General features: G+C 62.8%; 51 protein-coding genes (1 of these 51 running past the window's edge). 16 read left to right on the top strand and 35 right to left on the bottom strand.

Going from position 1 to position 57,671, the window contains the following annotated elements; translation table 11 throughout:
* Positions 1-450, bottom strand: a 450-nt coding sequence (locus CDV46_RS05720; protein WP_140413306.1) for an electron transfer flavoprotein subunit beta/FixA family protein, incomplete at its 3' end; no start/stop codon positions are given.
* Positions 451-848: 398 nt separating this feature from the next.
* On the opposite strand from CDV46_RS05720, the gene CDV46_RS05725 reads away from it, so the two are divergent.
* A complete protein-coding gene (locus CDV46_RS05725) occupies positions 849-1,745 on the top strand; it encodes an alpha/beta hydrolase (protein ID WP_254915941.1) in 897 nt (298 codons plus the stop codon).
* A gap of 101 nt (positions 1,746-1,846) precedes the next feature.
* Positions 1,847-2,620, top strand: coding sequence for a ferredoxin--NADP reductase (locus tag CDV46_RS05730; protein ID WP_087688656.1), 774 nt, complete (start codon positions 1,847-1,849; stop codon positions 2,618-2,620).
* Positions 2,621-2,709: 89 nt separating this feature from the next.
* Here CDV46_RS05730 and CDV46_RS05735 read toward each other — a convergent pair whose 3' ends face one another.
* Positions 2,710-3,510: an enoyl-CoA hydratase gene (locus CDV46_RS05735; RefSeq protein ID WP_087722042.1), complete on the bottom strand. Its 801-nt coding sequence runs from the start codon at positions 3,508-3,510 to the stop codon at positions 2,710-2,712.
* Positions 3,511-3,582: 72 nt separating this feature from the next.
* Positions 3,583-4,506, bottom strand: a complete 924-nt coding sequence (locus tag CDV46_RS05740) for a histone deacetylase family protein (RefSeq protein WP_087688658.1) — start codon at positions 4,504-4,506, stop codon at positions 3,583-3,585.
* Positions 4,507-5,112: 606 nt separating this feature from the next.
* Here CDV46_RS05740 and mltB point away from each other — a divergent pair.
* Positions 5,113-6,186, top strand: a complete 1,074-nt coding sequence (gene mltB / locus CDV46_RS05745; protein WP_254915942.1) for a lytic murein transglycosylase B — start codon at positions 5,113-5,115, stop codon at positions 6,184-6,186.
* 120 nt (positions 6,187-6,306) lie between these two features.
* Here the strand turns inward: mltB and cysM are convergent, their stop codons facing one another.
* The 10 genes from cysM to cmk all read right to left on the bottom strand — a co-directional run bounded on the left by cysM (position 6,307) and on the right by cmk (position 16,703).
* Positions 6,307-7,209, bottom strand: coding sequence for a cysteine synthase CysM (gene cysM, locus CDV46_RS05750; RefSeq protein WP_058375468.1), 903 nt, complete (start codon positions 7,207-7,209; stop codon positions 6,307-6,309).
* A gap of 240 nt (positions 7,210-7,449) precedes the next feature.
* A complete protein-coding gene (locus CDV46_RS05755) occupies positions 7,450-8,286 on the bottom strand; it encodes a ComEA family DNA-binding protein (protein WP_087722044.1) in 837 nt (278 codons plus the stop codon).
* A 414-nt stretch (positions 8,287-8,700) separates the two neighbouring features.
* Positions 8,701-9,705, bottom strand: a complete 1,005-nt coding sequence (gene rfaD, locus CDV46_RS05760) for an ADP-glyceromanno-heptose 6-epimerase (RefSeq protein WP_087722045.1) — start codon at positions 9,703-9,705, stop codon at positions 8,701-8,703.
* A 1-nt stretch (position 9,706) separates the two neighbouring features.
* Entirely contained in the window at positions 9,707-10,690 is a 984-nt protein-coding gene (gene rfaE1 / locus CDV46_RS05765) for a D-glycero-beta-D-manno-heptose-7-phosphate kinase (protein ID WP_058375471.1), read from the bottom strand.
* 25 nt (positions 10,691-10,715) lie between these two features.
* A complete protein-coding gene (locus CDV46_RS05770; RefSeq protein ID WP_087688662.1) occupies positions 10,716-12,089 on the bottom strand; it encodes a UDP-glucose dehydrogenase family protein in 1,374 nt (457 codons plus the stop codon).
* A gap of 21 nt (positions 12,090-12,110) precedes the next feature.
* Positions 12,111-13,286 (bottom strand): lipopolysaccharide assembly protein LapB, encoded by a 1,176-nt coding sequence (lapB, locus tag CDV46_RS05775; RefSeq protein ID WP_087722046.1) that lies wholly within the window; start codon positions 13,284-13,286, stop codon positions 12,111-12,113.
* A 67-nt stretch (positions 13,287-13,353) separates the two neighbouring features.
* On the bottom strand, positions 13,354-13,647 hold the full coding sequence (locus CDV46_RS05780) for a LapA family protein (RefSeq protein ID WP_042115054.1): 294 nt from the start codon (positions 13,645-13,647) through the stop codon (positions 13,354-13,356).
* A gap of 235 nt (positions 13,648-13,882) precedes the next feature.
* Positions 13,883-14,176: an integration host factor subunit beta gene (locus tag CDV46_RS05785; protein ID WP_017232087.1), complete on the bottom strand. Its 294-nt coding sequence runs from the start codon at positions 14,174-14,176 to the stop codon at positions 13,883-13,885.
* 12 nt (positions 14,177-14,188) lie between these two features.
* Positions 14,189-15,892, bottom strand: a complete 1,704-nt coding sequence (gene rpsA / locus CDV46_RS05790; protein WP_058375474.1) for a 30S ribosomal protein S1 — start codon at positions 15,890-15,892, stop codon at positions 14,189-14,191.
* Positions 15,893-16,007: 115 nt separating this feature from the next.
* Positions 16,008-16,703: a (d)CMP kinase gene (gene cmk / locus CDV46_RS05795; RefSeq protein WP_087722047.1), complete on the bottom strand. Its 696-nt coding sequence runs from the start codon at positions 16,701-16,703 to the stop codon at positions 16,008-16,010.
* 110 nt (positions 16,704-16,813) lie between these two features.
* Here cmk and CDV46_RS05800 point away from each other — a divergent pair, with 110 nt between their 5' ends.
* Positions 16,814-18,130, top strand: coding sequence for an Nramp family divalent metal transporter (locus CDV46_RS05800; protein ID WP_087722048.1), 1,317 nt, complete (start codon positions 16,814-16,816; stop codon positions 18,128-18,130).
* Between the two features lie 34 nt (positions 18,131-18,164).
* On the opposite strand, the gene aroA is transcribed toward CDV46_RS05800, so the two are convergent.
* The 6 genes from aroA to gyrA form a co-directional block, all read right to left on the bottom strand.
* A complete protein-coding gene (gene aroA, locus CDV46_RS05805; RefSeq protein WP_087722049.1) occupies positions 18,165-19,487 on the bottom strand; it encodes a 3-phosphoshikimate 1-carboxyvinyltransferase in 1,323 nt (440 codons plus the stop codon).
* Entirely contained in the window at positions 19,487-20,359 is an 873-nt protein-coding gene (locus CDV46_RS05810) for a prephenate dehydrogenase (protein ID WP_087688666.1), read from the bottom strand. Before CDV46_RS05810 ends, aroA begins: the two co-directional genes overlap by 1 nt.
* A 21-nt stretch (positions 20,360-20,380) precedes the next feature.
* Positions 20,381-21,463: a prephenate dehydratase gene (gene pheA, locus CDV46_RS05815; RefSeq protein ID WP_087688667.1), complete on the bottom strand. Its 1,083-nt coding sequence runs from the start codon at positions 21,461-21,463 to the stop codon at positions 20,381-20,383.
* Positions 21,464-21,567: 104 nt separating this feature from the next.
* Entirely contained in the window at positions 21,568-22,683 is a 1,116-nt protein-coding gene (gene serC, locus CDV46_RS05820; protein ID WP_087722050.1) for a 3-phosphoserine/phosphohydroxythreonine transaminase, read from the bottom strand.
* Positions 22,684-22,965: 282 nt separating this feature from the next.
* On the bottom strand, positions 22,966-23,559 hold the full coding sequence (locus tag CDV46_RS05825; RefSeq protein WP_087688669.1) for a DUF2059 domain-containing protein: 594 nt from the start codon (positions 23,557-23,559) through the stop codon (positions 22,966-22,968).
* A 156-nt stretch (positions 23,560-23,715) separates the two neighbouring features.
* Positions 23,716-26,337 (bottom strand): DNA gyrase subunit A, encoded by a 2,622-nt coding sequence (gene gyrA / locus CDV46_RS05830; protein ID WP_058375481.1) that lies wholly within the window; start codon positions 26,335-26,337, stop codon positions 23,716-23,718.
* Positions 26,338-26,748: 411 nt separating this feature from the next.
* On the opposite strand from gyrA, the gene ompA reads away from it, so the two are divergent.
* Positions 26,749-27,414, top strand: coding sequence for an outer membrane protein OmpA (gene ompA, locus CDV46_RS05835; protein ID WP_087688670.1), 666 nt, complete (start codon positions 26,749-26,751; stop codon positions 27,412-27,414).
* Between the two features lie 256 nt (positions 27,415-27,670).
* Here ompA and CDV46_RS05840 read toward each other — a convergent pair whose 3' ends face one another.
* Positions 27,671-28,459, bottom strand: coding sequence for a hypothetical protein (locus CDV46_RS05840; RefSeq protein WP_087722051.1), 789 nt, complete (start codon positions 28,457-28,459; stop codon positions 27,671-27,673).
* Between the two features lie 290 nt (positions 28,460-28,749).
* Between CDV46_RS05840 and CDV46_RS05845 the strand changes: the two genes are divergently transcribed.
* Positions 28,750-29,217 carry an EVE domain-containing protein gene (locus CDV46_RS05845; RefSeq protein WP_087688671.1) on the top strand — a complete coding sequence of 156 codons (468 nt, stop codon included), beginning with the start codon at positions 28,750-28,752 and terminating at the stop codon, positions 29,215-29,217.
* Positions 29,218-29,366: 149 nt separating this feature from the next.
* Complete coding sequence (locus tag CDV46_RS05850; protein ID WP_087688672.1) at positions 29,367-30,074, top strand: SIMPL domain-containing protein; 708 nt, start codon at positions 29,367-29,369, stop codon at positions 30,072-30,074.
* A gap of 84 nt (positions 30,075-30,158) precedes the next feature.
* Here the strand turns inward: CDV46_RS05850 and CDV46_RS05855 are convergent, their stop codons facing one another.
* The gene (locus CDV46_RS05855; protein WP_217896717.1) at positions 30,159-32,594 is read right to left on the bottom strand and encodes a DNA polymerase II; all 2,436 of its coding nucleotides are present in this window, start codon (positions 32,592-32,594) and stop codon (positions 30,159-30,161) included.
* A 207-nt stretch (positions 32,595-32,801) separates the two neighbouring features.
* On the opposite strand from CDV46_RS05855, the gene CDV46_RS05860 reads away from it, so the two are divergent.
* Positions 32,802-33,929, top strand: coding sequence for an aminotransferase class V-fold PLP-dependent enzyme (locus CDV46_RS05860; protein WP_087688674.1), 1,128 nt, complete (start codon positions 32,802-32,804; stop codon positions 33,927-33,929).
* Positions 33,930-34,060: 131 nt separating this feature from the next.
* Here the strand turns inward: CDV46_RS05860 and CDV46_RS05865 are convergent, their stop codons facing one another.
* From CDV46_RS05865 to dctP, 6 genes are all read right to left on the bottom strand, one after another.
* The gene (locus CDV46_RS05865) at positions 34,061-35,593 is read right to left on the bottom strand and encodes a malonate--CoA ligase (protein WP_087722053.1); all 1,533 of its coding nucleotides are present in this window, start codon (positions 35,591-35,593) and stop codon (positions 34,061-34,063) included.
* A 118-nt stretch (positions 35,594-35,711) separates the two neighbouring features.
* Positions 35,712-36,446, bottom strand: coding sequence for an enoyl-CoA hydratase/isomerase family protein (locus CDV46_RS05870; protein ID WP_441339312.1), 735 nt, complete (start codon positions 36,444-36,446; stop codon positions 35,712-35,714).
* A 124-nt stretch (positions 36,447-36,570) separates the two neighbouring features.
* Entirely contained in the window at positions 36,571-38,142 is a 1,572-nt protein-coding gene (locus CDV46_RS05875; RefSeq protein ID WP_254915944.1) for a malonyl-CoA decarboxylase domain-containing protein, read from the bottom strand.
* 42 nt (positions 38,143-38,184) lie between these two features.
* The gene (locus CDV46_RS05880) at positions 38,185-39,528 is read right to left on the bottom strand and encodes a TRAP transporter large permease (RefSeq protein ID WP_058375490.1); all 1,344 of its coding nucleotides are present in this window, start codon (positions 39,526-39,528) and stop codon (positions 38,185-38,187) included.
* The gene (locus CDV46_RS05885; RefSeq protein ID WP_087722055.1) at positions 39,525-40,112 is read right to left on the bottom strand and encodes a TRAP transporter small permease; all 588 of its coding nucleotides are present in this window, start codon (positions 40,110-40,112) and stop codon (positions 39,525-39,527) included. The genes CDV46_RS05880 and CDV46_RS05885 overlap by 4 nt, the downstream gene beginning before the upstream one ends.
* Positions 40,109-41,155: a TRAP transporter substrate-binding protein DctP gene (dctP, locus tag CDV46_RS05890; RefSeq protein ID WP_441339309.1), complete on the bottom strand. Its 1,047-nt coding sequence runs from the start codon at positions 41,153-41,155 to the stop codon at positions 40,109-40,111. Before dctP ends, CDV46_RS05885 begins: the two co-directional genes overlap by 4 nt.
* Before the next feature lie 335 nt (positions 41,156-41,490).
* Between dctP and CDV46_RS05895 the strand changes: the two genes are divergently transcribed.
* Positions 41,491-42,162 carry a GntR family transcriptional regulator gene (locus tag CDV46_RS05895; protein ID WP_087688679.1) on the top strand — a complete coding sequence of 224 codons (672 nt, stop codon included), beginning with the start codon at positions 41,491-41,493 and terminating at the stop codon, positions 42,160-42,162.
* 63 nt (positions 42,163-42,225) lie between these two features.
* Here the strand turns inward: CDV46_RS05895 and CDV46_RS05900 are convergent, their stop codons facing one another.
* The 5 genes from CDV46_RS05900 to CDV46_RS05920 form a co-directional block, all read right to left on the bottom strand.
* Positions 42,226-43,689 carry an ankyrin repeat domain-containing protein gene (locus CDV46_RS05900; RefSeq protein WP_087722056.1) on the bottom strand — a complete coding sequence of 488 codons (1,464 nt, stop codon included), beginning with the start codon at positions 43,687-43,689 and terminating at the stop codon, positions 42,226-42,228.
* A 216-nt stretch (positions 43,690-43,905) separates the two neighbouring features.
* Complete coding sequence (locus tag CDV46_RS05905) at positions 43,906-45,075, bottom strand: hypothetical protein (RefSeq protein ID WP_087722057.1); 1,170 nt, start codon at positions 45,073-45,075, stop codon at positions 43,906-43,908.
* 42 nt (positions 45,076-45,117) lie between these two features.
* The gene (locus tag CDV46_RS05910) at positions 45,118-45,495 is read right to left on the bottom strand and encodes a hypothetical protein (RefSeq protein ID WP_087722058.1); all 378 of its coding nucleotides are present in this window, start codon (positions 45,493-45,495) and stop codon (positions 45,118-45,120) included.
* Between the two features lie 259 nt (positions 45,496-45,754).
* Positions 45,755-46,642, bottom strand: coding sequence for a prolipoprotein diacylglyceryl transferase (lgt, locus tag CDV46_RS05915; protein ID WP_087722059.1), 888 nt, complete (start codon positions 46,640-46,642; stop codon positions 45,755-45,757).
* A gap of 179 nt (positions 46,643-46,821) precedes the next feature.
* Complete coding sequence (locus CDV46_RS05920) at positions 46,822-47,766, bottom strand: LysR family transcriptional regulator (protein WP_087722060.1); 945 nt, start codon at positions 47,764-47,766, stop codon at positions 46,822-46,824.
* A gap of 178 nt (positions 47,767-47,944) precedes the next feature.
* Between CDV46_RS05920 and ilvD (CDV46_RS05925) the strand changes: the two genes are divergently transcribed.
* From ilvD (CDV46_RS05925) to CDV46_RS05935, 3 genes are all read left to right on the top strand, one after another.
* Positions 47,945-49,822: a dihydroxy-acid dehydratase gene (gene ilvD / locus CDV46_RS05925; RefSeq protein ID WP_087688684.1), complete on the top strand. Its 1,878-nt coding sequence runs from the start codon at positions 47,945-47,947 to the stop codon at positions 49,820-49,822.
* A gap of 139 nt (positions 49,823-49,961) precedes the next feature.
* Positions 49,962-51,635 carry a dihydroxy-acid dehydratase gene (gene ilvD / locus CDV46_RS05930; RefSeq protein WP_087722061.1) on the top strand — a complete coding sequence of 558 codons (1,674 nt, stop codon included), beginning with the start codon at positions 49,962-49,964 and terminating at the stop codon, positions 51,633-51,635.
* A 261-nt stretch (positions 51,636-51,896) separates the two neighbouring features.
* Positions 51,897-52,256: a c-type cytochrome gene (locus CDV46_RS05935; RefSeq protein ID WP_249277554.1), complete on the top strand. Its 360-nt coding sequence runs from the start codon at positions 51,897-51,899 to the stop codon at positions 52,254-52,256.
* Between the two features lie 63 nt (positions 52,257-52,319).
* On the opposite strand, the gene CDV46_RS05940 is transcribed toward CDV46_RS05935, so the two are convergent.
* The 3 genes from CDV46_RS05940 to CDV46_RS05950 are packed head-to-tail and all read right to left on the bottom strand — an operon-like array spanning position 52,320 to position 54,648.
* Entirely contained in the window at positions 52,320-52,721 is a 402-nt protein-coding gene (locus tag CDV46_RS05940) for a DUF2486 family protein (protein ID WP_170935992.1), read from the bottom strand.
* A gap of 2 nt (positions 52,722-52,723) precedes the next feature.
* On the bottom strand, positions 52,724-53,140 hold the full coding sequence (locus CDV46_RS05945) for a DNA polymerase III subunit chi (protein ID WP_087688687.1): 417 nt from the start codon (positions 53,138-53,140) through the stop codon (positions 52,724-52,726).
* Positions 53,137-54,648, bottom strand: a complete 1,512-nt coding sequence (locus CDV46_RS05950) for a leucyl aminopeptidase (RefSeq protein ID WP_087688688.1) — start codon at positions 54,646-54,648, stop codon at positions 53,137-53,139. The genes CDV46_RS05945 and CDV46_RS05950 overlap by 4 nt, the downstream gene beginning before the upstream one ends.
* 91 nt (positions 54,649-54,739) lie before the next feature.
* Between CDV46_RS05950 and lptF the strand changes: the two genes are divergently transcribed.
* The 4 genes from lptF to CDV46_RS05970 all read left to right on the top strand — a co-directional run.
* A complete protein-coding gene (lptF, locus tag CDV46_RS05955; protein WP_087688689.1) occupies positions 54,740-55,873 on the top strand; it encodes an LPS export ABC transporter permease LptF in 1,134 nt (377 codons plus the stop codon).
* Positions 55,873-57,012, top strand: coding sequence for an LPS export ABC transporter permease LptG (gene lptG / locus CDV46_RS05960; RefSeq protein ID WP_087688690.1), 1,140 nt, complete (start codon positions 55,873-55,875; stop codon positions 57,010-57,012). The genes lptF and lptG overlap by 1 nt, the downstream gene beginning before the upstream one ends.
* The gene (locus CDV46_RS05965; RefSeq protein WP_087688691.1) at positions 57,012-57,398 is read left to right on the top strand and encodes a sirohydrochlorin chelatase; all 387 of its coding nucleotides are present in this window, start codon (positions 57,012-57,014) and stop codon (positions 57,396-57,398) included. The genes lptG and CDV46_RS05965 overlap by 1 nt, the downstream gene beginning before the upstream one ends.
* Positions 57,399-57,646: 248 nt before the next feature.
* Positions 57,647-57,671, top strand: the start of a protein-coding gene (locus tag CDV46_RS05970) for a dermonecrotic toxin domain-containing protein (RefSeq protein ID WP_087722062.1). Its footprint extends 4,577 nt past the window's final position; only the first 25 of its 4,602 coding nucleotides appear in the window; it begins with the start codon at positions 57,647-57,649; the stop codon falls past the right edge of the window.

Raw genomic sequence — 57,671 nt, forward strand, 5'->3', positions numbered from 1 at the left:
GTCCGCGACCGTCACTTTCGAAGCGAACGTCGCCTGCGGCAGCTTTGCGAGCGCCGCGAGCATCTGACCGGTTTGGTTCGAGTCGTCGTCGATGGCCTGCTTGCCCAGGATCACCAGTTGCGGCTGCTCCTTGTCGACCACGGCCTTAAGCAACTTGGCCACGGCCAGCGGTTGCAGTTCTTCATCCGATTCGATCAGGATTGCGCGATCCGCACCGATGGCCAGCGCCGTGCGCAGCGTCTCTTGCGATTGCGCCACACCCGCGGACACCGCAATCACTTCCGTCGCCACGCCCGCTTCCTTCAGACGCACCGCCTCTTCCACCGCGATCTCGTCGAACGGATTCATCGACATCTTCACGTTCGCAATGTCGACGCCACTGCCGTCGCTCTTCACGCGAACCTTTACGTTGTAATCCACTACCCGTTTGACCGGTACAAGGATCTTCATGAACTCGCTCCAAAGTTACGTTTACGTCAATCCGCTGCCATTATAACCACAGGGTTGCTGACGCATTTATTGCATATTTATGGCATTTTGTGGCAATGAGCCGATGCGCCCTCTGGATATGCCACGCATGCGCGATCCTCGCGATAGCGGCGCCGGAACCGCGGTGGCACTTGGCGATACGCCATCACCGCCCCGAACGATCGTGCTATTTTTATGCAAATCGTGGCGCTCAACCAGTGTCTTCGTGGTGCATTTCCTCTAGAGAAATCCACCCGTCGCACAGACGCCTATGATCGAATGGCGCACCCGGAATTCAGACTGTCACACGCATGACGGCCCGCCGGGGATCCATTTGGAATTCGGTGACAAGCGCCCTGCCGCCGGGCGAGGAGGAAGACATGACCACGCATTCGGAATCGCGTCTGAAGGCCAGCGACGGCCTCGAGCTGCACGTGCAGAGCTGGCGGCCCGACAACATGGGCAACACGAGTGCACCGCTGCGCGCGGTGGTCGCTATCGTGCACGGCATGGGCGAACACGGCGGGCGCTACGCGCGGCTCGCCGAGCACTTCGCCTCGCATCAGATCGCCACCATCACGTACGACCTGCGCGGACACGGCCGCTCGGCCGGTGCGCGCGTCTTCGTCAATCACTTCGACGAATATCTCGACGACACCGAGATCTTTCTCACCCACGTGCGCCACACCTTCGGACAAGTGCCGCTGTTCGTGCTCGGCCACAGCATGGGGGGTGCGATTGCCGCGCTCTACACGATCACACGAGCGCCCGCCCACGTGCGAGGGCTGATTCTGAGCAGCCCTGCCCTCGCGCCGGGCGAACCCGTTGCCCCGTGGCTCGCCAAGGCCGGGCGCTGGGTGTCACGCTGGCTGCCGAAGGTGCCGGTCTTCAAGATCGATCCGGCGATGATTTCGCGCGACAAGTCGGTGGTCGACGCCGCCAAGCAAGATCCGTTGAACGCCTATCGCGGCACCCCGGCACGCACCGCCGCCGAATTGCTCGACGCGATGGCGCGCATTCACGCCAACGCCGATGCACTGCATCTGCCGTTGTATGTCTTTCACGGCACCGCGGACAAACTCACCGCACCGTGGGCCAGCGAGCAGTTTCATGACAACGCGGGCTCGCAGGACAAGACGCTCCATCTCTACAAGGGTCACTTTCACGAGACGCTCAACGATCTCGACCGCGAGAAGGTCATTGGCGATCTCACGCAGTGGATGTTGCAGCACCTGCCGGTCGCGAAGACGCCCGAACCCGCGCACGATAGCGCTTGAGGCCGCTCGCCCTGCGATCCCAACACGGTAGCAGGGTCTCATCCCGATAGGCCGCGCTGCGCGTTACACTGGGCTCGTACGTATTCGCGAGGAGCCCCGGCATGCAAGCGCAGACGAAATACTCGCCGCAAACCGTCACCGGCGTGCACTTCTGGACGCCGACGATCTTCAGCATCAAGACCACACGGCCGCCCGGCCTGCAATTCGCGCCCGGGCAGTTCGTTCGCCTCGGCCTTCCCGGCGACGACGGACAACTGATCTGGCGCGCGTATTCCTTCGTAAATTCGCCTGCCGAAGATACGTTGGAGTTCTACGTAATCACGATTCCCGAAGGGCTGCTGACGCCACGCATGGCGAAGCTCAAGGTCGGCGACGAAATGTTCGTCGATCACACTGCCTACGGCTTTCTCACACTCGATCGCTTCACCGGTGGCGACGATCTCTGGCTGCTCGCCACGGGCACGGGCCTCGCGCCGTTCGTGTCGATACTGCGCGATCCGGCCGTGTGGCAACGCTTCCGGAATATCTACGTGGTGCACAGCGTGCGCTGGGAGCGTGATCTCGCCTATTACGAGGAACTACGCCACTTCTCGCATCCCGACGTCGATCCGGCGCTGGTCGAGAAGCTCCACTTCGGCGTTTGCGTGACGCGCGAGCAGACCCCCGGTGCGCTCTATGGCCGCATCACGTCATTGCTCGAATCGGGAGCGTTGGAAAAATCATTGGGCGCGACGCTCGACCCTGCCACGTCGCGCATCATGGTGTGCGGCAATCCGGACATGGTGAAGGAACTACGCGCGTGGTTCACCGGCAACGGCTACGCCGTGAGCCGCACGGCAACGCCGGGGCCGCTGGTGCTGGAGAAGCAGTGGTAGCGCGCGACGCGGTGCTAGCGTGGCGGATGGATAATACGAGCGTTGCCGTTGCGGCGACTTGCCCGGTCACATGTCTCGTTCGGCACGCTTCATGACTTCGCCCAATCCGGGGCACGTTTTTCGATAAATGCCTGAACGCCTTCGAGCGCGCAATCGTCCATCATGTTGCACGCCATTGTCTGGCCGGCCATCTGGTAGGCCGCTTCGATGCCCGTCTCCAGTTGGCGATAGAACAGGCCCTTGCCGGCGGCGACTGCTGCCGCAGGCTTCGCGAGTATCGATGCACAGAGCGCCGCCACTTCCGCGTCGAGCCGCTCCATCGGCACCACCCGGTTGACGAGGCCGCGTTCACGCGCGGTTTCGGCGTCGATAAAGTCGCCCGTCAGCAGCATCTCCATCGCCTGCTTGCGCGACAGATTGCGCGAGAGCGCCACGCCCGGTGTCGCGCAGAACAATCCCACGTTGATGCCGGACACCGCGAAGCGTGCCGCCGACGCTGCCACCGCCAGATCGCACATCGCCACCAACTGGCACCCTGCCGCTGTCGCAATGCCATGCACACGTGCGATAACGGGTTGCGGCATGCGCTGCATGGTCATCATCACGCGGGTGCATTGATTGAAGAGTCGGCGGTAGTAGTCGAGCGACGGCTCGGCGCGCATTTCCTTGAGATCGTGCCCGGCGCAGAACGCCGCGCCTGCGGCGGCCAGCACGACAACGCGCGCGCTGGCGTCGTTCGCGATGGCATCGAGCGCGTGTTGCAGCGCATCGAGCATCGCTTCGGACAAGGCGTTGAACTGGCGCGGACGATTCAGCGTGAGCGTCACGACGCCCGCGAGATCACCTTCACCGCGCGTGGCGAAAACCAGCGATTCGTCGGTAGCGCTCATGATCGTCTCCTGTGCCACGTCATGCCGCGCGGCATCGAATGGGGTGAAGTGCAGGCACCGCTCGAAAGCCGCTCAAACGTCGGCGAGCACCTTCAGATGCGCCACAACGCTGCGGCCGAGTGCCGAGAGGTTGTAGCCCCCTTCGAGACAACTCACGATGCGCCCCTTCGCGTGACGATCGGCAATGGCCTTCACGCGCTCGGTCATCCACGTGAAGTCCGCTTCGGTCAGCCCGAGGTTACCGAGATCGTCTTCCCGATGCGCATCGAAGCCTGCCGAGAAGAAAATCATCTCGGGACGAAACGCGTCGAGTTGCCCGAGCCAGCCGTAGTCGATGGCCTCGCGCGCCGCCATGCCCGATGTCCGCGCCGAGAGCGGGATATTGAGCATGTTCGGTGCGGGGTGATCGGCGCCCGAGAACGGATAGAACGGGTGCTGGAAGATGCCGCACATCAGCACGCGATCGTCGTTGGCGAAAGCCGCTTCGGTGCCGTTGCCGTGATGCACGTCGAAGTCGACGATGGCCACGCGCGACAGACCGTGTACTTCCAGCGCGTGAGCCGCCGCAATCGCCACGTTGTTGAACAGGCAGAAGCCCATGGCGCGCGTCGGCGTCGCGTGATGGCCCGGCGGGCGCACGCTACAGAACGCGTTGTCCAGTTCACCGCGAATGACTGCATCGGTTGCCGCCACCGCAGCGCCTGCCGCACGCGTGGCAGCACGCCACGAGTACGGATTGAGCAAGGTGTCGGGATCGATGGGGAAATAGCCCGTTTCGGGGATATTGTCGCGGATGAAGTCGATGTGATCTTGCGTGTGCACGAGTCGCAGGCTGGCCTCATCGGCCGCTGGCGCTTCACGGCGCTCGAGCAAGCCGTCGATGCGCCCGGCGATCAGTTGATCCTCGATGGCGCGCAGCCGCTCGGGACATTCCGGATGCCACTCGCCCATCTCGTGACGGACGCAATCGGGGTGCGTATAAAACCCGGTAGCCATTCGATGTGTCGCGTTCGTATCGTTATATTGGAACGAGGCGGGGGATACCCGCCGCGCCGTAGTCTCCACGTCCGGTAGCGGCCGGGCAAGGAGCCTGGCGAGCGTGAGCCGGATTGCACTGGTCTTCATTGGCAAACACTGGCAAACGCCTGCCTATGGCGGACATCCCCCATGAGCACTGTCAGTGACAGGCCCTAAGGTATCACAGGTGCACTCGGTTATACTGCCAGCAGTCTCTTTCCAGCAGACCCGTGTCAGTTGGCGAGGGCCGTTCGTAGTGCAATATGCGAGACGGCCGGAACCGACACGAATGACCGACGCTCTAGACGTAACCGCTAGACGAAACGCTCACGCGACACCGCCGGCCCGCGCCGACATGTCGCATTCGGACTTCATACAGGCCTGACAGACAGCATGACATCACCGGTACGGATGCAAGACTCTCTCGCGCCGGCGCAATCGCGCCGCGCCCAACGACCGGACAACGGCCGCACCTCCTGCGACGCCCAGCCACTCACACGCTCAATGTGCGTGCTGGGAACGACCTTAAGCGCCACCTTAAGCGCTACCTTAAGCACAACGTTAAGCACTGCGCTGTGCATCGGCGTGTTTGCCGTCACGACGCTAGGCGCGTCCAGCGTGCACGCGCAGACATCGCGCCCCAAGCAGGTCGCACAGCAATCGACGGAATTCGAGGAAGAAGTGGTGCCGCAACGCTACGCGGCCAACCCTGACGTCGACGCGTTCATCAACGACGTGGTCGCGCGCGACGGTTTCAATCGCGCCGAATTGCAGAAGATTTTCTCGCGTGTGGTGTTCTCGCAGACTGCTGCGCGTCTCGCGGCCCCGCCCGCCACGCCGGGGCAGAAGAACTGGATCAACTACGAGAAGCGTTTTCTCGATAACACGCGCATCAACGGCGGCGTGCGGTTCTGGAATCAGAACGCCGACACGCTCGCCCGCGCAGCGAAGCAGTACGGCGTGCCGGAAGAGATCATCGTCGCCATCATCGGCGTCGAGACAATCTACGGCCGCAACATGGGCAACTTCCGCACCATCGACGCGCTCACCACGCTCGCGTTCGATTACCCGCCCGCGCGCAATCGTTCCGAGCGCATGGCGCTCTTCCGCAACGAACTCGAGAACCTGTTGCTGTACGCACGCGAGCGCGCCGTCGATCCGTTCAGCATCTACGGCTCGTATGCGGGCGCCATCGGCATTCCGCAACTCATGCCCTCGTCGATCCGCAACTATGCGGTGGACTACACCGGCGACGGCAAGATCAACCTGACGACCGATGTCGCCGATGCCATCGGCAGCGTCGCCAACTTCCTCAAGCAACACGGTTGGCAACCGGGCCAGCCGGTCGTGTGGAACATCGCAAACGACCGGGGCAGTCAGGGGCTGGCGGAAGCCGGTGCCGACGGTCAGCCTGAGCCGCACTGGAAACTCAGCGACTTCATCAAGGCCGGTATGTTGATGAACGAGCCGCGTCTCGATGTGGGCGCGAAGCTCGACACCCCGGTGCTGATCGTCGATCTCCCCACACCGGGTCAAGCGACGCAGTACCGCATGGGGTTGAATAACTTCTACGTGCTCACGCGCTATAACCGCAGCTTCTTCTACGCGATGTCGGTGTATGACCTCGCCGATGCGATCAAGGCGGCGCGCGCGCCATGATGGGACACACGCCGAAATAGTCGCGTCGTACGGCAGCTTCAAGCACCAATAAAAACGGGACCGCAAGGTCCCGTTTCTTCATTCTCACGCTGTCGTGCGTGCGCTCACGCGATCACGCATTTACGCCGGGAACACACCCGTCGACAGATAGCGGTCGCCGCGATCGCAGACCACAAATACGATGGTCGCATTCTCAACTTCGTGCGCCAGGTTCAGCGCAATCTGGCAGGCACCTGCGGCCGAAATGCCGCAGAAAATGCCTTCTTCAGCGGCGAGACGGCGCGCCATGATCTCGGACTCCGCCTGCGTCACCGATATCGTGCGATCCACGCGAGCGCGATCGAAAATCTTCGGCAGATACGCTTCCGGCCACTTACGAATGCCCGGAATACGCGAACCTTCCGCAGGCTCGGCACCGATGATCTGCACCGCATCGTTCTGTTCCTTCAGGTATTGCGACACGCCCATGATCGTGCCCGTGGTGCCCATGGCCGACACGAAATGCGTGATACGGCCTTCGGTATCGCGCCAGATTTCGGGGCCGGTGCTTTCGTAGTGCGCGAGCGGATTGTCCGGGTTGGCAAACTGGTCGAGGATGGTGCCGCGGCCGTCGCGTTGCATCTGCTCGGCGAGGTCGCGCGCGTATTCCATGCCGCCCTTCACAGGGGTCAGGATGATCTCGGCACCGTACGCGCCCATGCTCTGACGACGCTCGATCGACAGATCTTCCGGCATGATCAACACCATCTTGTAACCACGAATCGCGGCTGCCATGGCCAGCGCGATGCCCGTATTGCCCGAGGTCGCTTCGATCAGCGTATCGCCCGGTTTGATGCGCCCGCGCTGCTCGGCGCGCTTGATCATCGAGAGTGCCGGACGGTCCTTCACCGAGCCGGCCGGGTTGTTGCCTTCGAGCTTGCCGAGAATCACGTTGTTGCGGCGGCGGATTTCGTCGTCGGGCAAACGCACCAGTTGCACCAGCGGCGTATTGCCGATGGTGTCTTCGATAGTCTTATAGGCCATTGCGCTAAGCTTTTTCGGTCGGGAATCGAAACATTCTAATCCACCGGCCATGTCCGCGCTCAGGGTAAGGGCTTACGGGAATCGAACGCGCAATGCGAAGCAGAAAGACGAAGGCCGATCCGGGCGTGGTATTGCCCCGGATCGGCCTTCGGTATTCCTGCCCTGCCGTTGTTTACGGCTTAGCCAGAACAAGGGCGGGGTCGCGGCATCACGGCATTACGGCTTTCCGCCTTTACACCGTTACGCCTTGGGTGCGCTTGCCGCTGCCGGGGCCTTGGCCTTCTTCGACTTGGCGGGCTTCGCCGGAGCCGCATCCGTCGCAGCACCCGGTGCCGACGCTGCCGACGGTGCGGTTGCTGCTGAAGCCTTCGACGTCTTCGATTTGCTCGACTTCGTGGCCTGGGTTGCATCGGCTGCCGGTGCAGCAGCGCCCGCCGCTGAGGCCCCTGCCGGGGCGGCGGCGGCATCTTTGGCTTTCTTCGACTTCGACGACTTGGTCTTGGCCGTCGTGTCGGTCGCGGCTGCGGCGGCCGTACCCGTCGCTGCCGCTGCCGGTGCAGCCGTCGCGGCGGGGTTCGCCGTCATGGCCGGTCCCGGTGATGTGGACTTCATCGCGGTGCCGGGGGCCGGTTGCATGGTCGTCGACGGTGCAGGCTTCATGGTCGTGGCGGGGGCCGGGGCTGCGGGGGCCTGCGCGGTGGCTGGCGCCGGTTTGGCGGGCGCAGTGGGTGCAGCAGGCGCAGGTGCCTGAGCCGCAGGAGTTGCGGGCGCAGCAGCCGGCTTCGTCGTCGCCGCAGGGGCAGCCCCACCGCCCTGTCCGTTGATCGTCATACCTTCGGTTTGCAGCGTCGAGACCGACTTGGCGCCGAGTCCTTTGACACGCTTGGCGACATCGGCGGCGTCTTTATAAGGGCCGTGCGCGTTGCGTTCGTCGATGATGGCCTTGGACTTGACCGGGCCGATGCCTTTGAGAGATTCGAGTGTCGCCTGATCGGCGGTGTTGATGTCGACCGCGGCCATGGCCAGGCCGCACAGGGCAAAAAAGGTGACAACTGCCAGCAAGAGCTTGCGGAGCATGGTGCAATCCTTTTTGAGACAGTCGGCGACTTGCCGCGTCCAACGTCCGGCGCCATGCGCGACGTTGGGAAAAACGGCGTGGTCCGACGAACCAGACCGGCGATGGCGAGCGGATCGTGATGCCCTCCCGGCCACCTCCTCCCTTTGCTGCCCGTTCCCGTGTTCCGGTGTTCCGGTGTTCCGGTGTTCCGGTCAGGCAGCCCTACGCGCCCTTCTCCACCCTTGCGTAGTCAGAACCCGTCCACTCTCTGGCCAATGCTCCCTGACTCGGGTGCACGCCGGAAAATGATACGTATAACGAGGTTAACGCGCCCGAACGCTTCCGGATGACATCCGGCGTCAGGTGCCGTGCAAAACAAAACGGGGAACCCACTGGGTTCCCCGTCGTTCAGCCGATTCGCTTCGTATCGCCGCTCATCGCGCCAGCAACCAGCGCACGTAACGCGAGACGCCTTCGCCCACCGTATAGAACGGTTGCGCATAGCCGCCCGCCTGACGCAGATGGTCGATATTCGCCTGCGTAAAGCTCTGATATTTGCCACGCAGCGCATCCGGGAAGTCGATGTACTCGATCAGTCCCTGACGCACCAGTTCGTCGAGCTCCAGCGGTGCTTCGCCCTTCTCTTCGCGCAACGTGTTGATCACCGCCACGGCGATGTCGTTGAACGGCTGCGCACGGCCCGTGCCCAGATTGAAGATGCCGCTGCGCTCAGGGTGATCGAAGAAATGCAGGTTCACCTTGACCACGTCTTCCACCGATACGAAGTCGCGGCTTTGCGTGCCCGCCGCGTAGCCGTTGTACTCGCCGAAGAGCTTCACGCGGCCATTGGCGCGGTATTCGTTGAAGTTGTGGAAGGCCACCGACGCCATGCGGCCCTTGTGCGCCTCACGTGCACCGTACACGTTGAAGTAACGGAAACCGGCCACCTGACTCGGCAGCTTGCCGCCGGCGTCGCGCATGGCGCGGCGCACAATCTGGTCGAACAGAAACTTCGAGTAGCCGTAGACGTTCAGCGGCTTCTCGTATTCGCGCGTCTCGACGAAGGTCTCGGACGCGCCATAGGTTGCCGCCGACGAGGCATAGAGAAACGGCACGGCCTGAGCCAGCGATGCATCGAACAGCGCCCGCGTGTAGCGGAAGTTGTTCTCCATCATGTAGCGGCCGTCGGTCTCCATGGTGTCGGAGCAGGCGCCTTCATGGAAAATCGCACGCACGCGACCGAATTCGCGACGTTGGAAACGTGCGACGAAATCGGTCTTGTCCAGGTAGTCGCTGATCTCGCAATCCACCAGATTGTGAAACTTGTCAGCGCGAGTGAGGTTGTCGACCGCCACAATGTCGGTTTCACCACGCTCATTGAGGGCTTTGACGATGTTGGCGCCGATGAAACCTGCGGCGCCGGTCACGATGATGGTCATGTCAGTTCGGGAAAAGTTCGGTGTAGTCCACGCTCGCCGTGCCCAGCTTGCCAACGACAATACTGCCGGCACGGTTGGCTAGCACCACTGCCTGCGGCAGCGACAAGCCAGCAGAAAGTGACGCCGCGAGCGTTGCGATCACGGTGTCGCCAGCGCCCGAGACATCATACACTTCGCGTGCCTGCGCCGGCACGTTCAACGCCCCGCCCTTGGTGAAGAGAGTCATCCCTTCTTCCGAGCGCGTGAGCAACAGGGCATCGAGGGCCAGCGACTCGCGCAGATTCTGCGCGCGCTGTGTCAAATCGTCTTCAGAACGCCATTCGCCCACGACTTGCTGCAATTCCGAGCGGTTCGGCGTGAGGATCGTCGCGCCGCGATAGCGCTCGTAATCGCTGCCTTTCGGGTCGACAAGGACTGCCTTGCCCGCCGCACGTGCCGCCTCAATCATCGGTTGCACATGTGTCAGCCCGCCCTTGGCGTAGTCCGACAGCAGCACAACGTCATAGTCGTTCACCAGTTGACGGTATTGATCAAGCACGACCAGCAACACTTCGCGTGCCGGCATGTTCTCGAAATCAATGCGTAAGAGTTGCTGCTGGCGCGAGACGATGCGCAGCTTGATCGTCGTCGCCAGGTCCGCATCACGTGTGAGATACGTCGTCACACCGCTCGCTTCGAGCAGATCTGCAACTCGGTTGCCCGGTTCATCCTGCCCCAGCACGCACAACAACCCGGCTTGCGCGCCCAGCGACGCGGCATTGAGCGCGACGTTGGCCGCGCCACCCAGGCGCTCCTCATTACGCTTGACGTGAACGACCGGCACCGGCGCCTCAGGAGAAATACGATTCACGTCACCGAACCAATAGCGGTCAAGCATCACGTCGCCAACGATCAGCACGCGAGCGCTCGCGAACGCTTCGCGAGGCAGGCGGGGCACATCAGGCACCGGCACCGTACCGGAGATAGAAGTTACCGTGAAAGTCATCAATCGTTCCTTGGTTCCTTGAATGTTATGCCGGCACGTGCAAGCCGCGGCCGATGGCGTGGTACTCCACACCCAGCTCGCGCATCGCTTCCGGATCGTAAAGATTACGACCGTCGAAAATCAGCGGCATCGACAGCGACGCCTTCACACGGGCGAAGTCGGGGCTGCGGAAAGCCTTCCATTCGGTGACGATCACGAGGGCATCGGCGCCGGTGAGCGCATCGTTCTGCGAGGTGCAGAACTCAATGCGTGCGTGGGCCGTCGGATCGTTCGCGAAGTCGAGCGCAATCACGCGGCGCGCTTCTTCCAGCGCCACCGGGTCGTACACGCGCACGCGCGCGCCACGCGCGACCAGCTCGGCAATCACGCGACGGCTCGGGGCCTCGCGCATGTCGTCGGTGTTCGGCTTGAAGGCGAGGCCCCAGAGCGCGAACGTCTTGTCCGAGAGGTCTTCACCCAGACGCTTCACGATCTTGCCGATCAGTACGGTCTTCTGCGTCTCGTTGACGGCTTCCACCGCATCGAGAATTCGCAGCGGCAGGCCATAGTCGTCGGCCGTGCGCACGAGTGCCTGCACATCCTTCGGGAAACACGAGCCGCCGTAGCCGCAGCCGGCGTAGAGGAAGTGATAGCCAATGCGCGGGTCCGAGCCGATGCCCTGACGCACGTTTTCGATGTCAGCGCCCACGCGGTCGGCCAGATTGGCCAGCTCGTTCATGAACGAGATACGCGTCGCGAGCATCGCGTTGGCCGCGTATTTAGTGAACTCTGCCGAGCGAACATCCATATACAGCGTGCGCTCGTGGTTGCGGTTGAACGGCGAGTACAGACGCTTCATCATGGCACGCGCCTGCTGGCCGTCGGCATCGTCATCCACGCCGATCACGATGCGGTCGGGGCGCATGAAGTCGTCCACGGCCGCGCCTTCCTTCAGAAACTCGGGGTTCGACACCACCGAGAACGACACGGCTTCACCGCGCTTGGCAAGCTCGTCGCTCACGGCGGCACGCACCTTGTCTGCCGTGCCGACCGGCACCGTCGATTTGTCGACGATGACCTTGAAGTCTTTGGCGTAACGGCCGATGTTGCGGGCGGCCGCGACCACGTATTGCAGGTCGGCGGAACCGTCTTCGTCGGGCGGGGTACCCACGGCGATGAACTGCACGTCGCCGTGCGCGACCGACGCTTCGATATCCGTCGAAAAATGCAGGCGGCCCGCTTCACGATTGCGCGCGATGATCTCCTGGAGACCCGGCTCGTGAATCGGCACGCCGCCGTTGTTCAGAATCTCGATCTTGCGCGGATCGACGTCAAGGCAGAACACGTCGTTGCCGACGTCTGCCAGACACGCGCCCGTAACGAGGCCGACGTAACCGGAGCCGATGATGGTGACTTTCATGATTGCGCGAACTTTAAAAAATTAGGAGGCCGCCGGCACGTCGGCACGTCGCGGCGTATAAGTCTCCCAGCCATTACAGCCGGGGCACTGCCAGTAAAAGAGTCGGGCACGGAAGCCGCACTGGTCGCAGACATAGCGCGGCAGCGACTTCGTGCGTTGCGTGATGAGTTTGCCCATCAATTGCAGATCGGTCTGCGTGTCGCCATGGGCCGTCGCGGCGTGCGCTTCGAGCAAACGCGCCATTCCCGGCGCGCTCGGCGCCCGCTGCATCTGCTCGCGCATTGCCTTCAGCGCGGCCTCGGGACCATTCAGCGACAACGTCTTTTCATAGACGATCTCAAGCAAATCGTCAGACGGATTTCGCATCAGCGCGTCGTGTAACAAGGCCAGCCCTTCCGGCGCACGCCCCAATGCTTCATAGGCACGCATCAACCGCTTGGCAGCCAGCCCCAGATAAACGGGGTTCTGCTCTTCGATCGTGCGCAACACGCGCAGCGCACCTTCGGCGTCGCCTGCTGCCAGCAGCATATCGCCACGCAAGAGCGGCGCACGCACGTTGGCCGGGTTGACGTCGAGCGCCGCATCCAGCTCGCGCGCGACGGCTTCGGCGTCCTTGCGTTGCAGCGCTTCCTGCGCCAGTTCGCAATGAAACTGTGCGATTTCCTTGCGGTACGACACGGCCGGGTCGAGATCGCTGAGCGTCTCGGCTTCGCTGAGCGCCTTACGCCACTCTTTTTCGATCTGATAGATCGTGAGCTTGGCGTGCTGCGCCGCCTTGGCGTAGTTGCCCGTTTGCAGTCGGCCGAAGGCTTCTTCGGCGCGATCGAGCAACCCTGCTTTCAGGAAGTCATGACCGAGTTCATAGAGCGCGTGCTCCTGATCGGTTTTCGGCAGATCATCGCGCGAAAGCAGGTTCTGATGCACGCGAATGGCGCGCTCGGTCTCGCCACGGCGGCGAAACAGGCTGCCGAGTGCGAAGTGCAGTTCGGTTGTCTCGGGGTCGAGCTTGGCGACTTCGATGAAGGCATCGATCGCCTTGTCCGGCTGCTCGTTGAGCAGGAAGTTCAGCCCGCGAAAATAGGACGCCGGCAGGTTGCGGCTCTCGGAGAGCAGGCTGCGCAAATCCAGCCGCGCAGCGACCCAGCCGCAGCCGAAAATCACCGGGATGGCCAGTAGCCACCAGACCTCGAATTCCATGGATGCGTGTTGTCTTTGAAACAGTCGATGAGGATGGCGAAGGTCGCCAGCTTGCGCGCCTGCCGGTTCAGACCGGCGGCAGCATTGGCGGCTGGTCGCTCGCCTCGGGGTCGCGCTGCGCCCGCGCCAGATCCCGGCGGGTGCGACGCAGCTCAAGTCGCTGACGCATCAGGCTCGGCAACGTTGCCAGCACGCCGATGACGCCACCGACCACGAAGAACGCCAGGCCGATCATGATGAGCGGTGCCGTCCACGTATGGCCCAGGAACAGGTTCAACGTGACCTCGCCCGTGTTGGCGAGTGCGAGACACAGCAACACCACGAAGACGATGAGACGAACGATCCAAACAATCAGCTTCATGCCGAAAGGCTCCTGCGGCAGGATTGCCGTATGTTTTGCGACTTGTTCGGCCCGCGTGGCACATTGACACTGCCCACGCGCGGGCCGGCACGTGCGCGTATTGTACCGGATGTGCCCTGGGAGGCGGCGTTCATGCAACGCGCTTCACATTTCCGGGAATTGTGTGCATCTACGCTCCCGGAAACAAAAAAAGCGCCCTGAGGCGCTTTTTTTGCGTAGTAGATCCCAAAGGGCCTTATTGGTCCGACGCCTTGTGATCAACCCGCTCTCGCAGCTCCTTGCCGGGCTTGAAGTGAGGCACGAATTTCTCCGGCACCATCACTTTCTCACCCGACTTGGGGTTGCGGCCGACGCGCGGTGGCCGACGGTTGAGCCCAAAACTACCAAATCCGCGGATCTCGATACGGTGGCCGCGCGCAAGCGCGTCAGCCATCGCGTCGAGAATCGTCTTCACCGCGAAATCGGCATCCTTGAGCACCAACTGGGGAAACCGCGCCGCCAACTGGTTGACCAATTCAGACTTGGTCATAGGCCTTGGACCTTACTGATTCTGGCTGTCCAGCTTGGCCTTGAGCAGCGCACCGAGGTTGGTGGTGCCGCTCGCTGCCGAGCTGTCCGACGACAACTTGCTCATCGCTTCCTGTTGCTCAGCCGAATCCTTGGCCTTGATCGACAGGTTGATGTTGCGCGACTTGCGGTCGATGTTGACGATCATCACGTTGACGGCGTCACCATCCTTGAGCACGTTGCGGGCATCTTCCACGCGATCTTGCGAGATTTCCGAAGCACGCAGGTAGCCTTCGACGTCCTCACCCAGCGACACGACAGCACCCTTCGGGTCAACCGACTTGACCGTACCGTTGACGATCGAGCCCTTGTCGTTGATAGCAACGAACGTGTTGAACGGATCGCCTTCGAGCTGCTTGATACCCAGCGAGATGCGTTCCTTCTCGACGTCGATACCGAGAACCACGGCTTCGACTTCGTCGCCCTTCTTGTACTTGCGGACGGCGTCTTCGCCGGTTTCGCTCCACGACAGGTCCGAAAGGTGGACCAGGCCGTCGATGCCGCCAGGCAGACCAATGAACACGCCAAAGTCGGTGATCGACTTGATGCCGCCCTTGATCTTGTCGCCCTTCTTGAAGTTGCGCGAGAAATCATCCCACGGGTTCGGCTTGCATTGCTTCATGCCGAGGCTGATACGACGACGGTCTTCGTCGATCTCAAGAACCATGACTTCGACTTCGTCGCCCAGCTGGACAACCTTGGTCGGCGCAACGTTCTTGTTGGTCCAGTCCATTTCCGACACGTGAACCAGGCCTTCGATGCCCGATTCCACTTCGACGAATGCGCCGTAGTCGGTGATGTTGGTGACCTTACCGAACAGGCGGGTGCCTTGCGGGTAACGGCGAGCAATGCCTTCCCACGGATCTTCGCCGAGTTGCTTGACGCCCAGCGAGACACGGCCCTTCTCTTGATCGAACTTGAGGATCTTGGCGGTGACTTCTTGGCCAACCGACAGAACTTCGCTCGGGTGACGCACGCGACGCCATGCGATGTCGGTGATGTGCAGCAGGCCGTCGATACCGCCGAGGTCCACGAATGCGCCGTAGTCGGTGATGTTCTTGACCACGCCCTTGACGATCGCGCCTTCCTTCAGGGTTTCGAGCAGCTTGGCGCGCTCTTCACCTTGGGTGGCTTCGATCACGGCACGGCGCGACAGCACAACGTTGTTGCGCTTGCGGTCGAGCTTGATAACCTTGAATTCGAGGGTCTTGCCTTCGTACGGGGTCGTGTCCTTGACCGGACGCGTGTCAACCAGCGAACCCGGCAGGAATGCACGGATGCCGTTGACCATCACAGTCAGGCCGCCCTTGACCTTGCCGGTGATCGTACCGGTCACGAGGTCGCCCGATTCGAGAGCCTTTTCCAGTTGCAGCCACGAAGCCAGACGCTTGGCCTTGTCGCGCGACAGCACGGTGTCGCCGTAGCCGTTTTCCAGGGCGTCGATCGCCACGGAAACAAAGTCGCCGGCCTGAACTTCGACCTCGCCCTGATCATTCAGGAATTCTTCGATGGGGATGTACGCTTCGGACTTGAGCCCGGCGTTGACGACCACGAAGTTGTGGTCAACCCGAACGACTTCAGCGCTGATGACTTCACCAGCACGCATGTCTTGACGGGAGAGCGACTCTTCGAAAAGCGCCGCGAAAGATTCGTTGGTCGAGGTTTGCAGGTCGGACATAAATGTGGATTACGCCGCTGGCGTCTCAGATCCCGAAGGGGGGCTGACAAAAACGCACAACGGTTGGGTTAAAGGTTAGACAAATCCGGACTGAGTGACTGCATGAAACACTCGGTCAGGCGCCTTGCGGGTACTGCACTTGCGCGAACCATTCGAGCACCTGAGCCACCGCCTGATCGACGTTGAGCCCGGAAGTATCGAGTACCCGCGCACCCTCAGCTGGCCGTAGCGGCGCTTCGACACGGTTTCTATCCCGTGCATCACGCGCCTCAAGATCCAGCATGAGACTGTCTATGTTAGCAGAAAAACCTTTTTCTATCAATTGCTTATACCGCCTCTCGGCACGGGCCTGTGGCGATGCCGTCAAAAACACCTTCAATTCCGCCTCGGGGAAGATCACCGTGCCCATGTCGCGACCGTCCGCCACGAGTCCCGGCGCGGTCTTGAAGCCCCGCTGCAGGGCCACCAGCGCCTGACGCACCGACTTGTGCACCGCAATACTCGACGCCCGGTTGCCGATCGCCTCGGCCCGGATCGCGTCGGTGACATCCTCACCTGCCAGCCAGATACGTTGCTCCTTGAACCGCACATCGAGCGTCTCGGCCAACACCGTCAGGCCGTTGGCGTCTTCCGGATCAATGCCATGACGGGCGCTTGCCAGCGCCGTCAGGCGGTAAAGCGCGCCGCTGTCCAGATAATGGAAGCCCAACGCGTCGGCAACACGGTGCGCGACCGTTCCCTTGCCGGACGCCGTCGGGCCATCCACCGTAATTACCGAAACCGAATCGTCCACGAACATCGAATCAGGCATCCCTTCGTCTCTGTCTATCCAACGCATTGAAAAATAAAACTTCCGAACTAAATAATAATGATTATCATTTAGATATAAACGCAACTCGCGTTCCGGAAGGTGTCACTGCCATGCAAAGCCGCGATTATCCCTTAGTCGGCCCCGAGTGGGCCCCCTCACCCGACGAACCGCCGCGCCGTCCGCAGCGCTGGCTGGGGTTCGCCGGCGCGGGCACGCTGATTGCCGTTGGCTATATGGATCCGGGCAACTGGGCCACGGCCATCGCCGGGGGCGCCCGTTACGGCTACACGCTCCTGTCCGTCGTGCTGCTCTCGAGCATGATGGCCTTGCTGTTGCAGTGGCTTGCCGCGCGCGTCGGTCTGGTGACCGGGCGCGACCTTGCCCAACTCTCACGTAGCCAGTATAGCCGCCGCACTTCGCTGGCGTTATGGGCGCTTTGCGAGATCGCCATCATCGCCTGCGACCTCGCCGAGATCATCGGGAGCGCAGTGGCGCTGCAACTACTCTTCGGCCTGTCGCTGCCCGTCGGTGTACTGCTCGCCGGGGCACTCGCCTTTGCCATGCTCGGTTTGCAAGGTTTCGGACAACGCCGCCTGGAAGGTGCCGTCGCCGCGCTCATTCTGCTGACCGCCGGCTGCTTTGCCGCCCAACTGGCCCTCGCCAATCCGGATTGGGGCGCCGCACTTGCCGGTATGCGCCCGCGCAGCGAAATCGTCGCGCAGGCGGGCATGCTCTGGCTCGCGACCGGCATTCTCGGTGCGACGGTCATGCCGCACAACCTTTACCTGCATTCAGCCCTGCTGCGCATGCGTGGCGAGGCCATGCCCGAACGCACGCCGGCCACGATGGCGCGCGCGCTGCGCGCCACACAATGGGACACGACGCTCTCGCTCGGCTTCGCGTTTCTGATCAACGCGGCGTTGCTGATTCTCGCGGCGGCGGTATTTCACGCCAGCGGCAACACCGGCGTGGAATCGCTTGGCGACGCCCACAAAATGCTCACCCCGTTGCTGGGTAATCAATGGGCCGGCGTGATGTTCGCCGTTGCGCTACTCGCCTGCGGCCTCAATTCGACGGTGACGGCAACGCTTGCCGGTCAGGTCACCATGGAAGGCTTCCTGAACCTGCGCATGAAGCCCTGGCAACGGGCGCTGATCACACGAGGGTTGGCCTTGATTCCCGCACTACTGATCGTCGGCCACGGCGGTGAAGCCCAGACAACCAACCTGCTGATCTTCAGTCAGGTGGTACTGAGTCTGCAATTGCCGTTTGCCGTGGTTCCGCTCGTTCGCTTTGCCGGCGATGCCAAGCTGATGGGGCAATGGCGAGTCCGCGGCCTGCTGCTGGCGCTCGCCTGGGTCATTGCCGCGGCCATTGTGGCGCTCAACGGTGTGCTGCTCTGGCAAACGATGACGGGACAGGGCTGATCCCCCGTCCGTCATCGCCATCCCTTCACAACGATCACGATGCCACGCGGGCAAACTCGTCGAAATAGGTCGGGAAGGTCTTCGCAACGCACTTCGGATCGTTGATGGTCACCGGCACGCCGCCGAGGCTCACCAATGAGAAGCACATCGCCATGCGGTGATCGTCGTAGGTATCGATGGACGCCTTCGGCGTCAGTGCTGCGGGCGGGGTCACGCGCAGGTAATCCGCGCCCTCTTCCACCGTCGCCCCCACCTTGCGCAGCTCGGTCGCCATCGCAGCGAGGCGGTCCGTTTCCTTCACCCGCCAGCTCGCGATGTTGCGCAGGGTCGTCGTGCCATCGGCGAACAACGCCGCGATGGCAATCGTCATCGCCGCATCGGGAATGTGATTGAAGTCCATGTCGAGTGCACGCAGCTTGCCGCTCGGCGTATCGATGCCATGCACTTCGATGGCATCGTCGCGCAACGTGACGCGCGCGCCCATCGCAGCAAGCGCGTCGACAAACCGCACGTCACCCTGAATGCTGTCGCGTCCCACGCCTTCGACTCGGAGCGGGCCACCGCCAATCGCACCCGCAGCGAGAAAGTACGATGCCGACGAAGCGTCGCCTTCCACACGAATCTCACCCGGGCTACGATACTTGGCACCATCCGCCCCTGCCGCCGGCAGCGTAAAGCGCTCCCAACCATCCTGCCGCACGTCGATGCCGAACCGGCGCAGCAAGCGCAAGGTGATGTCAATGTAGGGCTTGGAAATCAGCTCACCCTCGACTTCCACCACAATCTCGCCAGTCGCCGACGGCAGCAGCGGCAGCGTGAGCAGAAGCGCCGTGAGGAATTGGCTCGACACATCGCCTCGCACGCGAATCGGCGTGGCAGGTGCCATAACGTCGGCCGGCTTGATGTGCAACGGCGGATAACCGTCGTTCCCGAGGTAATCAATTTGCGCGCCAAGCTGTCGCAACCCGTTCACCAGATCGCCGATCGGACGCTCGTGCATGCGCGCCACCCCCGACACGTCGTAGTCGCCGTGACTGAGCGCAAGCGCGGCCGTCAACGGGCGAATTGCCGTTCCGGCGTTGCCCATGAAGAGCTTGGCCGACTTGACGGGAAACACACCCCCACAGCCTTCCACGATGAAGTCACGTGTATCGCCCACTTGCGTGCAAGGAACGCCGAGCGCAGCAAGCGCGTCGAGCATCACGCGGGTGTCGTCGGATTCAAGCAAATCGCGTACGCGCGTCGTGCCGCGCGAGAGCGCGGCGAGCAGCAGTACCCGGTTTGAGATGCTTTTCGAGCCGGGCAGGCGCAGCGTGCCTTCGGCGTGCCCGTACGGGCCGAGATCGAGCGTTTCCATTACTTTTCCTGTTGCTTGGCCCAGTCGGTGCGCGCTTGACTCGTACGCGTGAACACGGCCTCGAGACCGGCACCGTCACCGGTATCAATCAGTTCGCGCAGCGTGCCCAGCGTTGCCAGATAGCCATCGAGTTCGGCAAGCAATGCTTCGCGGTTGGCGACGCAGATGTCGCGCCACATTTCCGGATTCGATGCGGCAATGCGTGTGAAATCGCGAAACCCACCACCCGCAAAGCCGAACTTCAGCGCCGCATCGGGGGCCTCGAGAATCTGCGCGATCAGCGCATAGGACAGCACATGCGGCAGATGACTGACCGACGCGAACACGCGGTCGTGCTGCGTTTCGGTCATCTCTGAAACACGCGCCCCCGTGGCCTCCCACATGGCGCGCACACGCGCCACGTCTTCGCCACGGTTATCGGGCTGCGGACACAAGACGACGCGCCGGTCACGATACAGGTCAACCTTCGCGGCATCGACACCGGATAACTCCGCGCCGGCAATCGGATGCCCCGGCACGAAGCGCCAGACAGCCTCCCCCAACGAAGCGCGTGCAGCGGCAACCGCATCGCTCTTGGTGCTGCCCGCATCCGTCACGATCGTGTCGCCGTGCAGATGATCACGCATTGCGGCGAGCAATGCCGGGGTCTGCGCAACGGGCGCGGCGAGCACCACAACATCGGCACCGGCCAACGCATCCGCCATCGAGGTGGCGGCACGGTCGATCACGCCGAGTTCGCAGGCGCGCGCCAACGATGCTTCGCTACGCCCGACACCGACCACCTCCTGCACGGCCCCTGCGGCCTTTAGCGCACGCGCCAGCGAGCCGCCGATCAGGCCGACACCGCAGATAACGAGTTTATTCAGACTCATGGATCGATCGCCTGCCACGCGTCAGGCCGAGCGCGGGTAGGACCCGAGCACCTTGCAGTACGCCGCGTTCTGCCGCAGCGAATCGAGCGCCTTGGCGACGTTCACATCGTCGCGGTGCCCTTCGAAGTCGACGTAGAAGTAGTACTCCCATGCACCGCTCTTGGCCGGACGCGACTCGAAGCGCGTCATCGACACGCCGTTATTGGCCAACGGTTCGAGCAGGGCGACCACGGCACCGGCGCGATTGGGCACCGACAGAATCAGCGACGTCTGGTCGTGACCGCTCGGCGACGGATCCTGCGTGCCGATCACGACAAAGCGCGTGCGGTTGTGCGGATCGTCCTGAACGTGCGAAAACGCGATCTGCAAGCCGTATTGCGTTGCCGCCGAATCACCGGCAATCGCGGCAATGGCCGGATCGGCCGCCGCCATGCGCGCCGCTTCGGCGTTGCTAGACACGGCCTGACGCTCCAGCGTCGGGAAATGCGCCGTCAGCCAGTGCTGGCATTGCGCCAGCGACTGGGCATGCGAACAGATACGGGTCACGCCGTCGAGCGCGCCGGATTGCGACATCAGATTGTGATGGATCGGCAAAGCCACTTCACCGCCGATCGTCAGCGGGCTTTGCAGCAGCAGATCGAGCGTGCGCGACACCACGCCTTCCGTCGAATTCTCGACCGGCACGACACCGAAATCGGCGCTGCCGGCTTCCACCGCCCGAAACACTTCGTCGAGCGACGGGCACGGCAGGCCTTTGACGCTCTGCCCGAAATAGGTGAACGCGGCTTGCTCGCTGTAGGTGCCAGCCGGGCCGAGATAGGCCACGGTCATCACCTTTTCGAGCGCGCGGCTCGCCGACATGATCTCGCGCCAGATCGACGCGAGATTGTCGCCATACAGCGGGCCATCGTTGGCTTGTTGCAGTCGCGAAATCACCTGCAATTCGCGCTCGGGCCGGAACACCGGCGCGCCAAAGCGCTTCTTCACCTCGCCCACTTCGAGGGCGACGGCAGCGCGTTGATTGAGCAGCTTGAGCAGTTGCTCGTCGATGGCATCGATTTTCTCGCGCAGAGGGCGAAGCGATGCGTTCAGATCATCATCCATGGAGCGTGTTGTCTTTTTGCGATGGGACATAGTCAGGCAACTTGCGGCGCGGCGTTCTTGCCGTGAGTTCGGGAGAACGCCTTCACGCCGGTCATTTGCCCTCGTCAGCCGTGGCTGCGCTCGAATTCGCGCAGATAGTCGACCAGCGCCTGGACGCCGGCCAGCGGCATCGCGTTGTAGATCGAGGCGCGCATGCCTCCCACGGACTTGTGGCCCTTGAGTTGCAGCAGACCGCGCTCGCGAGCGCCAGTCAGGAAAGCTTCGTTGAGTGCGTCGTCGTGCAGGAAAAACGGAACATTCATGCGCGAGCGGCAGTCCGCCTCGACCGCCGTGCGATAGAACTCGCTGCTATCGAGATAACCGTAGAGCAGTTCGGCCTTGGCCTTGTTCTGCGCTTCCATCGCGACGAGACCGCCCTGGCGCTTGAGCCACTGGAACACCAGTCCGGCAATGTAGATCGCGTAGGTCGGCGGCGTATTGAACATCGAATCGTTCTCGGCGACCGTCTTCCAGTCGAAGGCGCTCGGCGTGAACGGCAGCGAGCGGCCCAGCAGGTCGTCGCGAACGATCACGAGCGTCAGGCCCGACGGGCCGATATTCTTTTGCGCACCGCCGTACAACACGCCGAACTTCGAGACGTCCATCGGACGCGACAGGACGTGCGACGAAACATCGGCCACGAGCGGCGTGTCAGCCGGCAAGCCGGCGGCGGCCAGATCGGGCGTCCAAAAGTATTCGACGCCGTGAATCGTCTCGTTCGTGCAGATGTGCACGTACGCCGGGTCCTTCGACAGTTGCCATTCCGACACCTGCGGCAGTCGCGTGAACTTATCAGCCTCGGTGGTGGCTGCGATATTGACGTCGCAATACTTGCGCGCTTCCTTCTGCGACTTCACCGACCACGAGCCGGTGACCACGTAATCGGCCGTGCGACGCTCGCCCGCGCGTTCGCCGCCGAGCAGGTTCATCGGCACGATGGCGTTTTCCGCGAGCGCACCACCCTGCATGAACAGGATGCGGTAGTTGTCGGGAACCGCGAGCAGTTCGCGCAGATCGGCTTGCGCCTGCGCCAGAATGCTCATGAACTCCCGGCCGCGATGGCTCATTTCCATCACGCCCATCCCGGCACCATGCCAGTCGAGCATCTCTTCGGCTGCCTGCGTGAGAACCTCGGCGGGCAGTGCCGCCGGTCCGGCGGAAAAGTTGAAAGGGCGCGTCATAGTCTTTTGCTGCGGTAAAAGTGAAACGCAAGCCGTCGGATTCAATCCCGGGCGGCTTGCGTTTCACATCTGGCGTCAATGGCTTGCGCAGCAGCGGTAAGGGCCAACTATACCGCCAGTTGCCCGTCCCGTGCGGGTGCTCGGGCAGATTCCCCGGCAAAACGCCGACTTTCAGCGATTTCCGAGCATGTCATGCCGATTTGCCCATGCAATGCAAAATGGCCGTTTGCGATCACTCGCAAACGGCCATTATCGGTCAATCCCTGAGGGACCGGCCGGAATTTACTTCTTGGCCGGAGCCTTCGGTGCCGACTTCGACGCCGCAGCAATTTCCTGGTCAGCTTGCGAGCTGGTTGCCTGGATCGATTGCGGCATGTACTTCTGCATCAGACCGCCAACCACTTCCTGGCCGACCTGATCCTGCACCTTGATGTACTTCTGGCCAACCGGGCTCTTGTAGAAGTCCGTCAGACCCTTGATTTCTTCGGTCGTATAGTACTTGCCGTAGGCGGCGTACTGGGCTTGCACGGCATCGTTCTTGAACGCATCCGAAGTGAAGACCTTGCCCGCGCCGTCGACCAGCTTCTGCACCGAATTTTGTTGCAGGGTCGGCACGATGGCTTGCTTCTGGGCATCGCTCAACGTCTTGTTCTCGACCAGTTGGCGTTCCAGCACTTGCGGAGCCAGTTGCTTGGCTTGCTGCTGTGCGCCTTCACCGATGGCCGTCACGAGCTTGTTCGAGTCAATCGCGTCGAGCAGTTGCTTGATGGCCGCTTTCTTGTCAGCGTCCAGCGGAGCGCTCGCCGGGGCCTGAGCCATTGCCATTGCCGGGGCTGCCAACAGCAGCCACATCCACTTCTTGACGTTGTGTTGCATAGTAATAGTCACTCCAAAATTCGCCGGCTCCCGCCAACGATAAATAGATGCATCCTCGCCTGGGCATTTCACTGCATCGGGCCAGATTCTACTGACTTTTCGGGGTAATGCACCTACAGCTTACAACGAGTTACGGTTACAACCAGTTACGGCGCGTCACTCGGTAGCGTCAGCTTCCGCCGCATCATCGCCGCCTTCCGCGTCGCCGTTCTCTGCGACTTCGGCGTCGGATTCAACGATGCGTTGCAGACCCGAAAGCGTCGTGCCCTCGTCCAGGCTGATCAGCGTCACCCCTTGCGTGGCCCGGCCCATCTCGCGAATTTCAGACACTCGCGTACGGATCAACACCCCGCCCGTCGTGATCAGCATGATCTCGTCATCCGGCTCAACCAGCGTCGCCGCGACCACCCGGCCGTTGCGCTCGCTCGTCTGGATCGCAATCATACCCTTAGTGCCACGGCCGTGGCGCGTATATTCGGTGATCGAAGTCCGCTTGCCGTAGCCGTTTTCGGTCGCCGTCAGCACGGACTGCTGCTCGTTTTCGGCGACCAGCAGTGCGATGACCGTCTGACCGTCTTCAAGCTGCATGCCGCGCACGCCGCGAGCCTCACGGCCCATCGGACGCACATCGTTCTCGTCGAAACGCACTGCCTTGCCCGAGTCGGAGAACAGCATCACGTCGTGCGCACCATCGGTGATGGCTGCGCCGATCAGCACGTCGCCGTCATCGAGATTCACGGCGATGATGCCCTTCTTGAGCGGCCGGCTGAAGGCTGCCAGCGGCGTCTTCTTGACCGTGCCCAAACTCGTTGCCATGAACACGAAGCGATCTTCCGTGAACTGCTTGACCGGCAGCACCACGTTGATCTTCTCGCCATCCTGCAACGGGAACATATTGACGATCGGACGGCCACGCGAGTTCCGCGACCCTTGCGGCACTTCCCAGACCTTGATCCAGTAAACCCGGCCGCGGTTCGAGAAGCACAGGATCGTATCGTGCGTGTTCGCGATGAACAGCGTATCGATCCAGTCGTCATCCTTGGTCGCCGCAGCCTGCTTGCCTCGGCCGCCGCGCTTCTGCGCACGGTACTCGGACAGCGGCATCGACTTGATGTAACCCGTATGCGACAGGGTAACCACCATGTCCTGCGGTGTGATCAGATCTTCGGTATCCAGTTCCGTGGCGTTGTGTTCGATGGTCGAGCGGCGGGCATCGCCGAACTCGGCACGCACGGCGGTCAGCTCTTCGCTGATGATTGCCGTCACACGTTCCGGGCGGGCCAGAATGTCCAGCAAGTCGGCGATCTGCGCCATCACTTCCTTGTACTCGGAAACGATCTTGTCTTGTTCAAGGCCCGTCAGGCGTTGCAGACGCATCTGCAAGATTTCCTGCGCCTGCGTTTCGGACAGACGGTACAGGCCGTCGAGCTGCATGCCCACGGCGGCGTCGAGGCCTTCCGGACGATAGGCCGCACGGCCGCCTTGCGTCTCGCTCTCGGCACGCGCCAGCATGTCGCGCACGACCGACGAATCCCACGCCTTCTCCATCAACGCAGCCTTCGCGATCGGCGGCGTCGGCGCGGCCTTGATGATCGCGATGAAGTCGTCGATGTTAGCGAGTGCTACCGCCAGACCCTCGAGTACATGGCCCCGTTCGCGTGCGCGACGCAGTTCGTAGACCGTACGGCGAGTAATCACTTCACGGCGGTGCGCCAGGAAGTGCACCAGCATTTCACGCAGATTCAGCAGCTTGGGCTGGCCGTCGACCAGCGCCACCATGTTCATGCCGAACGTGTCCTGCAACTGCGTGTGCTTATATAGATTGTTCAGCACGACTTCAGGCACTTCGCCGCGCTTGAGCTCGATCACCACGCGCATGCCGCTCTTGTCGGACTCGTCGCGGATGTCGGAAATACCCTCCAGGCGCTTTTCGTTGACCAGCTCGGCGATACGCTCGAGAAGTGTGCGCTTGTTAACTTGATAGGGCAGCTCGTCGACGATGATCGCCACGCGTTGGCCGCGGTCGATATCCTCGAAGTGAGTCGTCGCTCGCATCACGACACGGCCGCGACCGGTGCGGTAGCCTTCGCGCACGCCGGAGATGCCGTAGATGATGCCTGCCGTCGGGAAGTCCGGGGCCGGGATGATCTCGATGAGTTCATCGATAGTGGCGTCCGGGTTCTTGAGAACGTACAGACACCCTTCGACCACCTCATTGAGGTTGTGCGGCGGGATGTTCGTCGCCATACCGACGGCAATACCCGACGAACCATTAAGCAGCAGGTTCGGGATACGGGCCGGCAGAATCAGCGGTTCCTTTTCGCTGCCGTCGTAGTTCGGACCGAAATCGACGGTTTCCTTGTCGATGTCCGCGAGCAACTCGTGGCCGATCTTGGCCATACGGACTTCGGTGTACCGCATTGCCGCAGCGTTGTCGCCGTCGACCGAGCCGAAGTTGCCCTGACCATCGACCAGCATGTAACGCAGCGAGAACGGCTGCGCCATGCGAACGATCGTGTCGTATACAGAAGCGTCGCCGTGCGGGTGGTACTTACCGATGACGTCACCGACGATACGCGCCGATTTTTTGTATGCCCGGTTCCAGTCGTTATTCAACTCGTGCATGGCAAACAGCGCCCGGCGGTGAACCGGTTTCAGGCCATCACGTACATCGGGCAATGCACGGCCGACGATCACGCTCATCGCGTAATCGAGGTACGACCGTCGCATTTCTTCTTCGAGTGAAATCGGGAGAGTTTCTTTGGCGAACTGATCCATTATCCGTGTCTATCAAACGCTCATCGCGATAGGCGGTTGCCAGCGATACGATCTCGGGATTCTAACATGCCCGCTATTGGCATCCGAAACCGGCGTGATGCAGCGCACAAGACATATCGAGGACGCCAAAACGTCGGCGGATGAAGAAGAATGGAACGGTTGGCGAGGCGCCTCAAAAGGTGTTGCGCTCAAACCACAACTGCGCCATGAGGGGCGGCAAACCTGGGTTTTTTCTCGCGGGCGGCAGGAGCGCTATGGCAAAATGCGACGGCATAAGTTAGACATTATTCGAAGTGCATGGGCCATGCTTTCGCGCACTCGGCGATGTTATACTTCGAGCGATGTAAGACTTTGGTTCCGTCGTCTAGGCTCGCAGTAAACCTGCGGTAATCTCATTTCGAGAGGAGAAATATGAATAAATTCGCTAAGCTCGCGATCGTTGCAGCTACCGCAGTGATGGCTGCTTCGGCTATGGCTCAAAATTACGTCCAGACCGCTCCGGGTCCGATCGCGGCCTCGAAACAAGCAGTCAACGACAACTGGGTTAACGGCAGCGGCGAGTGGGTTTGGAAGAACGGTTCGGACGAACTGTGCTGGCGCGATGCCTACTGGACCCCGGCGACGGCCAACGCCAAGTGCGACGGCTCGATCATCGCCCAGGCTCCGGCTCCGGCACCGACCCCGGTCGCTCCGGTGATCCAGTCGCAAAAGGTCACGTACCAAGCCGACGCCCTGTTCGACTTCGACAAAGCCATCCTGAAGCCGGCCGGTAAGGAAAAGCTGGATGATCTCGCCAGCAAGGTCCAAGCACTGAATCTGGAAGTTGTGGTCGCCACGGGTTACACCGACCGCATCGGTTCGGACAAGTACAACGACCGTCTGTCGCTGCGCCGCGCGCAAGCTGTGAAGGCTTACCTGGTTAGCAAGGGTGTCGAAGCCAACCGTGTCTACACGGAAGGCAAGGGCAAGCGTAACCCGGTTACCACGGGTTGCAACCAGAAGAACCGCACTCAGCTGATCTCGTGCCTGGCACCGGATCGCCGCGTGGAAGTGGAAGTGGTCGGCACGAGCAAGTAACTAGCTCGCCGATTGAAAAACCCCGCCTCGGCGGGGTTTTTTTCGTCTGTCGACGGTCAGACGTGTCGAATTCGCCACGAAGCCGTCTCATTGGTATCGCGCATCCGTCTGCGTCGACCATCCGAACCCCGGCGCCGCCTGCGACATCAAGTCGCATCGGGCTTAGGGACACCGGCTTCCGGTATCGAACGCTCGGGAATCAAGCTTTCGGGATGCAAGCCTCTGGTCTCAAGCCTCGCCTCTGAAGCCTCTGGCCTCAAGCCTCACTACCCAACTGCGGGTACTGCCGCTTCACCATGAAGGACATCAGCGCCTTCACCGGCCGGTCACGCCACCAAGACCCAGTCTCCAGCGGCTTGAACATCATGCGCGTCGCGGCCTCCACCGGCATGTACTGCTTCATGACCTCGCCAGACATCGCGAGAAACGCCTCCCATTTCATCATTTCAAACGGCGGCGGCGAACGCCAGAAGCTGTTGAGCGGCTCGAAGGCAAACGCGATGTCCTCATCGCGCACCAGCTCACTGCGCGCCACCATCGTGCGCAAGCGGCTGATAACCCCATGCTGCTCCACGGCGTTGTAGCGGTCGAAGGTCTTACGGAAGTACCGGTAATGCCCCACCTCTTCGTTGCTCAGCTTGTGCATCATCTGCTTGAGCTCTTCCACCGGCATATACGATTCGAGGCAGCGATAGATCATGGCGGTTTGCGTTTCCGTCACGCACCGCGACAGCGCCTCGAGCGCCAAGGATGGCCGCATATGCTCCACTTCGCAACGGGGCTTGTAGCGGGCCAGAAACGCGTCGTAGGCGGGTGCCCAGTCGAATTCGGGCCAGACACGTGCGATGTAGTCCTTGGCCAGGCGCCCGTGTTCGACCTCCTCGGGCAGCCAGGTGTCGCGCAACCACGCCTTCATTTCCGCGTCATCGCCGTACATCTGGTTGAGCGTGGAAACGAACTCCGGCACGCTGGTCTCGATGAATGACACCGTGGCCAGGGAATAGAAGATGAACGCGTTCGTTCGGACTGACGGCTCTGCTGCCATGACACACTCTCCTATCGGCATAGGCGGTTGAACATGTATCGCTCAAGCACGTACATGCGCCTCGGGCGAGGCGCCGCAGGCGACGGGCGGTTGCTGCACCGCACATCATCCCTGCTGCCCCATCCGCTGCATGATGAGGCTCATAAAGGTCATACGAAGTTCACAAAGGCATAGTATAGGAATTGTCTCGATATCGCAGCGCGGCACACAATCGATTACAAATGCGCCGGTATTACGCCAGTTGTGCGAGGATATCCGCTGTTCCGCCAACAAAAACAACCGTAACCAACATGACGCAACGCTACTGGCTGATGAAATCCGAGCCTGAAGAGGCAAGCATCGACGATCTCGCGAGTGCCAAGCAGCAAACCCTGCCATGGACCGGCGTACGCAACTATCAGGCGCGCAACTTCATGCGCGACGACATGCGTGTCGGTGACGGCGTTCTCTTCTATCACTCCAGTTGCGCTGTGCCCGGTATCGCCGGACTGGCCACCGTCGCTTCGACCGCCTACCCCGACCCGACCCAGTTCGATCCGAAGAGCCCCTACTACGACGTCAAGTCGAGCCCCGCCTCGCCACGATGGCTGCTCGTCGACGTCAAGCTCGATCGCAAGACCCGCCTTGTGCCGCTCACGGAAATGCGCGAGACGCCCGAACTGGAAGGCATGCTCGTGCTCGCACGCGGCAACCGTCTGTCGATCACACCGGTCGCGCCCGAGCACTGGAAATTCATCAGCAAGCACTTACTCAAATAGCGATTGGGAACCAATTTTGCATCGATAGCGTCTCTATAACGTTGTCGATGAACGCATAGTGCGCCCCCCCTTAGGCCTACGGCGTGCATCGGCAACCGGTCAAACGTTCGCCAATCAGACGCGAACTTACATTCAAAAGAGGACAAACTATGCGCAAATCTCTCGCTGCCGCCCTGTTGATCGCCACTGCCGCCAACGCAGCCTATGCCCAGTCGGGCGACGAGTCGAACCGCCAGCTCGCGGGCGTGCTGGGCCTCGAAGCTCATGCCACGAAGGAAGTCGATCAGGACACCGTGCACATCACGATGTCGGCGGAAGAACAAGGCGCCGATGCCGCCACCGTGTCGCGCAACCTGACGCAAAAGGCGAACAATGCGATGGCCAAGGCCAAGACGCAGAACGCCGTGCAAGTGCAGACGGGTAACGTCTCGCTGTACCCGACGACCAACCGCGACGGCAAGATCACCGCGTGGCGCGGCCGCACTGAACTGCAACTGAAGTCGAAGGATTTTGGCGCAGCGTCGCGTCTGGCCAGCGAAATCTCCGGCCAGATGCAAATGGACGGCGTGTCGTTCTCGCTCTCGCGTGAAGCGCAGGAAAAGACGCAGGCCGAGTTGACCAATCAGGCCATCCAGGCCTTCCGCGATCAGGCGCAAAGCAACGCGACGGCGTTCGGCTACAAGAGCTACGCGATCCGTCAGGTGCAGGTCGGCGCCAACGCCCCGATCATGCCGCGCATGTATGCGATGAAGGCTGCGCCGATGGCCGCCAGCGCCGATGCCGCACCGCCGATGCAACTCGAAGGCGGCAAGACGCAAGTCACCGTGACCGTCTCGGGCACCGTGCAGATGAAGTAAGACGACGCGTCGCTATCGCATCAGGCGATCGACGCAACGAAAAAGCCGCCCTCACACGGGCGGCTTTTTTATTGGCCGTTTGACTTAAAACAACCCCATCTGCCGCGTCACCAGCGTGTCAAACGCATCGCCCACAAACGGCAGAATCGCGTCCGCGACAGGCTTGAGCTGGTTCTCCAGATAGTGCTCGTAGTCAAGCGCCGAACGGCGATCCTCAAGCGGCTCCGGCCCGCCCGTCGTCATCACGTAGCTGATCCAGCCGCCGTTCTGATATTGCGGCGGGCGGCCGTGACGGCGATTGAAGTCATCGGCGAGACGCGCGGCACGCACATGCGGCGGCACGTTGCGCTCGTAGTCGCCCAGCTTGCGTCGCAGCCGCTTGCGGTAAACCAGCCGGTCATCCATCTCGCCCGCGAGCGTGCGCGCGACATAATCGCGCACGTAGTCCTGATACGGTTCGCCGCGAAAAATGCGCGAGTACAGGTCTTGCTGAAACTGCTGCGCCAGCGGTGACCAGTCAGTGCGAACCGTCTCCAGCCCCTTGTAGACCACCGCCTCGCTTCCGTCTGGCTGCATCACCAGCCCCGCATATCGCTTCTTGCTGCCTTGCTCTGCGCCACGCACAGTCGGCATCAGAAAGCGTCGATAGTGCGTGTCGAACTCCAGTTCCAGCGCACTCTCCAGATCGTAGGTCTCTCGCAAGTGCGTGCGCCACCAGTCGTTGACATGCGTCACCAACGCCCGGCCGATGTCTTCCGCCTGCGCCTCTGTACGCTGCACGCGCAACCACACGAACAACGAATCGGTATCGCCATAGATGACCTGATAGCCGCGCGCCTGAATCAGCTCGCGCGTCTTGCGCATGATCTCGTGACCACGCATCGTGATCGACGACGCCAGACGCGGATCGAAGAAGCGGCAGCCACTCGACCCCAGCACCCCGTAGAACGCATTCATGATGATCTTCAACGCCTGCGACAGCGGCGCGTTCTTCTCACGCTTCGCTTCGTCCCGCCCCTGCCACACTTGCCTGACGATGGCCGGCAAACAGTGTCGCGTACGAGAGAAACGCGCGCCGAGAAAGCCCGGCACCGAATCGGCGTCGCCGGGACGATGCATCCCCTCCACCAGCCCGACAGGGTCAATCAGGAATGTGCGAATGATCGACGGATACAGGCTCTTGTAATCGAGCACCAGCACCGAGTCGTAAAGGCCGGGGCGCGAATCCATCACGAAACCACCGGGGCTCGCCGCCCCTTCGACATCGCCTACGTTCGGTGCCACATACCCCTGCCGGTGCATCGCCGGCAGATACAAATGCGTGAACGCCGCCACCGATCCGCCACTGCGATCCAGCGCCAGACCGGTCACTGCCGAGCGCTCCAGCAGGAACGACAGCAGACCGGTCTTCGCGAAAATGCGGGTGACCAGTTCGCAATCCTTCAGGTTGTAGCGCGCCAGTGCGGGCTTGTCCTCGGCGAACATCCGGTCGATCTCGGCCATTCGCTCATACGGCGTATCGATCGCCTTGCCCTCGCCGAGCAATGTCTGCGCCACGTTCTCGAGACTGAATGATGGAAACGTCCATGTGGCCGAGCGCAGCGATTCGATACCGTCGATGAATACGCGCCCCGGCGCGCTCGCGAAGAAGTGATTGCGATGCTCGCGCCATTCGAGCGGCGTATTGCCCCGCCCCAGCAAAAGGGGCGTCTGAAACCGCGTCGCGCTCTCGTGCAGCACGCGTAAATCGAACTGGATCAGATTCCAGCCGATGATGGCGTCGGGATCGTGGCGGACCAGCCAGTCGTTCAGGCTCTCGATGAGTTGCGCACGGGTGTCGCGATATTCCAGCGAGAAGTCGACATCGGCGGCCTCGGCGATGCCGTCACCGGCACCATTGGCCGGCCCAAGCATGTAGACCTGCCGCTGCCCGCAGCCTTCCAGCGCAATCGAGTACAGGTCGCCCTGGATGGTCGTTTCGATATCGAGCGACACGATGCGAAGCGCCGGGCGGTAGCGCGGCGCAGGCTTCATCCGCACGTCAGTGATGAGTCCGCCGGGACCATCGCCACTATCGCCACTATTGGCACCATCGGAGTCACTGGAACCATCGGCCCCCATCTGCCCGGCGAACTCCACCGGTGCCGTAATGAATCGCTCCATCAGAAAGCGTTCGGGCGGGCGAATGTCAGCTTCGTAGACATCGATGCCCGCGCCGCGCAGCAGCGTTTCCAACTTGAGCAGCGGACGTTGATGGCGGCAGTACACCCCCAGCACAGGCCGGCGGTGAAAGTCCGTCAGTGCCAGCTCGCGCAATTCGTACTGGTCGGATTGGCGTTCGTTGCGCAGCAGCATCTCCACGCGTGCGCGTTGTTCGGCAGGGACGAAAACGACATTGGTCTGCACGGGCAGCCGTACCCGTCGCGGCCCGTCGTCGGTGGCGAGCCAGAACTCGACTTCAGTGCCGGCGGGCGTATCGCGCCAATGCCGTGTGAGGAGAAAACCGTGCTGTCGATCCACCAAGAGCCGCTTTACGTATGCAAGATGAGGGGGTTACTGCGCTTCGCGTATTTTACGTCGCGGCGTCCGTAATTGCCCCACCAGCGCACCGACGGCCATATCGGAAGCACCGCCGCACGCCCCCTGCCCCCGTGGTCACTCGGGTTTCGTCACCCTAGCCATTCGGGGTAGGATGACGGGCACGCAGAAAGCTAACAGGAGACGAACATGACCAGCCTTATCCCGACTGTGGACCCCGATGGCCTGCTCGAATATTCGGTGGTCTACACCGACCGGGCGCTGAACCACATGTCGCAAGCCTTTCAGGGCGTGATGCGCGACATCTCGCGCGTTCTGAAGGATGTGTATCACGCGCAAGCCGCGATCATCGTGCCGGGCAGCGGCACATTCGGCATGGAAGCCGTCGCGCGCCAGTTTGCGACGAACAAGCGCTGTCTGGTCATTCGCAATGGCTGGTTCAGCTATCGCTGGAGCCAGATCTTCGACATGGGCAGCATTCCGGCCAGCACCGAGGTGCTCAAGGCGCGCCCGGTCACCGAAGGCCGTCAGGCCGCGTACGCCCCGCCCCCGATCGATGAAGTCGTTGCCGCAATTCGCGAGCACAAGCCCGAGATGGTTTTCGCGCCGCACGTTGAGACCGCTTCCGGCATCCTGCTGCCCGACGATTACCTGCGTGCCGTGGCCGACGCTACGCATGCAGTCGGCGGCCTGTTCGTGCTCGATTGCATCGCCTCCGGCACGATCTGGGTCGACATGGAAGCCACCGGCGTCGACATCCTGATCAGTGCGCCGCAAAAAGGCTGGAGCGCGTCGCCGTGCTGCGCGCTGGTGATGCTGAACGCCGCCGCGCGCGCAAAGCTCGACACCACCACCAGCACCAGCTTCTCGTGCGACCTGCGCAAGTGGCTCCAGATCATGGAAGCCTATGAGAAAGGCGGTTTCGCCTATCACGCCACAATGCCGACCGACGCTCTGAAGGTGTTACGCGACGTCATGCTCGAAACCGAAGCGTACGGCTTCGAGAAGGTGCGTGAGGAGCAGCAATCGCTGGGCGACAAGGTGCGTGCACTGCTCGCCGCCAAGGGATACCGCAGCGTGGCGGCGAAGGGGTTCGAAGCACCGGGCGTGATCGTGAGCTATACCGACGACGACGCCATTCACTCCGGCAAGAAATTTGTCGTACAGGGCATGCAGATCGGCGCAGGCGTGCCGCTTCAGGTCGACGAGCCGGCCGACTTCAAGACGTTCCGGCTTGGCCTGTTCGGGCTGGAGAAGCTTCACAACCGTGAGCGCACGATCGACAGTCTGGCAAAGGTGCTGGACGAGATCGCTTGAAAAACTGAAGAACTGAAGAACTGACGAAGCGACGAAGCGACCAACGCCAAGCGCGAAACGAAAACAAAACGGGAAGGCGCCACGCCCACCGGCGCACACGCCCTCCCGCCAGACCGATGACCGGTGACCGCTTACTTGAACCGGTCGCGCAACACGTTCTTCTGTACTTTGCCCATCGTATTGCGCGGCAGTTCGGTGACGAAATGCACGCGCTTGGGCACCTTGAAGTTGGCGATGCGCTGCTTGAGCCCATCGATCACGCTGCGCTCGTCGGGCGCAGCCGCTCCATGGCGCGGCACCACCACCGCCACCACCGCTTCGCCGAAGTCCGGGTGCGGCACGCCGATCACGGCCGATTCCGCCACACCGTCCATTTCGTCGATGAAGCTCTCGATCTCTTTCGGGTAGACGTTGTAGCCGCCCGAAATAATCAGATCCTTCGAGCGCCCGACGATGTGCACGTAGCCGTCGTCATCGAACTTGCCGACATCCCCGGTCTTGAAGAAACCATCCGCCGTGAATTCCTCGGCGGTCTTCTCCGGCATGCGCCAGTAGCCTGCGAACACATTCGGCCCCTTGACCTGAATGTGGCCGATATCCCCCTGCCCCACCGCCGCGCCGTCGTCGCCCACCACCCGCACGGTCACCTCCGGCAGCGGCACGCCCACGGTACCCGCACGACGCACCTGCGCGGCGTCGCCGTGATACGGATTCGAGACGAGCATCACCGTCTCCGACATACCGTAACGCTCGAGAATCGTGTGGCCCGTGCGCTCGCGGAAGGCATCGAACGTCTCGCGCAGCAACGGTGCCGACCCGGAGATGAACAGTCGCACGTTGCGGCACACATTGCGATCCAGCCCCGCTTCGGCGAGCAGCCGCACGTAGTACGTCGGCACGCCCATGAACACCGTGGCGCGCGGCAGTTGATGCAACACTTCGCGCGCATCGAACTTCGACAGCCAGATCATCTTGCTGCCCGAATACAGCGCCGCGTGACTCGCCACGAACAGCCCGTGCACGTGGAAGATCGGCAGCGCGTGCAGCAGCACATCGCCACCGTCGCGCTCGCCCCAGCCCCAGAACTGATGCAGCACGCGCGTGTTGCTCGCGAGATTGCCGTGCGACAGCATCGCGCCCTTGCTGCGCCCGGTCGTGCCCGAGGTGTACAGAATGGCCGCCAGATCTTCCGGTGCGCGCGGCACCGTTTCGAAGCTGTCGCCGAACCACGCGGCACGCTCCAGCAGCGAGCCCGTGCGATCGTCGCCCAGCGTGTACACATGCTTGGCACCGCTGGTGAAGGCGATCTTCGACACCCAGCCGAAGTTCGCCGGGCTGCACACCACCACGTCGGGCTCCGCGTTCTCGACGAAGTACGTGATCTCGGCGTCGCGATACGCCGTGTTCAGCGGCAGATACACGAGCCCTGCGCGCAGCGTGGCGAGATACAGCAGCAGCGCCTCGGGTGACTTTTCGACCTGTACGGCCACGCGGGCACCGGGGGCGAGATCCAGACTTGCGAGCAGGTTCGCAATGCGGGCGCTCGCGTGTTCGAGATCGTCCCAACTGTAGTAAAGCCCCTCGGGCGTCTCAATGGCGCACGCGGATTTGTCAGCGGGAAAGCGTTCGGCAAACAGTCGATAGAGATTGGCGTCTTGCGTCATAAACGGAACCGGATTCGAAATTATCGAAACGTCGATGGAAAAAGGAAAATCGGGGGATGCTGAAGTCCGCCCATAAAACACGACCTGCCCCGCCTCGCGGGCCGTCAGGTCACGCGCTTCATCGCCCCTGAAACACCGGCGGGCGCTTCTCGAGAAACGCGGCCACGCCTTCGCGATGATCGTCGGAATCCCAATACGCGAAGGCGCGTTGCCACTCGGCTTCGGACAACGCCGGCACGGCCGGTGCCAGCCGGGTAATCAGCCACTTGTTCGCTTGCGCAGCGAGCGGCGCGCCGGCCGCGATGCGCCGGGCGCAAGTGTAACCGGCCTCTTCGACCGACTCGTCGTCAACCACACGCGTCAGCAGGCCCTTCTCGCGGGCCTCGGCAGCGCCGAACACCCGGCCTTCGAGCAAAATTTCCAGCGCCGTAGCACGCCCCACCAGCGCTAACACGCCCTTGAGTTCGCCGGGCGCCATCGGAAACCCCAGCTTGTTGATGGGCACGCCGAAGCGCGAACCTTCGGAGGCGATGCGCAAGTCGCAATGCGCGGCGATCTCCAGACCGCCGCCCACGCACACGCCCTCGATCAACGCGACGCTCGGATGCCGGCAATTCGCCAGCGCTTCCAGCGTCGGCCCGATCACTTCGCCGTGATACCGGCGCAGGGCGTCGTAGCTACCGCGTTCGACGGGGAACTCCTCGATATCTGCGCCCGCCGCAAAATTACCGCCCGCGCCACGAATCACGATCGCGCGCACATGGGGCTCGGCGTCCAGTGCGAGCAGATGCGCCCGCAACGCGCGCCACATGGCCACCGAGATGGCGTTGAGCTTGCCGGGGTTCGAGAGCATCAGCGTCACCAGCCCTTCGTCCAACAGACTGTCGTCGCGCAGAACTTCGCTCACAAGTGTCTCCCTAAGTTTTGTAATTCGTGCCGGAGACGCGCAGCGCATCCCCGGCACGGGTTTCGGCGTTTTAAAGCAGCCGCGATACGGCACGTCCCAGCGCTGCCTCGCCGTCAATCAGCCGTTGCAGGTTGGCGTCGAGCTCATCGGGTTCGTAGAGATAGTTGACCATCATGCCGCACGACTGCTTGGCCCCTTTCTTCGAGAGATCGGCATGCCAGTTGATGCGCTCCACGCGGGCGCCGTTGCCCAAGTGAAAACGCGCCACAGGGTCACGCGGCTGCCCGCGCACGCGCTCACGCGCCAGATAGTGCGCAGCGAGTGCTTCGCCAATGGCCCGTTGAAGCGCCTGCGCACTCTTGCGCTCGGGCGACGCCTGCAACCACGCGACCAATTGTGCACCGGTGGCCTCGGCGGCCAGCGACGTATCCTGCGCGAGCAGTTTCAGTCGCTTGGGGCCAAGCGTTTGTGCGACACCGGTCGCCGGCAACGACTTCAACCAGTCGCTAAACCCCGGAATCGGCGAGAGCGTGGCGAAGTTGCGCAGCTTCGGAAAATCGACATGCAACTCGTCGATCACCCGCTTGAGCAGGAAGTTGCCGAAGCTCACGCCGCGCAGCCCCGGCTGCGTGTTCGAGATCGAGTAGAAGATGGCCCAGCGCACGCGGCGCAGGTCTTCGAGCGGCGCCTTTTCGTCGAGCAGTGAATGCACGTCGGCGGCCATGTCGGGCACGAAGGCGACTTCCACGAAAATCAGCGGCTCGCGCGGCATGCGTGGATGGAAAAACGCGTAGCAGCGACGGTCGGAATCCAGCCGGTTGCGCAAATCTGCCCACGAGGAGATTTCGTGCACCGCCTCGTAACGCATGAGCTTTTCGAGCAGCGACGCGGGCGAGTCCCACGTGATTGGATGCAACTCCAGCAGGCCAACGTCGAACCACGTCGAGAACAGGCTGCCGAGATCGTCCTCAAGCGTGGCGAGTCCCGGCAAGGCGGCACGGTGATGCAGCATGTCGGCGCGCCAGCGCACGAGAAACGGCAGGCCATCCGGCAACGCATTGAACCGCTTGAGAAAGCGCACGCGCTCGCTGCCGAGTGCGCCCGCCAACCCGCTGGCAGCACGCTTGGGTGCCGCTTCGCCGTCCTTTCCGCCCTCGCTACCCGCGCTGTCGGTACTGCCGCAGACGTCCGCGACCACATGCAGCAGCGCGAGCTGCCCGGAAGGAGACGCTTCGCAGTAGCGCGTCATGAAGTCGCGCGCCGCTTCGTTGGCCGCCGAATCCGTCAGCCGGGCCGACAGACACTGCGCCAGCTGACGGCGCAGGGCCGCTTCGGCGCGCGCGGAGAGCTTGGCCGGTTCGATCTTGCCGTCGCCCTTCGCATCGGGCTTGCCGCTCTCGCCCGGACCGCCCGGGCCACCCGCCCCGCCACGTCCGAACCACTGTCCCAGCCGCGCTTTCAGCGACGGCTTCGACGGCGACGGCACCGGTGCGCTCACGTCCACCGCGCTCTCGGGCGTCGTACGCTCCGAGGACGCGGACGACGATGACGACACCGACGACGCAACACTCATCGCCGTCGATGCAGACAAGGAAAGCGAGACCGGGGCGGTCATCGCGGACAGGATCGGCTCATCCTTCATGGCTTCCTCTCAAGTCGGACAATCAACTTAGGCCTGTTCACCCTACCCCATCACCCAATCCGGCAGCCACAGCGAGAGGCCCGGCATCAGGCAAATCAGGGCGACAGCGACAATCATCAGCACCACAAACGGCATCACACCCCAGACGATGTCGCGCAACGCAATGTCGGGCGCGGTGTTCTTGATAACGAATATGTTGAGTCCCACGGGCGGGTGAATCAACCCCAGTTCCATGACAATCGTCATCACCACGCCAAACCACACGAGATCGAAACCGGCCGCACGCAGGGGCGGCAGAATGATCGGCGCGGTCATCAGGATGATGCTCACCGGCGGCAGGAAAAAGCCGAGCACGACGACCATCAGCAAGATAGCCACCAGCAGCACCCAGCGCGACAGGTGCAGCCCCACGATCCACTGCGCGGCCGACTGACTGATGTGCAGATAGCTCATCACGTACGAATACAGCAGCGACATGCCGATGATGAACATCAACATCGTCGATTCACGCAGCGTGCTCGTGAGAATCGGCGCGATCTGGCGCGGACGCCACATGCGATAGATCACGGCGATGAGCGCCAGCGCGAGCAGTCCGCCCAAGCCGGCCGTCTCCGACGGTGTCGCATACCCGCCGTAGAGCGCCGCCATCACACCGATCAGCAACGTGATGAAGGGCAGCACGCGCGGCAGCAACGCAAGCTTTTCGCGCAACGTGGCGGGCGGTTCGTTGGGGAACGGTGACGGCGTGCCGTCGCGTGCCAGTGCGATCTGCGCGGCGCCATATTCCTTGCGATAGCGCCACGCCGCGTAGCACGAGAACAACCCCACCAGCAGCAGCGCCGGCACAATGCCCGCGAGGAACAAGCGCCCAAGCGACTGCTCGGCGGCCACCGCATAGAGAATCATCGTGATCGAGGGCGGCAGCAGAATGCCCAGCGTGCCACCGGCGGCGATGATCCCCGCAGCGAAGCCCGGCGAGTAGCCACGCATGCGCATCTCGGGAATACCGGCGCTGCCGATCGCAGAACACGTCGCCGGGCTCGACCCGGCCATGGCCGCGAACAGGCCGCAGGCAAACACGTTGGCGATGCCAAGCCCGCCCGGAATTCGCCGCATCCACGCGTGCAGCGCCAGATACAGATCCTGCCCCGCACGTGATTTACCAATCGCCGCGCCCTTCAGGATGAACAGTGGAATCGACAGCAACGTGATGCTGGCCATCTCCTCGTAGACGTTCTGGGTCACCGTATCGAGCGACGACGCCGGCATGAAACCGAACATGAACGCGACGGCTACGGCACCGAGGGCAAACGCAATGGGCATACCCGAGAACATGGCGACCAGCGTCGCACCGCCGTACAGCAGGCCAATCGTGAGCTCGCTCATACGTGCGTTCCTCCCTTGCGATTCGACGGTTGCCCGTCGTCAGCCCGGGGCCCCATCTCACAAGCGCCGATGGCGATTTGCAGCAGCAATTGCACAGTGAGCAAGGTCATGCCGCCCGCCATCAGCCCATAGGGAATCGCCAGCGGCGGACTCCACGTCGAGCTGCTGGTCTGCCCGTCGACATAGGCTTCCCAGAACAGCGTCCACGATTTCCATGCGAAGAATGCACAGAACGCGAACGTGGCGATGTCGACAAACCAGCGCCGGATACGATTCACGCGCGGCGAGAGCAGTGTCGTGATGGCCTCGATGCCGATGTGACCGCGCAGATGCTGCACGTGCGCGGCACTGACGAACGTCGCGCCCACCAGCAGGAACACAGCGGCTTCGTCCTGCCAGTCGGTGGCGAGCTTGAGCACATGCCGGGCAAACACGCTGTAGCTGAGCACCAGCGCGGCCCCCACGAGCGCGAGCATGCACGCGACCATGAGCAGGCGGCTCACGCCCTGCAAGAGGGCGTCGAGCCGGCGCAAGACGCGGGTTCGCGGCACCACGGGATCGGCCCCCATGGCGACCCCGCTCATGCAGGCACCTTCTCGGCGAGCGCGAGCAACTTGGCACAGGTGTCCGACTTGCTGGCGTAGTCCTTCCACGCCGTGCGCCGGGCAATGTCGCGCCACTTCATCACCGTGGCTTCGTCGAGGTCATAGACCTTCGCCCCGGCCTTGGTATAGACGCTGGCGATCTGCGCGTCGTCCGCCTTGGCAGCTTCGGTGCCGAACGCCTCCAGTTCCTTGCCGACTTGCAGAATGATCTGCTGCTGGTCTTTGGGCAGCTTGTCGAAGATCTGCTTCGACATGAGCAGCGGTTCGAGCATGAACCAGTAAGACTTGTTGCGCCCGGTGGTCAGATGCTTCGAGACCTCTTCGAGCCGGAACGACATCAGACTCGTCGACGACGTCATGGCCGCATCCATCGCGCCGGTCTGCATGGCGGCATACAACTCGTTGGATGGCAGCGAAATCACGGCGGCCCCGGCTTCCTTCAACATCATGTCCATCTCGCGGCTGCCGCCGCGCACCTTCATGCCCTTGGCATCTTCGGGGGCGACAAGCGGCGTCGAGCGGCTGGCGACCCCACCGGCCTGCCAGACCCAACTCACGATCACGATGTTTTTCTCCGCGAGCACGTCGGTCAGCACTTTGCCGATCTCGCCGTTGCGCCACGCGTTGCCTTGGGCGTACGACGTCACCAGCCCCGGCATCAAGCCGATATTGAGCTCACGTACCTCACCACCGGCGTACGGCAGCGGGTAAAGCGAGAGATCGAGCGCGCCCCGGCGCAACGCCGAGAACTGCGAATTGGTCTTCATGAGCGAGCTGCCCGGATAGACCTGAAATTTGAGCGCGCCATTCGTGCGCTTCTCGACTTCCTGCGCGAACTTGCGGCACAGCCGATCGCGAAAATCGCCTTCGGTGAGGGTGCCCCCGGGGAATTGATGCGAAATCTTGAGCGGACCGGTCTGCGCGAAAGCGCTGCCCCACGGGCTGGCCAGCCCGCCGGTCACGAGCGCCGATGCGGCGCCCAGCATGAGTTGCCGCCGCAGCGGGGAAAGTGTCGTCTCCATGGCGTCTCCTGTCACTTCTGTCAGTGATGAACCGGCGAAGCACGGTGTCTGACGTCGCCCGGGCCGAAGATCGCCCCGGGTGCACCACCGGCCCAACCGGCACTGCATGTACGGATGACTTGCTTTGTTTTTTGATATTTCGAGCGCTGAGGTTGCCGCACTCGAGATGAAATCGTATAGTTATTCCGCCACGGTGTATACAAATTGACCTCGTAAAAAATACACTTTCGGCGTTAACCCCGATCTTCAGGCAACGCTCACCGCGTTACCTTGATCGCAATTCCCCCATTCACGGCCCGGGCGACCGGATCGATTTACGTCCTAGCGAGAGCGTCATGACGGTAAAACCGAAGCGATCAGAAGCGCTGCGCCAGGCCATCGAGGAGAAGATTGCGCTGGGCGAGTACCCGCCGGGCATGCGGCTGGACGAAGCCGAGTTGTCGGCCACGTTCGGCGTGTCTCGCACGCCGCTGCGCGAGGCGCTGATTCAGTTGGGCATGTCGGGCGTGGTGGAGATGCGCCCGAGGCGAGGCGCGGTGGTCGCCGAAGTCGATCCGAAGCGGCTGTGCGAAATGTTCGAAGTGATGGCAGAGCTTGAATCGATGTGCGGCCGGCTCGCCGCGCGCCGCATCACTGACGCGGAGCTGGCCGAGTTGCGCACCACTCATCTGGCGAGTCAGGCGGCAGCCGAGGCACGCGATCTCGACCGGTACTACACCATCAACGCGAGCTTCCACGCGCAGATCTATGCGGCGAGTCACAACGCGTATCTTCACGAAACGGCGTTGCAGTTGCATCAACGGCTGCGCGTCTACCGCCGCATGCAGTTGCGCGTACGCGACCGGCTCGGGCACTCGTTTGCCGAACACGACGCCGTCTTCCGCGCGATCGAAGCCGGTGATGCCGACGCCGCCGCCGAAGGCTTGCGCGCCCACGTGACCGTGCAAGGCGAGCGCTTCGGCGACCTGATGGCGTCGCTGCGGGCGTTGGAACGAAAGGCGGGCTGAGCACCCCGGCGCCGGGCGCACGGGTCAACCGTCGAAGAATGCGTTTTTGACGACCCGACAGCGTTATTGCGTGCGAAACGTATGGTGGGCCGAGCTGAGCGGTCCGGTCCCGGGAAAATACGCCGCTTCGCCCGTCACAGCGTCACCGTACAAAGGGGCCGTCGTCGCGCGCTTGACGACGCGCGCCGGCTCGGTGGTGTGCGCCTGCGCAGCGCCTTGCACGTCGCCGGCAGGCAGCGCCGCGATCATGTTCTGAATCTCGCGCCAGAGCGCGGGGCGCTCGCTCGCCCGGACGAGATAGGCGGGCATCCCCGCAACAGAATGCTGCACGTCTGCGAGCAACCCGGCGATTCGCTGCGCATACGTTGCCCCGCCTTCGATGGGGCGCTGCCCCAGCGCCTGCGTGACGTTGCACCCCCGTTCGCGCAATGCGTCAATTGTCTGGCGCCAGAGACGAAGCTCATGAGCACTGGCGCTACCCTCGAACTCCAGCAACCGGGTGGCAAGCACTTGCACCATGAATTCGCCATCACCTTGCACACGCGCGTCGCCGCCTTGCAATACCCAGCGATCGGCGGCCACACAAGCCATTTCGATCAGCCCCGCGCGCGGCGATGCCAGCGATGAGGCAGCGGCGCCGGCGACGGCCAACGCGTCGTAACCATCGAACGACTGAACATCGAGACGGCCGCCGTGCCGGGCCAACATCGACATCGTTGTGCCACGCCCCGCAAGCACCGCGTGATGCATGGCCGTCCCCCCGGGCAAGTAATCCAAACCACAGGCAGCGCTGTAGCGATGTGCGCCGGACACCGCCTCGTTCGGATTTGCCCCGTAGCGCAGGAGTCGATCGACAACAGCATCGGGAACGACACGGCATAGCGCATACGGCAGCGGCGGTATGCCACCGAACGCTGTGGCATCGAGACTGGCACCGCAGGCCAACACAATGTCGATGGCGGCAACAGCATCCCGTGTCCCCGCGTCCGGAATGGCATGGTAGTGCCCCATGAACAAGTCGATGACGGCGCTCACGAAAGGCTTGCCCCCCGCCGCGTCAGCGAGGCTGTCCAACGACTCCCCGCGAAGCGCCAGCGCAAGCAGACGTAACACAACCGGTGTGTCGGTCATCGTTTCGGCAGCGGTCATATTCGCCGTCGTCGCGCGCCGGATCGCCACCAACACGTCCGCAGTGCTGGAGGTTTCTACGACAGCGCGTGCCACCGTTTGCATCGAGATGCCGTCCGACGCTGCCATCGCAGACAGAAGCACCTGTGCCGTGCGCTGTGCGACGCCTGCCGCGCGCAAATCGTCGAGCCCCCAGCGCGTGGGATCTTTCGACAACAGCGCCGCCACCGGCGCTGTTGCGCAATGCGAGATCGTCAATTGTTCGAGCACGGCGTCCAGCGAAGTCGCTGACGAACCATCGACGGTATTTGACACGGTTATCGCGCCGATTTGCGGTTGCGCAGACTGACTCGAATGCACGGGTGCGCTCACAGCAGCGGAAAGGACGTTGGTTTTCATCGGAATTCCTTGTTCTGAAAAAAGTCCATCATTTCGAAGAGCAGCATCTTGCGTTTTCTGCACGGCCTGATTGTCGGAAACACCGCGAGAGATGTGGTGAACCATTGCGTTGGCGCGATACCTGAAACGTTCCGATCCGAAAATCTCGCCGGGATGCGGCGAACCATGCGTGCCGCGTTGATCTCGCGCTGTGACCAGCCCCGTGGCATGGCGCGGCTATCTGGAGCTGCCAGCGTCCGCGAGCACAGCCGTACGGATCACGTTGAGAAGTCGTCCGTAGTTGTCGTCTCGCTGCAATGGCCCGCTGAGTGCGCCGGCAACCTTTTCATACGAAACGACCAGGGCGCTGCCATCGATCAGCTCTGGAATCGCCTGGCGCTCGCGGCCGCAGGCAATCGTGAGCAACAGGCTGCGTATGAGATGGTTAAACGAGGCCAGCTTCACAACAGAATCGGGCTTGCCTCGTTTGAGCGCTTCTGAGTACTCACTGAGGTCGGCAACCTCGAGAAGCGCGTTGACTGGCGGGTAGAGGTTGGCGATCACTTGGCCATCAACGCACTGCAAATCGTCATCCCAGTTCGCGACGATATGGCCGAACTCGTGAAACACGATATCCGCGAGGTGAGTTCTCGCGACATGGTGAGCGAGGGTGTGAGCGTCGTGTGCCTGCACGGCCGCGACCCGGCTTCGGTCGATGGCGATGGCGGGAATATCGAAGCGGCCGATGAGATCCACGTCCTCCAACGTTCCGTGGCTCAGTCCGCCTGTGGTGCCGTTGCCCGCGAACTCAACAATCGATATCAACGCCTCGCTGCGCTCAAGGCTTGCCCGAAACGTGGGGGCATTGTCTTCGAGCGCCTGAAGATGAGCGTCGACCAGCCTTTGCGCGTCCCCTGCGTTCGGAACAAAGTTTCTGTAAAGATCGCAAACGGTGTCGCGCTTTTCCGGCGCTTTGAGCACGCTCACTATCGTGTCGAGCTCAGTCTCCAGCGTAGCCGCGATCTCGTCGAAAAGCCGAGAAAGCGGTTTCGCTCCGGGCTCTGTGCGCAATGGTTGAATGGCCAGACACCGTCCGGAAGAAGCGATGCCTGCCGTCCAGGAAACGCCTTTGACGTCGCGGATCTTGCCGTCGAAATCGCGCTTCAGGTTCGTCAGGCGCTCGCTCATCTCGAACCAGTGGAACTCGGTACTGTCCGGCATCGCGCGTCTTGCTTCGACGTTCTGCACCCATCGCTCGCCTTGCTGTTGCGCAATATCGAACGCGTAATGGGCGCCTGCAACGCTCGCCATGCCGAACCAGCCGTTTCCCGGGTCGAAGCACTTCACGAATGAGGATTCAATGGTCTGCGCGGGCACGGCGTCATCGCACGAATGCGACAGATCCACGTCGCAAACGCCGCGCGACAATTTGCCGGGCGTTAGCTCCACTCAGACGACTGACGGATAGGCACGCTCACCGCGCTCGAACGCCAGAAGCAGATGCGCGGTCTGCGCTGGCACGTCGCCACGATCCTTCGGCTGGCTCAAACGTGCGCTGGCCGTTCTGTCGAACGTCCAATAGCTCGGCATTTCTTCCTTGGCCAATGCGCCCGGCGCCCGTGCCGCCTCCTGTCCGCACGCGAGACCCGGCCTTGGATAACCTTGCCGGAGCGCTTGCCTGACCGACGTCAGATCGCTTGCCATCGTCTGGCCAGACCTGCTGTCCGTCGCGCGTACGTTCCCCTGTCCGATCGCGTGGCCCGGCTTCGCGTACGGCGCCAAGCCGTGCACGTGAGCAGCACCTGTGCCCGTCAATTTGGGTTTCATTCCGATGTCCTCGCTTCAATTCGCCATTGCAGCGCTCAGGTCGCAACAATGACGAGAAAGTAAGCAGCGTCACGGATCGCCGCTTTGCGAGAACGGTTCACTAGTTTTCGAATTCATGCCGCAAGGGATTTCGCTTGCGAAAATGGGCTCGAATTCCCCTAAAACCAGCCTCGAGCGCAAAAAAAAGGGCCGCCAGTGACACCACTGGCAGCCCTTTTGGATTTTCCACTGCGGTCAGCCGACCGCGCAAAATTCGCCGCTATGCGACCGATGGCGCGGCGCGTCGATGCGCCCACACCAGCATGATCACGCCCGCGACAATCATCGGCAGCGAGAGCCATTGGCCCATCGACAACCCGAACGACAGCAGGCCAAGGAACGAATCCGGCTCACGGGTGAATTCGGCAAGGAAGCGGAACAGCCCGTAGCCCACGAGGAACATGCCGGAGACCGCGCCCACCGGACGCGCCTTGCGTGCAAAGAACCACAACAGCAGGAACAACGCCACGCCTTCAAGCGCGACCTCGAACAACTGCGACGGGTAGCGCGGCAACCCATGGAATTGTGCGAACACCATCTGCATCGCACTATCGGCCATCGCCTGCGGGTGGGCCATCGCCCACTGCGCATCTTCGGCCGCCGCTTGCGGGAACAGCATCGCCCAGCGCGAATCGGGGCTCGTCACCCGGCCCCACAGCTCACCGTTGATGAAGTTGCCCAGACGCCCTGCCGCCAGCCCCAGCGGAATCATCGGCGCGATCAGATCGGTGCCTTCCAGCAGCGAATGACCGCGGCGGCGTGTGAACAGCCACATCGCCACCAGCACGCCAAGGAAGCCGCCGTGGAAGGACATGCCCCCTTCCCACACCTTGAAGATATCGAGCGGGTTTGCCAGATAGAACGACAGCTTGTAGAAAATCACATAGCCCAGCCGTCCGCCGAGAATCACGCCGATCACGCCGTAGAACAGCATGTCGTCGAGATCCTGCGCCTTCCAGCCTTGCGCGGCAATTGACGGCTGGCGCACGCGCAAGCGTCCGACCAGCAGGAAGAGAATGAAGCCGACCAGATACATCAGGCCGTACCAGCGGATGGCGAGCGGGCCGAGATGAATCGCGACCGGGTCGAATTGAGGATGAATCAGCATGGATCAGAAGATAGGGATTCGTGAACAAAAGTTCCGAAAATTTCCGTGAACTCGCGCGCCGCCATTCACAAAAAAGCGGTGCCGCCGCGTCATGACACACAGATTCCGGCGTGCCGTCGGATGGCCTGCACAATACCACGAGCCATAGGGGGGAACAGGGGGAATAGGGGGAACAGGCCCTAGTCCACCAGCGTTGCGCCGGGCGGTGTTTGTGCCACACCGCGCGCCGTTTCGAGAAAGCCTTCGAGCACTGGCGTGACTTCCGCCGTGCGCCAGAGCAGCCCCGTCTCGATCAGCGCACTGGTCTCGCGCAGGGCACGATACTCGACGCCCGTGCGACGCAGATGACACAGCGACTGCGGCACCAGCGCCACGCCCATACCCGCCGAGACGAGACTCACGATCGTCTGCATCTGAATGGCTTCCTGCCCGACACGCGGCGTCAGCCCCAATGCCCCGTAACAGCCCATGATGATGTCGTAGAACGCCGGGGCCACACGGCGCGGGAAGATCACCAGCGGCTCGTCGGCAAAGTCCGTCAGGCTGACGGGCTCGTTCGGCTCGTTCGACGGCTTCGCCCCGCCCCGCCGATCCCCCCGCCCCGCCGGCAACGCCAGCATCAGCGGCTCGCGCATGATCGGCAGGTACGAGAGCTCGTTCGCGAAACGCGCGGGCACGGGCGGGATGAAGAGGCCCGCGTCGATCCGGCCGTCCATGAGCGCCTCGACCTGCACGTCGCTGGTCGCCTCGAGCAATTGCAGCCGCACGCGGGGATAGCGCTCGCCGAATTCGCGCAGCAGCGGCGGCAGGATGCCGTAGTCCGCCGTCGACACGAACCCGAGCGATAGCGTCCCGACCTCGCCGTGCGCCAGCCCCTGCGCCAGTGCGGGCAGCGCCTCGGCGTCGGCGAGAATGCGCCGCACCTCGGGCAGCAACTGCCGCCCGACCGCCGTGAGCTCCACCGAGCGGTTCGTTCTCACGAACAACGGGGCGCCGAGCGACGCCTCCAGCGCCCGAATCTGCTGAGAGAGCGGCGGCTGGGTCATCGCCAGACGCTGTGCGGCACGGCCGAAATGACGCTCTTCGGCCACCGCCACGAAATACCGAAATTGACGCAGATCCATGATATGTTTTTCGACCTAATCCGAGTCAAATAATATATTTGACAAGCATCCAAGGAAAGACGAATCTTAACGTCCAATTCAGTCCGGCCAAAGCCCGCTTGGATGCGTGGCTGCCCAAAAGCCGGACGACTCGCCTGACCATTCTTTACCCACAAACACTGCGTTTCACGAGACGACCATGCCTCACTACCGTTCCCGCACCTCCACCCACGGCCGCAACATGGCCGGTGCCCGCGCGCTGTGGCGCGCCACCGGCATGACCGACGAAGACTTCGGCAAGCCGATCATCGCCGTGGTGAATTCCTTCACGCAGTTCGTGCCGGGCCACGTGCACCTGCGCGATCTGGGCGCCGTCGTCGCCAAGGAAATCGAGGCTGCCGGGGGTGTCGCCAAGGAATTCAACACCATTGCCGTCGACGACGGCATCGCCATGGGTCACGGCGGCATGCTCTATTCGCTGCCGTCGCGCGAACTGATCGCCGACTCGGTGGAATACATGGTCAATGCGCACTGCGCCGACGCCATGGTCTGCATCTCGAACTGCGACAAGATCACCCCGGGCATGCTCATGGCCGCCATGCGCCTGAACATCCCCGTCGTGTTCGTCTCGGGCGGCCCGATGGAAGCCGGCAAGGTCAAGTCGGGCGACGGTCAGGTGATTGCCAAGATCGATCTGATCGACGCCATGATCAAGGCCGCCGATCCGAAGATCAGCGATGCGGAAGTGGCCGAAGTCGAGCGCAGCGCCTGCCCGACGTGCGGTTCCTGCTCGGGCATGTTCACGGCCAACTCGATGAACTGCCTGACCGAAGCCATCGGCCTCGCGCTGCCGGGCAACGGCACCATCGTCGCCACGCACGCCTGGCGTCGCGGGCTGTTCGAGCAAGCCGGCCGCCTCGTGGTCGACCTGTGCCGCCGCTACTATCAGGAAGAAGACGCCTCGGTGCTGCCGCGCAACATCGCCACCAAGGCGGCGTTCGAGAACGCCATGACGCTCGACGTCGCCATGGGCGGCTCGACCAACACCGTGCTGCACTTGCTGGCCGCCGCACAGGAAGCCGGTGTCGACTTCAAGATGGCCGACATCGACCGCATCTCGCGCAACGTGCCGTGCCTGTGCAAGGCCGCCCCGGCGACCGACAAGTACCACATCGAAGACGTGCACCGTGCCGGCGGCATCATCGGCATTCTGGGTGAACTGGCGCGCGCTAACCTGCTCGACACCTCGTGCGGCAACGTGCACAGCGGCACGCTCGGCAACGCCATCGCCAACTGGGACGTGGCTGCCAGCGCCGAGAAGGTGAACGACAAGGCGCAAACGTTCTACAGTGCCGCCCCGGGTGGCGTGCCGACGACCGTGGCATTCAGCCAGTCGTCGACGTACGCGAGCCTCGACGTGAATCGCGAAACCGGTTGCATCCGCGACCTGGAACACGCCTACACCAAGGACGGCGGTCTGGCCGTGCTGTACGGCAACCTCGCCGAAAAGGGCTGCATCGTGAAGACGGCAGGCGTGGACGAATCGCAATGGGTCTTCACCGGCCGTGCGCGCGTCTATGAAAGCCAGGACGACGCCGTCGAGGCCATTCTCGGCGACAAGGTGCAAGCGGGCGACGTGGTCGTGATCCGCTACGAAGGTCCGAAGGGCGGCCCGGGCATGCAGGAAATGCTGTACCCGACGTCGTACCTGAAGTCGAAGGGGCTGGGCAAGACCTGCGCGTTGTTCACCGATGGCCGTTTTTCGGGCGGTTCGTCGGGCCTCGTGATCGGTCACGCCTCGCCGGAAGCGGCCGAAGGCGGCACCATCGGTCTGGTGGAAGACGGCGACGTGATCGAAATCGACATCACGCAGCGCAAGATGCATCTGGCCGTGTCCGACGAAGAACTGGCGCGTCGCCGTGCCGCCATGGAAGCGCGTGGCGACGAGGCATGGCAGCCGATCGGCCGCGAGCGCGTGGTGTCGCAGGCTCTGCAAGCTTATGCAGCGCTGGCGACGTCGGCCGATCGCGGCGCCGTGCGCGACCTGTCGCAACTGAAGTTGGCCAAACGTGGCTGATTTCGCACTGGCACCCTGACGTAAGCCACACGGCGCGCCCCTTCCGGAGCGCGCCGTTTTTGCATCTGACGTGTGATACAACAACGCATGTGTCTGCGTAACCCAAGCGGCGCATCCCCACAGGACAGAGGAGACAGTCATGGCATTCAACCGTCGTTCGCGCAACGTCACGCAAGGCGTGGCCCGCTCGCCCAACCGCTCGATGTATTACGCGCTGGGCTACAAGGAAGAAGACTTCGACAATCCGATGATCGGTGTGGCCAACGGCCACTCGACGATCACGCCGTGCAACGCCGGCCTGCAACGCCTCACCGACGCCGCCGTCGAGGCCATCAGAACGCATCAGGCCAACCCGCAGACCTTCGGCACGCCGACCATCTCCGACGGCATGTCGATGGGCACCGAAGGCATGAAGTACTCGCTCGTGTCGCGTGAAGTCATCGCCGACTGTATCGAGACGGCCGTGCAGGGGCAGTGGATGGATGGCGTGGTCGCCATCGGCGGCTGCGACAAGAACATGCCGGGCGGCATGATTGCACTGGCCCGCATCAACGTGCCGGGCATCTATGTCTATGGCGGCACGATCAGGCCGGGCAACTGGAAGGGCAAGGACCTGACCATCGTCTCGTCGTTCGAGGCCGTGGGCGAGTTCACCGCCGGGCGCATGACCGAGGCCGACTTCAAGGGCATCGAGAAGAACGCGTGTCCGTCGACCGGTTCGTGCGGCGGCATGTACACCGCCAACACGATGAGTTCGTCGTTCGAGGCACTCGGCATGTCGCTGCTGTATTCGTCGACGATGGCCAACCCCGATCAGGAGAAAGTCGACTCGGCGGCCGAATCGGCGCGCGTGCTGATCGAGGCAGTGAAAAAGGACATCAAGCCGCGCGACATCATCACCCGCAAGTCCATCGAAAACGCCGTGGCCCTCATCATGGCCACGGGTGGCTCAACCAATGCCGTGCTGCACTATCTGGCGATTGCACATGCGGCTGAAGTCGAATGGTCCATTGAGGATTTCGAGCGCGTGCGCGCCCGCGTGCCGGTCATTTGCGACCTGAAGCCGTCGGGCAAGTATGTGGCGACCGATCTGCACAAGGCCGGGGGCATTCCGCAAGTGCTGAAGCTGTTGCTCGATGCCGGGCTGCTGCATGGCGACTGCCTGACCATCACCGGCCGCACGATTGCGGAAGAACTGAAGGATGTGCCGTCAGTGCCGCGCGCCGATCAACATGTGATCTACCCGATCGACAAGGCGCTCTACAAGGAAGGCCATCTCGCGATCCTCAAGGGCAACCTTGCCGAAGACGGTGCCGTCGCCAAGATCACTGGCCTGAAGAACCCGGTCATCACCGGACCAGCCCGCGTGTTCGACGACGAGCAAAGCGCGATGGACGCGATTCTTGCCGACAAGATCAAGGCTGGCGACGTGCTCGTGCTGCGCTACCTCGGCCCCAAGGGCGGGCCGGGCATGCCGGAAATGCTGGCGCCGACGTCGGCGATCATCGGTAAGGGCCTCGGCGAGTCGGTCGGCTTCATCACCGACGGGCGGTTCTCGGGCGGCACGTGGGGCATGGTGGTCGGCCACGTCGCGCCGGAAGCATTCGTGGGCGGCACCATCGCACTGGTGCAGGAAGGCGACTCGATCACCATCGATGCGCACAAACTGGTGTTGCAACTGAACGTCGCGGACGATGAACTCGCCAAACGCCGCGCGGCATGGAAGGCCCCTGCGCCCCGCTACACGCGCGGTGTGATGGCAAAGTATGCCGCGCTGGCACAACCGGCGAATAAGGGTGCCGTGACGGGCTGACGCGTGACGTTTGCGCGCGAGGGTCGTGATGACGACTGTCGCGCGGCGGCATCCTTGCAGCGGATTGCGGTATAGCGGTATTGCGGTATTGCGGCACGTTTTGCCTGCCCGGCAGACGTGCCGTTTTCATTGGGCAATCACGGGTAAAGGGGGGTGTCGGCCGCCGCCGTATAATGGCGCGTCGATGCGCCCTGCGCCACAGCTTCCCATCACTATCACGCAGCCTCGCATCGCGATCCGTCAACGATCGGGGAGTAGCACATGAAGGATTCAGGCGACAAAATCGCCGTAGTGGTTGCAGGCCTGCTGATGACGCTGCTCGCGCTGGTGCCGCCGAGTGCGGCCGCCCAGACGTCGGCGACCGATCAGGCCATGCTGAAGCTCGCACGCGAGCGCAACTGCATGACATGCCACGCGGTCGAGCGCATGCTGCTGGCGCCGGCTTATCGCGACATTGCCAAGCGCTACGCCGGGCAGAACGGCGCGGTGGAAAAACTCACCCAATCGATTTCGGACGGGAGTCGCGGTACGTGGGGCAATATTCCGATGCCCGCCAGTCCGCAACTGGCACCGGGCGAGGCCGAGCGCCTTGCCCGCTGGATTCTGGGCTTTATCCGCTGAGCGCGGGCACAGGGCCTGAGGCAACGCGGCGTTACGACCAAAGGCCAGCCGCCCTCCACCCTCTCAGCCCTGCGAGCGGGCCTGCTTCGCCACTTCCTCGATGACCGCCTGCCGGATGCGATCCGGCAGTTGCACTTGTAACGCGTCGGCCACCTGTTTGCCGATAAGTTGCACGAGCCACGACGTCTGATCGATCAGCGCGTCGTGACAGCGACGTTCCACCAGCGTTGTGATCTCGTCGGCCAGTTGCAACGTCAGCCGCGCACTCACGCGCTCGGCGAAAACCGCCACATCCGCCGGTACGCCCTGCTCGGCAGCACGCTGCCCGCCAGCGCCCCCGGCGGCCGACACCGACGCCGCTCTCGATTCGTTCGATGGGATCGTCGGTGGCACCTCGTCGCCGGGCGCGAGCACTTCGGTCAGCGTGGGGATGCCGGGGTCGTTGCGCTCGGGCTCATGCGTCACGGTCAGCCTCGTTGGTCGTAGTTGTTCAGGGTATAGCCGCGATCGCGGTAGAAACGGTAACGCTCCCGGGCGCCGGCCAGATCCTCGGGCGCATCGCCCACGATCTCCACCACCCGTTCAAACCGTGCAAAGTGCGTCGGCACAGCATTGGCCAGATTGAGCAGCACCTGATGGTGTTGCGCTTCTTCGTCCGGCCCGGCCAGCACGACGGGCGTCTTCGCCGCCTCATCGTCACGCGTGAAGCAGTGCGGGACAAACTCCAGCGGCGAGAACGTCCACAACGCCTGATCGAACGCCCGCAGCACGTCGGGTTCACCGACGACCACGAGCGTCTGCCCGGCCAGATAGACCTTGCGCGCGAACCGGCACGCGTAATCGAGCCGGTTCGCCACGTGGGTATGAAAATCGACGCGGGTCACCGGGCCTCGCGATCGATCAGGAACTGCGTGAGCAACGGCACCGGACGACCGGTCGCGCCCTTGGCCGCACCGCTCTTCCATGCCGTACCGGCGATATCCAAGTGCGCCCACTCGTACTTTTCGGTGAAGCGTGCCAGGAAACAGGCGGCAGTGACGCTACCCGCCGGACGCCCGCCGATGTTCGCCATATCGGCGAAGTTCGACTTCAGCTGCTCCTGATATTCGTCTTCGACCGGCAGACGCCAGGCGGTGTCGCCCGTCGTACGGCCGGCAGCCACGAGTTCGTCGGCGAGCGCGTCGCTCTTCGAGAACAGGCCCGAATTCACATGGCCCAGCGCGATGATGCAAGCGCCCGTCAGGGTTGCCACGTCGATCACGGCAGCCGGCTTGAAGCGTTCGGCATAGGTGAGCGCGTCGCACAGGATCAGGCGGCCTTCGGCATCGGTATTGAGTACTTCGATGGTCTGACCCGACATGCTGGTCACGACATCGCCCGGCTTGGTGGCTTGCGCGCCCGGCATGTTTTCCGTGGCCGGCACCACCGCGATCACGTTGAGCTTGAGGCCCATCTCGGCGACGGCACGAATCGTGCCCAGCACCGACCCTGCGCCGCACATGTCGTATTTCATCTCGTCCATGCCCTCGCCCGGCTTGAGCGAGATGCCGCCCGAGTCGAAGGTCACGCCCTTGCCCACCAGCACGATCGGGGCCTGCTTGGCAGGGCCGCCCTCATACTTGAGCACGATGAACTGGGGCGGCTGGACCGAACCGCGCGACACCGACAGGAACGACCCCATCTTGAGCGCTTCGATCTGCTTCGGCCCGAGGATCTCTGCCTTGAGCTTGAACTCGCGGGCCAGCTTGCGGGCCGTGTCGGCCAGATACGTCGGCGTGCACACGTTGCCCGGCAGGTTGCCCAGGTCCTTCGTGAGCGACATGCCGTTGGCGATGGCCTCGCCGCGCTTGGCAGCCAGCTTGGCGGCCTTCAGGTCTTCCGGGGCGACGGCGAACACGATCTTGCGCAGCGCCACATTGGCCGGCTCGACCTTGCTCTTCATCTGGGTGAAGCGGTAGGTGGCGTCGCGCAGCGCGAGCACCGAGGTGCGCACGGCCCACGCGGCGTCCTGCTTGGCCACCTTGGTTTGCGGCAGCGTCCACAGGGCGTCGGCAGCGCGCGAGGCCAGCACGGCACGCACGGCGGCGCGCGTGGCATCGTTGAAACCCTTTTGCGAGAGCTGGTCTTCGCGGCCCAGGCCGACGAAGAGCACGCGTGCGGGGCTCCAGCCTGCGACTTCGTGCAGCATCAGGGTGCTGCCGAGCTTGCCGTCGAGTTCGCCACGCTTGACCATGCGGGCGAGCAGGCCCTTGCTGGCGGCGTCGAGCGCCTTGGCGAGGCCCGCGAGCGGCTGTTGCTCGAATACGCCGACCACCAGGCATTCCGTCTTCGCATTGGCGAGATCGGCCAGGCCGGTCTTGGTCGAATCGAAGGCTTTTGTGCTAAAGTCCATCGCGCTTTCCTCGGGTAAAATTCGTACGAGCCGCAATTATCCGCTTTTTTCCGCGCTCGCCCAACCGCGAGAGCTCCCCAATCTTCATCACATGATTTTTCAGCGTTCCCTACAGCGTGAGCTGAACTACACCGCTGGGGCCGTCTTCATGGTGCTGATCACCGTCATGCTCACCACGATGATGATCCGCATCCTGGGCTTCGCAGCGTCCGGGAAGGCCGATCCGCGCGACGTGCTCGTGCTCATCGGTCTGGCCGTGGTCGGCTACCTCGCGGTGATTCTGATCGTCACGCTGTTCGTCTCGATCCTCTTTGTGCTGACCCGCTGGTACCGCGACTCCGAAATGGTCGTGTGGTTTGCCTCCGGTCTGTCCATCAACGACTTCATCAAGCCGGTGCTGCGCTTTGCTGCGCCGTATCTGGCCGTCATCACGTTCTGCGCGCTGGTCGCGTGGCCGTGGGCGAACCTCCAGATCTCTGCACTCGAAGCCCGCTTCGCCCAGCGCGACGACGTTTCGATGATCGCGCCCGGCCAGTTCCGCGAGAGCGCCGCCAATCACCGGGTGTTCTTCGTCGAAACCGTCTCGCCCGATGCCACCAAGGTGCACAACGTCTTCGTCTCGGGCACCGAGAACGGCAAGGTCAACGTCATCGTATCGAAAGAAGGTCACATCGAGACGGCCAAGGACGGCAACCGCTATATCGTGCTGGAAAACGGCCGCCGCTACGACGGCGTGCCCGGACAGCCTGATTACCGCGTGATGGAATTCGAGCGCTACGGCGTGAAGATCGACAACCCGGCCACGACCGACGTCGACAACACCCCGACCAAGGGCGTGCCGACCATGCGTCTGTTCCGCGAGATTGCCAATCCGATCTTCCGTGGCGAAATCGTCTGGCGTATCGGTCTGCCCCTGCTGGCGCTCTCGCTCGTGCTGCTGGCCGTGCCGCTGGCGTACCAGAACCCGCGCCATGGCCGCACCGTCAACCTCGTCATGGCCGTGCTCATCTATCTGGGCTATACCAACTTGCTGAGTCTGTCGCAGGCTTACGTGGCACAGGAGCGCCTGCCGCTCGCCATCGGCGTGTGGTTGCTGCACGCGCTCGCCCTCGTCGTCATCGTGCTGCTGTACGTGCGCCGCATGCGCTTCCGCGGGCTGCTCGGCCGCAAACGCAATCGTGGCAACGGCGAAAGAAGCGAGCCGACGGCAGGAGGGGTTCGCTGATGCGCGTCTACGAAAAATATCTGGCGCGTCAGATCTATCTGGCGTTCCTGTTCGTCCTGCTGGCGTTTGTCGGCCTGTTCGTCTTCTTCGACCTCGTGAGCGAACTGGGCGACGTGGGCCGCGGCAACTACCGCTTCCAGCACGCGCTCGCCTATGTGTTGCTGTTCGCACCGCAGCGCATGTACGAAATCATTCCGGTCGCGTCGCTGATTGCCGCGATTTATGTCTGCGCGCAGTTGGCGGGTAATTCGGAATTCACAATCTTCCGCGTCTCGGGCCTCTCGACGGGTCAGGCGCTGCGCTCGCTCCTCAAGATCGGCCTGCCGGTCGTGTTGCTGACGTTCGCCATTGGGGAATTCGTCGCACCGGGCGCCGAGCAACTCGCGCAGAAGATTCGTCTGGAGGCCTTGGGCAGTTCCGTCTCGGCGGGCTTCCGTTCAGGCGTCTGGGTCAAAGACACCGTCGAACAGGAAGGCGGACGTGTTACGCGCTTCATCAACGTGGGCACGCTCAATCCTGACAACACGATTGCCGACGTGCGCATTTACGAGTTCGATTCGTCGCTGCGCCTCGATAGCGTGCGCCTCGCCAAGCTCGGCCAGTTCCAGACGCCGAACTACTGGCAGTTGACCGACGTGTCGGAGACCGTGTTCTCCGCCACCGATGACGCCACGGCCGGCAAAGACCCGCTGCGTGCGCTCGTGCAGAGCAAGCAGGTGCACATCGACAAGGTGCAGATGAAGTCGGAGCTGACGCCGCAGATTCTGTCGGTGTTGATGGTCTCGCCGGACAATATGGCGATCGGCAGCCTGTACAAGTACATCGGACACTTGAAGGAAAACCAGCAGAACACCGACCGCTACAACCTGGCGCTCTGGCAAAAGCTGCTGTATCCGTTCGCCGTGTTCGTGATGATGGCGCTGGCGCTCCCGTTCGCCTACCTGCATGCACGCGCCGGGGCCATCGGCCTGAAGGTGTTCGGCGGCATCATGCTCGGCATGAGCTTCCAGTTGCTCAACAATCTGTTCTCGCATCTGGGCCTGCTCAACACGTGGCCGGCGTGGTTCACGGCGGCATTGCCATCGCTGCTTTATCTGGTGCTCGCCATCGCGGCGCTGCGCTGGGTGGACAAACACTGATGCAGAACCAGGCGCTCATTCTGTTCGGCCATGGCTCGCGCGATGCGCGCTGGGCCGAACCGTTCGAGCGCCTGCGGGCCATCGTCGCCGCCCGCCGCCCCGGCGTGGACGTGCGTCTGGCCTTTCTCGAACTGATGACGCCCAGCGTGCTGGATGCCATCGACGCCCAAGTGGCGGCAGGCGCTGCCGAGATCACCGTGGTACCCGTCTTCTTCGGGCAGGGCGGACACGTCCGGCGCGACCTCCCCGCGCTCGTCGAGCAGGCACGTCAGGCACATCCGCAAGTGCAGATCGACATCGCCGGTGCCGTCGGCGAAAACGACGACGTGCTGAACGCGATCGGCGATTACTGCCTGCATCAACTCGACGCCGGCAACGCTATCTGACGGCCATCGGCATCGCCACGCCACTGGTCCCCTCCGCGTCTCCTGCATCCCCCGCTCCGCTTCGCCCCCGCGCGGCGAATTCCCAATGCGGTCCCGCAGCCAAAAAATGAAATCGGTCCGGCAGGCTCAAGTCCAACAATCGGTGTCACCGCGACGCGTACGTCCGGTTATCTGAGCAACGGCTGGAAGCCCACCCGGGGCGCGCCGTGCTCGTCTGCGCAGCCCTATCAGGACTTCCCGAGCCGCTTATGCCAGGCATCATCACCGACTTGC

The sequence above is a fragment of the Pandoraea sp. PE-S2T-3 genome, from assembly GCF_002179965.1.
Lineage (GTDB): Bacteria > Pseudomonadota > Gammaproteobacteria > Burkholderiales > Burkholderiaceae > Pandoraea.

Excerpts from the sequence above, each read along its gene's own strand:
- CDV46_RS05725 (WP_254915941.1), top strand. The coding sequence starts at position 849 with ATGACCACGCATTCGGAATCGCGTCTGAAGGCCAGCGACGGCCTCGAG.
- CDV46_RS05730 (WP_087688656.1), top strand. The coding sequence starts at position 1,847 with ATGCAAGCGCAGACGAAATACTCGCCGCAAACCGTCACCGGCGTGCAC.
- CDV46_RS05735 (WP_087722042.1), bottom strand. The coding sequence starts at position 3,510 with ATGAGCGCTACCGACGAATCGCTGGTTTTCGCCACGCGCGGTGAAGGT.
- CDV46_RS05740 (WP_087688658.1), bottom strand. The coding sequence starts at position 4,506 with ATGGCTACCGGGTTTTATACGCACCCCGATTGCGTCCGTCACGAGATG.
- cysM (WP_058375468.1), bottom strand. The coding sequence starts at position 7,209 with ATGGCCTATAAGACTATCGAAGACACCATCGGCAATACGCCGCTGGTG.
- CDV46_RS05755 (WP_087722044.1), bottom strand. The coding sequence starts at position 8,286 with ATGCTCCGCAAGCTCTTGCTGGCAGTTGTCACCTTTTTTGCCCTGTGC.
- rfaD (WP_087722045.1), bottom strand. The coding sequence starts at position 9,705 with ATGACCATCATCGTGACCGGCGCCGCAGGTTTCATCGGCGCCAACATC.
- rfaE1 (WP_058375471.1), bottom strand. The coding sequence starts at position 10,690 with ATGACTTTCACGGTAACTTCTATCTCCGGTACGGTGCCGGTGCCTGAT.
- CDV46_RS05770 (WP_087688662.1), bottom strand. The coding sequence starts at position 12,089 with ATGAAAGTCACCATCATCGGCTCCGGTTACGTCGGCCTCGTTACGGGC.
- lapB (WP_087722046.1), bottom strand. The coding sequence starts at position 13,286 with ATGGAATTCGAGGTCTGGTGGCTACTGGCCATCCCGGTGATTTTCGGC.
- CDV46_RS05780 (WP_042115054.1), bottom strand. The coding sequence starts at position 13,647 with ATGAAGCTGATTGTTTGGATCGTTCGTCTCATCGTCTTCGTGGTGTTG.
- CDV46_RS05785 (WP_017232087.1), bottom strand. The coding sequence starts at position 14,176 with ATGACCAAGTCTGAATTGGTCAACCAGTTGGCGGCGCGGTTTCCCCAG.
- rpsA (WP_058375474.1), bottom strand. The coding sequence starts at position 15,892 with ATGTCCGACCTGCAAACCTCGACCAACGAATCTTTCGCGGCGCTTTTC.
- cmk (WP_087722047.1), bottom strand. The coding sequence starts at position 16,703 with ATGCCTGATTCGATGTTCGTGGACGATTCGGTTTCGGTAATTACGGTG.
- CDV46_RS05800 (WP_087722048.1), top strand. The coding sequence starts at position 16,814 with ATGCAAAGCCGCGATTATCCCTTAGTCGGCCCCGAGTGGGCCCCCTCA.
- aroA (WP_087722049.1), bottom strand. The coding sequence starts at position 19,487 with ATGGAAACGCTCGATCTCGGCCCGTACGGGCACGCCGAAGGCACGCTG.
- CDV46_RS05810 (WP_087688666.1), bottom strand. The coding sequence starts at position 20,359 with ATGAGTCTGAATAAACTCGTTATCTGCGGTGTCGGCCTGATCGGCGGC.
- pheA (WP_087688667.1), bottom strand. The coding sequence starts at position 21,463 with ATGGATGATGATCTGAACGCATCGCTTCGCCCTCTGCGCGAGAAAATC.
- serC (WP_087722050.1), bottom strand. The coding sequence starts at position 22,683 with ATGACGCGCCCTTTCAACTTTTCCGCCGGACCGGCGGCACTGCCCGCC.
- CDV46_RS05825 (WP_087688669.1), bottom strand. The coding sequence starts at position 23,559 with ATGCAACACAACGTCAAGAAGTGGATGTGGCTGCTGTTGGCAGCCCCG.
- gyrA (WP_058375481.1), bottom strand. The coding sequence starts at position 26,337 with ATGGATCAGTTCGCCAAAGAAACTCTCCCGATTTCACTCGAAGAAGAA.
- ompA (WP_087688670.1), top strand. The coding sequence starts at position 26,749 with ATGAATAAATTCGCTAAGCTCGCGATCGTTGCAGCTACCGCAGTGATG.
- CDV46_RS05840 (WP_087722051.1), bottom strand. The coding sequence starts at position 28,459 with ATGGCAGCAGAGCCGTCAGTCCGAACGAACGCGTTCATCTTCTATTCC.
- CDV46_RS05845 (WP_087688671.1), top strand. The coding sequence starts at position 28,750 with ATGACGCAACGCTACTGGCTGATGAAATCCGAGCCTGAAGAGGCAAGC.
- CDV46_RS05850 (WP_087688672.1), top strand. The coding sequence starts at position 29,367 with ATGCGCAAATCTCTCGCTGCCGCCCTGTTGATCGCCACTGCCGCCAAC.
- CDV46_RS05860 (WP_087688674.1), top strand. The coding sequence starts at position 32,802 with ATGACCAGCCTTATCCCGACTGTGGACCCCGATGGCCTGCTCGAATAT.
- CDV46_RS05865 (WP_087722053.1), bottom strand. The coding sequence starts at position 35,593 with ATGACGCAAGACGCCAATCTCTATCGACTGTTTGCCGAACGCTTTCCC.
- CDV46_RS05870 (WP_441339312.1), bottom strand. The coding sequence starts at position 36,446 with ATGCTCTCGAACCCCGGCAAGCTCAACGCCATCTCGGTGGCCATGTGG.
- CDV46_RS05875 (WP_254915944.1), bottom strand. The coding sequence starts at position 38,142 with ATGAAGGATGAGCCGATCCTGTCCGCGATGACCGCCCCGGTCTCGCTT.
- CDV46_RS05880 (WP_058375490.1), bottom strand. The coding sequence starts at position 39,528 with ATGAGCGAGCTCACGATTGGCCTGCTGTACGGCGGTGCGACGCTGGTC.
- CDV46_RS05885 (WP_087722055.1), bottom strand. The coding sequence starts at position 40,112 with ATGAGCGGGGTCGCCATGGGGGCCGATCCCGTGGTGCCGCGAACCCGC.
- dctP (WP_441339309.1), bottom strand. The coding sequence starts at position 41,155 with ATGGAGACGACACTTTCCCCGCTGCGGCGGCAACTCATGCTGGGCGCC.
- CDV46_RS05895 (WP_087688679.1), top strand. The coding sequence starts at position 41,491 with ATGACGGTAAAACCGAAGCGATCAGAAGCGCTGCGCCAGGCCATCGAG.
- CDV46_RS05900 (WP_087722056.1), bottom strand. The coding sequence starts at position 43,689 with ATGAAAACCAACGTCCTTTCCGCTGCTGTGAGCGCACCCGTGCATTCG.
- CDV46_RS05910 (WP_087722058.1), bottom strand. The coding sequence starts at position 45,495 with ATGAAACCCAAATTGACGGGCACAGGTGCTGCTCACGTGCACGGCTTG.
- lgt (WP_087722059.1), bottom strand. The coding sequence starts at position 46,642 with ATGCTGATTCATCCTCAATTCGACCCGGTCGCGATTCATCTCGGCCCG.
- CDV46_RS05920 (WP_087722060.1), bottom strand. The coding sequence starts at position 47,766 with ATGGATCTGCGTCAATTTCGGTATTTCGTGGCGGTGGCCGAAGAGCGT.
- ilvD (WP_087688684.1), top strand. The coding sequence starts at position 47,945 with ATGCCTCACTACCGTTCCCGCACCTCCACCCACGGCCGCAACATGGCC.
- ilvD (WP_087722061.1), top strand. The coding sequence starts at position 49,962 with ATGGCATTCAACCGTCGTTCGCGCAACGTCACGCAAGGCGTGGCCCGC.
- CDV46_RS05935 (WP_249277554.1), top strand. The coding sequence starts at position 51,897 with ATGAAGGATTCAGGCGACAAAATCGCCGTAGTGGTTGCAGGCCTGCTG.
- CDV46_RS05950 (WP_087688688.1), bottom strand. The coding sequence starts at position 54,648 with ATGGACTTTAGCACAAAAGCCTTCGATTCGACCAAGACCGGCCTGGCC.
- lptF (WP_087688689.1), top strand. The coding sequence starts at position 54,740 with ATGATTTTTCAGCGTTCCCTACAGCGTGAGCTGAACTACACCGCTGGG.
- lptG (WP_087688690.1), top strand. The coding sequence starts at position 55,873 with ATGCGCGTCTACGAAAAATATCTGGCGCGTCAGATCTATCTGGCGTTC.
- CDV46_RS05965 (WP_087688691.1), top strand. The coding sequence starts at position 57,012 with ATGCAGAACCAGGCGCTCATTCTGTTCGGCCATGGCTCGCGCGATGCG.